Raw genomic sequence first — 47,808 nt, 5'->3', positions numbered from 1 at the left:
TGATATATTACTCCCAGAAATCATTGAAAATAATGAGGTAACTCCAATAATTGGAATAGAAGAACCTGAGGCACATGTTTATCCTCATTCCCAGCGTGCAATATTTGAACAGTTAAGGAAAATTAAAGGACAAAAAATTGTTAGTACACATTCCCCATATATAGTAGACCAAGCAAACATTAGTGATTTTATTTTATTTAGAACTAATAATGGAGAAACTAAAGTTAAGCAAATCCCATTGTATAAGAAAGAATTACCCTTTGGTTTACCAGAAGAGGCTTACAAAAATAATTTATTCTTATCCCAAAGTGATCATCATTCTTTAAAGAGATATACTCAATTTAAAAATACTGAATTATTGTTCTCTTCTTTGTTACTATTATGTGAGGGGGATAGTGAGAAAATTTTCTTTGAAATGCTAGGGTTAAGGTACCTTGGTGCTTCATTAGGAAGATTGGGTGTATCTGTTATTTCATGCGAAGGAAAGAATTATAGTCCATTTTTAAAGATTGCGAGCGAAGAAGCATTTAGCTTACCGTGGCTAATCTTTTCTGATGGGGAAGAAGATACAGTTAGAGAGGTCAAAAGCTCAGTATTATCAAATGGCTTTACAAATGAACACATAAATAGCAATGTTTTATTTTTACCACAAGGAATGGATTTTGAGGAATATTGCATCAATACATTTGGAGAAGAAATCTTTTTGAAAATTATTGTTCAAAAATTTGGCGAAGGTAAATTTGAACATTATAAGGGGAATATTGAAAAGCAACACAACAATGAATACACCGTAAAAGAAATGATTAACAAATTTATTGACAGTCATGGGAAAACATTATTTTCTGAGTTTTTAGCCGAGTATATTTTGAATAACAATCTTGAACTACCTTCAGAAATAAAAGAACAATTTAAAAGAATTAGGGATATTTTAAAAATTAAGGAGGTGGATTAATGATTAATTTTACAGAGGGATTAAACAACCAGCAAAAAGAAGCAGTTCTAGATAACAGTGGCCCACTACTCGTTATTGCAGGACCAGGTTCTGGGAAAACACATATGTTAACGAGGCGGATTGCAAGAATTATATCAGAAACAAAGGAAGAAAAATTTAAACTATTAGCCCTTACTTTTACTACAAAGGCAGCAAATGAAATGAAAGAGAGAGTAGAACATCTCGTAGGGGAAGGCGTAAATAGATTATTTATAAGTACATTTCATGGTTTTTGTTTTGAAGTACTGAGGAAGTATGGAAGTTATATAGGTTTAAATAATGAGTTCACTATTTATGATCAGTCATCAGATACTAATAATTATGTGGAAATTTTAATAGAGGCAATACTGGAGGAACTTAAAAAAGAAGATACAACTACCTACCCTCTACTTTCGAAGTACTCTAACAGGCAGTTATTAAAGAATGACGCAACAAAATTATTAAATGGAATCTCAAGACTTAAGAACCAATTGAGAACTCCAAAGAATATGCCAGCCAATAGTAGAGTTTATGATGAATCCTTTCGTTTGGTCTACAGACTTTATGATGAAAAGTTAAGAGAAAATAATGCAATTGATTATGGAGATTTATTATTATTAACCTATCGTCTATTTACCGAAAAGCCATTTGTTGCAAAACAATATCGTAGGGTTTTTAAACATTTACTCATTGATGAAGCACAGGACACAAACAAAGCACAATTTGAACTCGTTAAGTCTTTTTGTGGTGATGATTATAAAAATTTATTTATTGTTGCTGATGAGGACCAACTTATCTATGAATGGAACGATGCAAGATTTGAATATTTATTAGAGTTTGTAAAAATTTACAGTGCAAAGACTATACAAATGTTTGAGAATTATCGTTGCCCAGAATCTGTACTAGCCATGGCAAATCAACTTATTAAATTAAATATGAATAGATTAGACTCTAAAAAAGATCTAAGAGCAAATAAATATGGTGAAAGAGAATCAATTGTACTTAATAAATATAGGTACCCTGAAGAAGAGAGTAAAGACATAACTAAAAAAATTCGTGAAATTAATGAATACAACAGTACATGTATTATTGCAAGAAATAGATTTGCTTTAAAACGAATAGAAAATGACCTGAAAAATATGGGAATACCTTATAATTATCCAAGTACAAGTGAACGTTTTCTTTCAAAAGAGGCAAAACTCACCATTGCAGTACTGCAGTCGGTCTTTAACGAGGAAGATAAAGTCTATATAAATATTCTTTGTGATTATTTTGTCTTGAATTCTGATGATTTATTCAATCTAAAAGATCAAACACGATTCACTAAATTTATTGAGGCTATACAAGAAAAAAAGCCAAAACTTTCGGAAACATTAAAAAAAGTATTAAATAGAAAGGCTTATTTTCTAGAATATATCGAAGAGATATTTATGGATTTAACAGGTATTGAAAGTTTAGAAGAGGAAAAGAACGAAGAAAATAATGCCCTTAAAAATGACTTAACTCATCTTCGCTCAATTATTCGCTTATACAAAAGAGAGAGAGAAGAATCTGAATGGAACCTTGGTGACTTCCTTAGTTATTTGGCACTTTCACCAAAAGGAAACCAAAATCAAGAGGGTGTAACTTTGCTTACTGGTCATGCGGCGAAGGGTCTGGAGTTTGATTATGTATTTATCGTTTCTCTTAATCAAGGGATTTTTCCCGACTTTCGTGCAATTGAGAAGTCCCGAACATTGGAAGAAGAAAGAAGGAATTTTTTTGTGGCAATAACACGAACAAAGAGTAAGTTATTTTTAAGTTATACTGAATTTAGCAAGACTCGATATGGATATATGAATCAAGAACCTTCTCAATTTTTAAGAGAGATTGGGTTAATCTAACATAAGTGCTTTTAGATTCCATATAATTGTTTTACTCCATAAATGAGAAAAAAGACGAAATATCAATCTTTCGTCTTTTGTTTTGCCTCTTAAATAACTACATTGACCCGTATCTTAAGCAAAGTATAACAAGTTACGAAATCTTTACGAGGTAACACTACTACATCAAAGTGTCTGCGATCACTACTCAAGCCACACGGAGGCGATCGCTAAATTGGTGTTAATATAGTATGGGATAATATATTTAATACTAGTCGAAGTGTTTTCGATTTTCGAGTTGGCGTTATTATTATAACCTAAATAAAATGTCAAAAAGACCCGAATTTGTAAAGCAAATTTTACGAATTCTGGGTCTTTTTCATGCCACCCTTGCTATTTCGGCTATTTTCTAATTCTCCATTCTTGCCAATTTTTATTTCATATAAACTTCCCTATTATCCCTTTTTGAAAAAGAAGTTTCAATCTTGTAACAAATAGTTATATGGTAAAATATACCTATATACATAGAAGATATATTTTTGAATAGGGAGGAGTTTTTTTGTGGGAAAAATATTGAAAAAAGATGAAGTTAAGGATTTGAATGAATTAATGAATAAGTGGAAACCACTAATTGATTATTTAGAAAGAAATCGGAAGGAACCTGATAAGGTATTGGATACATTAATACAGCTTGAAGATGTAGTTCAAATTTGGAATAGCAAAGAGGTAAGCCAACCTTTCGATCGTTCCGGTGAGGTTGAATTAAAGACATTAACCAAAAACAGGCCTTTTTCTTATAAAGGTTCGGTTAAAAAAGGGACCACTATTCTGTTTGGTCACAACAAATATGCTGTTATTACAGCTGAACAATATAAGGAATTAATAAATTATTTTAAAGGAAGAACCGTATCTATTGGAACTTCCTTTACTAATCCACCTAAAGATAGTATGGGGGCTTGGCTATTAGAACATGTATCTACTAGAGCGCTTGCTTCGTATGTGGCTCCCATTTTGATAGAAGAGGAATATGCAATGATAAAAGGAGATAGGAAACAAGAAATTGTATTTAAATAGTGATGGTGTGGTGATAAAAAATGACAACTGTACATATTAGGTGGCATGGGGCATACAGTCTTGATGATTTTTATAATAATGAATTAGCCCTTTATTCAGGAATTTATGCAATCTATAGAGTATACGGTGAAAAAGAAACATTGTTGTATATAGGAAAAACTAGTAGACCCTTTTCGCAAAGGTTAAGTGAGCATCATAAAGTTTGGCTAGGAAATGTAAAAGGGAAAATACAAGTTAGATTAGGGTTATTAGAATTCCCTGATGGTGAAAAATATTCGTCTAAGAAATTAGCTGATGTTGAATCATTATTGATATTGTGGCATTTACCGCAAGAAAATACCACATCTGCAAGTTATTATTGGGGAAGAGAGAATTTGGAAGTCATTAACTTTGGAAAAAGAGGCTTACTGGATAAGAGAATATCAACAAGCAATTTGGAATGGGCCTAAATTATTTCATATCATTGGTGATTGAAATAGTTGAAAAAAAGTTACAGGTATTTGTTTCTTCAATCTATTTAGACTTAAAGAATGAAAGACAAAAAGCTGTCGAGGGAATCCTAAGATCTAAGCATATACCTGTTGGAATACGCACTTGGGGTTAGGCCCTGCCTCTTAATTTCCGATGGGGAAAATAAATCCAAAGAAAGGCATCTGGTGGTCCGGGAAAATGTTATGATGCAGAAGCAATGGGTTGAATGCTTTTGCTACCTGTGTCGACAATTCCTGGGTATCAGCTGTCACTGTTAGGAGCACGCCGATCTCACAGTAATTTACACTTGAATAATAGTAATGATAACAATTAAAGGAACCGAACTCAGCGCATGAATCGTACACATTGGGGGAAGTTCCTTTTATTTTTCAAAAATTTTCCACGATAAGATTTTAAAACGGATGCCCCTTTTTTACCACCACCTTTCTATAACAACATTGAAAGGGTGGTGCTTTTTTATGAATTTAAAATCGGGCACAATTGATCAGTTTGAGGGCTATTCAAATTTTAGTAGTTTACAGGAATTCAACAGTCATATGGAGATGTGGATGCTTCAGTACAAGGATGATTTTTCAAAAGGTGAGCTTGTTGGGTTAAAACGCCTTGTTCGTTATTCAGCAAAAATCCCAGGCGTTTGCAATGCAAAGATTGGTACGATGCTGAAGTCCATCCATGAAGAATACAATGGACATGGTGTGTCTCGTTCTACTTTTAAACGGATGATTCAAAAAGCTGTGGCTTTAGGTATTTTTACAGTTTACGAAACGGAGCGTAAGAATGGCTCACAATCTAGCAATCTTTACGTGTTTAATCGTTTCCCCGAAATGAATTCAACTCATCATGAACCACCTAAAACGGAAATTTTGAACCACCCTAAAGAAACTAGTAATCCTTTTAAAACTAAAAAACATATAAAAGAACGTAAGGACGCTCCTCTCGATTTCACATTTACAAGTGATAAAGTTCCTGTATCCTTTGTAGAAGCTGTAAAACCATTTTTTCCTGAAGCAAAAATTATCGAGGAGTATTGGAAAATGGCAACCATTGTAGCTAGTAAAAACAACCGTGACGGGGAATGTGTAGATATGATTGAGCTATCGATCAAAGCGTTCAAACAAATGGTTATCAAGCTAAAAAGAAATATGGTTCATAATCCTTTTGCCTATTTTTATGGAGTGTTAACTAGAAAATTGCAAGAGTTATACGATCAGGAATTGGAGGAAGAAGAAGAGTATTTCGCGGAAAGTATTAGCAAGCAGCGAAAAGAAGCATCCAAAAAATCTGAGCTGTTTTCTTTGCTTCAAGAGGTATTGCCGCTTGCTTAGGTGAAATCTTGCGATGTAAATTAACATCGTTTACTTCTATACCATAATCAAGTATTTAATCAAAAAGAGAACGAAGGTCTAATTCATTCTTTTCTCAGATTTTTCTACCTTCTGAAATCGGAAATTATTATTTTAACTCCCGAAAAAACGTGAAAAAAATGCGGAGAAACAGGCCGGAAAATAGCCATATTTGAATCGGAAAAGGTCTAAAATTGGGGGGCAGTCGGAAATCTTTATTTTAACTCGAACCGAAGAATGTGTGTGTTTAGGGGGAGGTTTTCGGAAGGGGGTAGTTTGGGTATTCAGAAATAAATTACAAATGCAGTACAAACCAATTTAAAGCGTAACGATTAGGTGAAATTAAACCTAAAGTCAACAAGACCCCGAATTCGTGAAAAAACATTTCAACGAGCTCAGGGTTTTATGTCATCTTAATCAATTATCGTTTTACATAATCTATTAAAATAAATTTTCTCCATTATTTTCAATAATTTCTTTATAAGTTCCTAACCAATTTCAATTTCTGTGGTGCAGCACTGTTTTGGCGGATGGTTTGCGGGTGCTTTACTTCAAGAACTAGCTGCTAAATACGGCAGCCATTTTCTTGTTAACTAAAGAATGAAGGGTCTTAGAGATTAATCCCTAAGACCTTTTCTGACTTTGGTGTATTTGTTGTTCGGTCGGTTGGCTTTTATCAAAAATTAATTGGAAAACATAATTCAAAAATGAATAACCCAACGAAAATAAAAATAGATGAATTGGTTTAATTTTCTTTAGTTTATAGAGATTGATTTTTTCGAAAAATGTATTTAATGGATAAGCAAGTATCCAATCTAAAATTATATTAAGAAGAGTATATAACCAAAACCTCCCATAAGTTAAACGAAATACCCAAAGACTACCTATGAAATAAGGTCCAAAAGCAAATGCTAATCCATTATTGGCTATCGTTTTAATACCCCCCTTTGCTTTCCACCAGTTTCGAGGAGCACCCAATAGATATTCTGTTAAAATAATTATAGATGAAAAAAGTGTGACAGGTAGATATTTAAAAAACGACTTTTTGGGGAGAAAAAAAACAGTGCCCCATGATATTAAAATCAATCCTATACGAAAAAAGGCTTGCATTTTATCCCTCCCTAATTGCTTTTAGTTTCCTCAAAAAACCAAATTATTATTTTAAAAAATTAATCTGTTTTTAAGTTCCATTTGAATCTTGACCAGGATACTTACGGTCTTTCCTTTGAGTGTTAGGTTTTCTCATCATCAAAGCCAAAATGATAATAACGACCACAAGAATACCAATGATTAAAGTTGTCCATGGGAATGATTTAGGCGTAACCTCTACCTCTCCACGTTCTTCCATCTTTTCTTGAGTTTCTTTTATTTCCTCATTTTTAATGGTAAGGGACTGTTCATAGGTTTGAGAGTTTCCATTCACATCAAGTGCAAACGTGACTTGGTAATCACCACGCTCTAAAGTTTCTCCAGACCATCTTATCGGGTAATGAAAGGCTGTCATAGGAGCCATTTTAAATGATGGAATGTCTCCTGCAAGGGAAAACGAATCATCTTTACGCTTCGTAACCTTATATGTTCCAGTAATATTAGGCACGATTACAGGGTGAGAATTGTCAATAGGAACCATGATAGCCATTTCTTCGGGAGAGTATAACGGATCCTTTAGCGTTAGAGTCGGTGTTTCTTTATAATCAGTTACATCCACTTGTACTCCAAGATTAACTGCTTTATATTGATCAATTAATAGTTGGGAATTTTCTTCCTTTTGTGTTAATTCTTCTGTTCCTTGAAAGACCCGAAATTCCATACTACCAAGTAGAGTGCCGTTTATTTCAGGGGTTTTGATAGTAAACTCCACAACTTTTGATTCCAAAGGACCAACGGTTAATTCAGAATGGTTTGTGGCTGCCTTTGTTAATTGATAGGAGTCATTTGTGATTGAGGCTCCTTCTAAAATAGGTTCTTCTTGATATATAATGCCCTGATTTCCACTATAAGCATTCAAACTGCGAATAGTTACGTTTAAATCTTTTTCACTGTCGTTAATAACCCTTGCTTGTAACGTGATAGTCTCATTCGGCTTCCCCTTGAAGTGGTAATAACCTTGATTTCCAATTTGGGATTCAGGAAAAATAGGTTCCACCCGAAATTCAAAATCATTTCCTTCTGCATAAATCATAAAAGAAGGGAAAAATATGATTATTAGGGGAAACAATATCGAAGGGATTTTTCGGTATGTCATATAACCACTCCTATAAAAAAAGTCCCCCTTAGTATTGGAGGACTTTTAGAAAATTAACCGTTTATTAAGGAGCAGTGTTTAAAGTAACAGTTGCATCTGTTTTGTAAGTTTTTGCATAAGCATTAGCAGGAATTGTTAATTGTACACCTAATTTACCGAATGTGTATGATCCCATACCTCCATCTGCAGCAGCAGCTAAAAGTTTTACAGGGCTTCGAGTATCAAGTGCTGTTTCTAAACCAACAGGCGTGATTGTTGTTATATCAGAAGAAGTAGAATCTTTCTTTGAAATTGTAGGAACTGTTGATACTTTAAGAGAGTTTTTTTCAAGTGTTTTACCACCAGTTACATAAGCGTTAATATCATCAACTTCTGCAAATTGAGTTAGTGTTAGAGTAAGGCTCCACCCATTACCGGTTCCACGAGCATCAGTAATATCAGCAATTGCCCAGTCTGCATTTGAGATTACTTGCTTACCATTTAATGTTGCAGGTAAACCTTGAAATGTGATTGTTCCACCAGTTAACTCTCCACCTGAAACTGTTGAAGTTGTTGTTTCAGCAGCGAATGATTGTGTGTTAAATGCAGTTGCGGCGATACCGAAAGCCATAGCACTTACAATTATTTTTTTGAATAATGATTTATTCATTTTGTTTCCTCCCTTAGAATGATTGTTTGATTGATTTATAGAAACGAACTTGATTTTCTCCATAAAAAAAATCCCTCCAACACAAATTTTTTGTTTGAATCGGAAGAATATTGAATTTCAACTCATAGTGTGAGTATCATTCTCCATTCTTCAGCGGCCCAGCCACCATAGTGATTACCATCACAGTAGGTCTGTAGCTTTGCGTCCTAATTTTTCAACTAGTTTGCCTTTGTTGCAGAATGAGAACGATTTTTGACTCTTTATATCTTTGTATATTTGCGTCGTCTATCACTCTCTGAAACTCATATTACCTTGCTAATCAAAAAAAGGGTACACATCAAATATTTCCAATAATAAACCCACTATTAACCAACTGTGATTTTCTTCAAGGAAGTAAAATGAATTATTTAAAAGGGTAATAAAATTTTAATTTGCTTTTGTTGGAGTTAAGTATTAGTAGAAAAAAACCAATAGTCCATCTGTATTATCACTGCATTTTCTTTCAAACTATTTAATTTGGAAGACGATCTGTTGTTTATTAGGTTTCGTCACCAGAAAAGTAAGCTCCCCATCACATTGATGGGGCTTTATGTTCAAATTTATGGTCTTTCTTTTGATCTTTTTAGGTCTTCCCATCGGTACAACCTTTACTTACCCCGATCTCCCATTATCTTTTGGGTTTCTTATATTTCCTCATTTTTAATAGAAAGCGACTGTTCAAAGGTTTGAGTGTTTTCATCTGCATCGACTGTAAACGTGCCATCGTAACCAGTTTCTCCTGACTCAGTCATTAATTAATCTTGTTTGCAAAGTACTTGTCTTTATTACGACTATGCAAAAAAATTTAATGAATTAACAAATTAATATGTGATAAAAAAGCACAGAAGAAGGGAATTATTTAGATATTTAATAATACAAAATATTTTATGGTACTTCCTGGTATTTGGCTTACGTTGTTGAATATATAGTGCTTTTGTCTTAATCTTTATACTACTAATATATTATATATGGTTAATAAGTTCTATAACGATATAGGCAAACTTATCTAAAGGTAAGGACGCAAAGCCACGAGCCTAAAGCAACAATGCAATGGTAGTCGGGTTACCTAAAATAGTCGGAAGGAAAGGATAACTCCCGTTTTCGGTGCAGTTATCTTTTTTCTAATAAACATGGTTAAAATAACGGATAAACAAAATAGTAATGCCTATCTAGTATAACTACACTATCCTTCCTAGAAGAATATAGGACCCCCTTCCTATTAGGAAATAAGAACCCCTTCCTATATGAATAGGAATCAAAGGTGATTCTTTTTTTTGACAAATTACGGCAAAATTAGCATGTAAGCACCAATAGTAAGAAAGTCTTGTGTAAATTAGTACTTTTTATCATAAACAACATAGGGATATGATTATGAATTTCAATCTTATCTAAATGTTTGAGCAAAAACGTTTTTGAAATACAACATAGACACTAACGCATTTTAATAGTTTCGAATACAGTTTGTTACATAAAAATATGCCGTGATTTAAAGGGGGATACAAATGGCTAAATTATCTTTTTTTAAACAACTTACTATGTTTTCAAATGATGAAAAATTTTTATCTACGAAAAATACTGAAATTGGGAATGATTTATTTCTAATAAAAGAACTAATAGATAATCATCCACATGCAGTTTTAGCATTTGATGGGAATGGGAAACTATTGCACTTTAACCAGTCGGTAATTAAGGCATTCGGATATAGTGAAAAGGAATTACCGAGTAAGATACAACAGTATTTTTATAGTAATGACAAATATAAAAGAAAAAAATATTTTCAACTTGCATTACAGGGGAAACCACAAAATTATCAAACGGCTATCTCACAGGCAAATGGGAATTTAATTAATATCGATGTTAATCTAATACCAATCATCAGTGATCGGGAAACGGCAATTGTTTATGCGTTTGCAAGAGATATAACAAAGTACGTTGAACATGAAAAAGAATTGGTCAAAATCAAAAGTAGCCTTGAATTAGCGCAAAAAGTAGGTGCAATCGGAAGCTATGATTATGACATTATGGAGGATGAAGCATATTGGTCGAATCAGATGTATGTGCTATACGGAATTGAAAATATTGAGGTATTTGTACCAACATTTGATAGTATTACAGAACTTGCTCATCCCGATGATCGGGAAAAATTTAAAAAAGCTATTCTATCTGCTATTGAAGAAAGACGAAATTTTGGTTTTGAATTTAGAATTCTTCGTAAGGATGGGACAACGATTCATCTATATAACCAAGCGGATGTAATCTTAGACGAAAATAGGAAACCAGTTCGATTTATAGGTACTGTTCAAGATATCACCAAAAGAAAGGTGATAGAACTAAAGCTTAAAGAAAGTGAAAATCAGGTTGAACATATTTTTGATAATTTGGATGCAGGTATTTGGTCTTTTGACATAAAAAAAGGTGACTACAATTTGGTATCCAAGGGAGTTGAGGCGATTACAGGGTATTCTCCGTCTGACTTCGGGAATCAAATTACTTGGGATTCACTAATCCATCCGGATGATTATACTGAATTTCATAATATACAACATAAAAAATTAAAAGGTGAAAATCTCTATCATCAATACCGCATTATTCATAGAAATGGGGAGGTTGTGTGGGTTCAAGATCAAACACTTCCTGTCCTTAACAAAAATGGTGAAGTCATTAGGTTTGACGGTATTATTTCAAATATTACAGAACAGAAAGAATATGAAAAAAGAATTCAATATTTGGCTTTTCACGATTATTTAACAAAACTACCAAATAGAATGCTTTTTGAAAATAAAATAAATGAATTAATCACAGCTTCAGAACATGTTAAAAAACACGTTTCAATTCTTTATATAGATTTAGATCGTTTTCGAAATATAAATGAATCACTAGGGCACCAAATCGGGGACAAATTACTATACGAATTTAGTCAAAGAGTAAATATGTTATTAAACAAAAACTCATTATTTGCAAGACTAGGTGGAGATGAATTTGGTATTATCTTTTGGGATTACGAAGACTCAGACTACCCGATTAATGCCGCCAAATCTATCATTGACTGTCTAGACCTTCCATTTATTATTGAAGATTTCGAATTACTCATAACTACAAGTGTTGGGATAAGTACATTTCCCGAGAATGGAAAAACCATTGAGGAATTAATAAAAAATGCAGATGCAGCTTTGTATAGGGCAAAGGCAAACGGAAAAAATACGTATCAAATCTATTCCTCCTCGTTAAGTATTAATTCCTTCAAACAGTTTTATCTAGAACGGGATTTGAGAAAATCAATTGAGAACAATCAATTAGTTGTATATTTTCAACCAAGGGTTGATTCTAGCACAGGCAAAATTGTAAGTGCTGAAGCATTAGTACGATGGGAGCATCCGGTATGGGGACTTGTTTCCCCAGTTGAATTTATTCCACTTGCAGAAGAAACAGGTTTTATTAATGAAATTGGTGATTGGGTATTGGACCAAGTGTGTCAAAATATTTCAAAATGGAATCTGCAAAGTCTCGAAGTAGTGCCTATTTCAGTTAATATATCAGCGCAACGTTTTTTAAAAAGCGATTGGAAAGCAAAATTGAGTACTATTCTGGAAAGTAATAATACAGATCCCTCACTAATTGAACTTGAAATCACGGAAACAACCATGATTAAGCATGAGGATGCTGTTAAAGGTGCTTTACAATTTATTAAGAGTCTTGGAATTAAAGTTGCATTAGATGATTTTGGAACAGGATATTCCTCTATCACTTATTTAAAGGATTTACCAATTGATACAATCAAGATTGATCAATCTTTTACGAAACATATTGCAAAAACAAATAATGTGGAAACAATCATTAAATCACTTATATTTATGGCTAAAGGCTTAAATATGAATGTTGTGGCTGAAGGTGTGGAAACAATCGAGCAGTTAACTTTCTTGAGACAACAAGAATGTCATGAAATTCAAGGATATATTTTTAGCAAACCAGTTCCAGAGAAGACTTTTCAAAATTTATTAAAGAAAATGATTTTGAAGCCGACCTTTAATAGCAACACAGCAAAGTTCCCAAACAGAAGGCGATATTACAGGATTAATTTGTTATTTCCGCTTAGTTCACAAATGACACTCACCTCTATACTTGGAAAAAATGTTGAATTAGGAAGTACAGAAGTCTTAATTGAAGACGTAGGGCCAGGTGGGTTAAGATTTCTATCTACTATACATTTACCTGTACGTCCGGATATCACTTATCAATTCAAAACAAAGATCATGGGTGAGATGATTACTTTAAATGGATATGTAGTTTGGAAGGAAGAAGTTAGGGGTATATTCCAATATGGTCTTAAGTTAACAATTGATGAGAATCAAAGAGATCGGCTTGTTAAATTCCTTAATCAATTTTCCGCACAGTTAAGAAATAACCCATTTGTTCCGAATTGCAATTTCATCAAAGTGGAAAAAATTAATTATTTAATTAAAGTAGACACAAAGAAAATTACAAATGAACTAAACTAATTAATTTAAAGGTGGGGTGCCTAATAATGATAAAGGATAACTTTCAAACAAAAGAAACAAATCTTACAGTTGAAATTTTATATTTAAGACAAGTTTTAAGTGAAAGTTACGATTTAAATGCACTCCATAACTTAGATTATATTCAGTTAGTTAACAAGCTTGATTCCCTTTTAATAGAATACTATGAAGATATACTGCTTAACTTAATTACCATATCGAGAGAAAAGTTGCTAAAGATTTCGGAACAAAGAGGAATCAGACATCAAGAAACAATAAAGGAAAGTCAGAGACTTGATAAACTCATTATACAATATCAAAAACTTCAAAAACTCTACTTGTGAAAGGGGATGGCAAATTGAGAAAAACGGCATTGATTGCTGATGATTCCTTGTTTATGAGAAATTATTTAAAAAGTTTATTAGCTAGAGAAAACTATAAAGTCATCTCGGAAGCAAGTAATGGAGAAGAGGCAATCAATAAATATAAAAAATGCTTACCTGATATCGTTTTGATGGATATAACAATGCCTAAAGTTAACGGTATTGATGCCCTAATAGAAATAATAGCATTTGATCCAAATGCAACAGTCATTATGTGTTCTTCAATGGGACAAAAATCAATAATGATAGATGCGTTACGAAATGGAGCTACAGAATTTATCGTAAAACCTTACTTCAACAATCTTCAAAATATATTAAGGGAGGATAACTTTGGAACTTCTAAAATATAAAAGTCACCTGTTAAATAATATAAAAGAAACATTGTCCGAATGGTTTGGTTCAAGTGAGAGTAAAATAGTTACAAATGAAGAGGTATACCGCTTTATTCATTCCTTAAAAGGAACATCAGGGACACTTCAAATGGACCAGCTTATGTTGCTTGCGGAGAATCTATTAAATAAAATGGATCCCAAAAGGGAGACTGACTGGAATACCGACGAATTAAAAAGAATTTTATTGCCACTCATTGAGTTTACTTACGAATATGAAAATCAAGAGGAATTAATCCACCTGAAAAGTGAACCTATACATCTTGATTCACCCTTAATTCAAATTATAGATGATGACCCTTCAATGCTTATGATGTTAAAAGAGACGCTGGAAGAAAAAAATTGGATTGTGATGGCCTATTCCAACCCTCAACAAGCTGTTAAACAGTATTTTGAAATGCAACCTGATTGTTTAATTTTAGATCTTCAGTTACCTAATCAAAGTGGATTTGAAGTTCTGAAAGAAATTCAAGAATATAATGATAAATTTTTTGTTCCGACAATAATGATAAGTGTACAAAATGATAAACAAACAAGAATAGAAGCTTATCAAAAAGGAGCCGATGATTTTATTACGAAACCGATTGATCTTGAAGAATTTACCGTTAAGGTCAATCGTCATTTAGAAAGAAAGAAAATCTTTGAACAGTATGTGTTAATTGATGAATTGACTCAAGTGTATAATAGAAAATTCCTTAATGATAGCCTGCCTCGCTTTTTTCAGAATTTCAAAAGATCAAAAGAGCCCTTTTCTATTGGTATCATAGATATTGATCATTTCAAAAATATAAATGATACATACGGACATCTAATGGGTGACAAAGTACTACGGGATTTTGCTCAATATTTAAAAGAGAATATACGTAGTTTAGACATGTTATACCGTTATGGTGGTGAGGAATTCATCATTGTATTTCCCAATACCACGAGTGAAGACGCAACAAAAAGATTAATACAACTAAACAATGAGTTTTCTAAAACTGTTTTTACTTATGAAAATCAAAGCTTTTCCGTCACATTTTCTGCTGGAGTATTTATGGTTACGGATGAAACACTAGCAGGGAAAGAAGCAATCAAAGCGGCAGATCAATTATTATATGAAGCGAAAAGAAATGGTAGAGCAAGAGTTGAGTACTCGCAGATGTCAAATAACTATAAAAAAGAAACTCTCAATGTTTCCGTTGTTGATGATAATTTCATTATTCGAACATTGGTGGCTAGTGCATTAGAGTCATTAACATTTGAACATCTAGAATTAAATATCAAAGTGTTTGAAGATGGTCCATCCTTTTTAAATTCAACACATGCACATGAAGATGTGAATCATTTACTCATTCTAGACGGAGTTATGCCTAAAATGGATGGAATAGATGTTCTTAGAAACGTTAAGGGAGGAAAAAACTTTCTAAGATATCGAGTGATTATGCTTAGTGGTAGAAATAGTAAAGATGATGTAAAACAAGCTTTAATGCTCGGTGCAGATGACTATATAGTTAAACCACTTAACATGGCAGATTTCCAAGTAAGGATTAGAAAAATGTTAAATAGATTGAACTAGATTGCTAGACTTAGATTATTTCGTGTACAAAAATAATGAGGTGTTTATCAATTGAAAAAAATTTTATTAGCTGAAGATGAGGAAGTCCTACGGATGTTAATCGTCGATACGTTAGAAGACGAGGGCTATATGATTGTAGAAGCAGCAGATGGTGGTGAGGCTGTAGACTTATTGGAAAACAACGATTATGACTTGATTATTTTGGATTATATGATGCCAGTTTATACGGGCCTCGAAATTATAGAAAAGATAAGAACTGCAGAAACAAATCAACATATAAAAATTTTGATGCTTTCCGCTAAAAGCCAATCTTATGAACAAGAAAAAATTAAACAAGCAGGCGCCGACTATTTTATGGCGAAACCATTTAGTCCAATGAATCTATTAGAGTTAGTAGAGGAAATACTGAAATGAGAATCCTAGATTATTTTAACAAATCAATATCGCGTCAAGTACTCGGGTTGATGGGAGTTTGTTTTCTTTTTTTTATCACGGGTACAATCATTCTATTTCATTTACAAAATAGCATTCAAAATGATTATGTTGTTCAAAGGGAAAGCATTGAGCATAAACAAGATATAATCAGTAATATTTATGAAAATTTTAATACTGATATTTTAATAGTGGGGAACTCTTTATCTTTTAAAGTGCCTGAAAGTCGCGAAATGATTGAGAACCAAGCCAGTAGGATAAACACCCAGAAAGATGAATTAAGAAAACTACTTGTAGAGGAAGAAGAAGAAATATACATTCGTGAGATGGAGGGGTTTATAGATTATTATTATTCTACTGTTGTTCCTAAAATAATGGATAAATACGAAAAAATGGAGGACCCAAGAGTAGATATTATCGACGAATACACCTACTCAAGGGTAAAAGGTTTTTTCGATCAAACGAAGGAGTTTCGGACTTTACTTGAAGAGGAACTTACTATGAATGCTGATACATTTAATAAGAAGAACCGTCTCATCATAGACAGCTTCTATATACTGATAACCGCATTTTTCCTTCTTATTTTATTGGTAACAAGAAGGTTTGTTATGAAAATTAGTAGGCCTTTGTCAGAATTTACTTTTTCTGCAAATGAAATTGCGGCTGGCAGGGATGCTGTGATAAAAGCAGATGCTAAGCGTAAAGATGAGTTAGGTACATTATTAATTGCCTTTCAGAAAATGGCAAAAAGCATTCAAGATAAAGAACAAGATTTGGTGGCTCAAAACGAAGAACTTTTAGCTCAACAAGAGGAGCTTCAGGCGCAACAAGAAGAACTAAACTCTACTCTTGAATTTTTAACCGAAAATCAGCAAGTAATGAAAACAAGAAATGATTTAATTAATGGTATTTCTTCTTCGTTAATTAAAAAAGAAGTGCTACAGAGTATTGTTAATAGTATGGCAAAGTTAACAAAGTCCGATAAAGGTATAATCACATATTTACACGAAGACTCCTTCGCTTCCGTTGGTATTTCTGAAGAGGGGATAAATCAATTTAGAAATCATTTGGATAGTGGCCATATTCAGTGGGTTGTTGCAGAACAAAAAGCAAAGGTAATTAAGCGCGAGCAGCATCCTAATGAAAAGGGCTATCATGATGTGATCCAATATAGTTATGATTTGTACTTACCTATTGTTTCAAATTCCGATGTGATAGCTATCATGGTATACACAAGATTGGGTACTCCTATTTCAACAGGTGAAATAAACGAGTATGAAACACTTTCCAGACAGATCGCCATTTATCTTGAAAAAATAAATATTTTTGAGCAGTCAGAAGACGATAGGAAATTAAACCAGGATATTCTAAATACGGTTGAAGAAGGTATACAGTTAATAAATAAGGATAGGGAAATCATCCAAGTTAATCAAATTTTGAATCACACTTTCAATGGTATACAAATTGAAAATTTAGTAGGTTTAACATGGAGTCAATGGAGCCTATTGATGGCTGATCAAGTACAAGAAGATCATTTTATTGAATCTCTAGACGAAATAATTAAGGCTGCAATTCATCAACCAGAAAAAGAACATTCATTTATATACAGGAAAAAGGATAGTAAGCAAGTCATAAGGGTGTATTGTAGGACTAAAAAGCATGGTGATGAAGAGTTTGGTTCGTTACTCGTCCATCGGGATATCACAAAAGAATTTGAAGTTTCACAAATGAAGAATGAACTAGTAAGCACTGTTAGCCACGAATTGAGAACACCATTGGCAAGCGTTCTAGGCTTTACAGAGTTACTACTTACGAAAGATCTGAAACCTGAGAGAAAAACTAAATATTTACAAACTATCTACAATGAAGCAAAAAGATTAACTGCCCTTATCAATGACTTTCTAGATATTCAGCGAATGGAATCCGGAAGGCAGACATATGAAAAAAACTTCATCAATCTAAAAACAGTATTAAAAAACGTGATAGAACTTCAACAAGTCAATACAAAAGTACACAATATTACACTTTCAGATGAATTAGATGAAGCGGTCATATTAGGTGAACAAAATAAGATGGAACAAGTATTCACTAACTTGTTGAGTAATGCCATTAAATATTCACCGAACGGGGGAAACATCAATCTCCGTCTTTATGGCAATCAGAAGACTGTTTCTGTGGATATTAAGGATGAAGGGCTGGGGATTCCTGAAGATGCCCTGCCGAACTTATTCCAACCATTTTATAGGATAGATAATTCAGACCGGCGCAGGATAGGCGGTACGGGTCTTGGTCTTTCACTTGTAAAAGAGATTGTCAAAGGACATGGTGGTTCAATTACAGTTGATTCGATATATGGAAAGGGCAGTACGTTTACGACTCAATTTCCAAGTGTAAAGGTTCAAGCAAGGAATAAAGAAAATCATGAAAAAAGCAATACTAATGATATCCACAATCATCGTTATAAAATTATGGTGATTGAAGACGATCTGAACCTTTCAGAACTGTTGAAACATGAACTGCGTGATTGTGGGTTCTATGTTGAGCAATATACACGTGGAGAAGAAGCGTTAGAAAAAATGAAAATTGATCCACCAGATGCCGTTGTATTAGACATCATGCTTGAAGATCAAACCGACGGATGGAGTATCATGAAAGAAATGAACGAAAACAAAGAGTTAAAAAACATTCCTATCTTTGTTTCATCTGCTCTTGATGAAAAAGAAATGGGTTTTTCACTTGGTGCAAAGGATTATCTCGTCAAGCCATATAAACCAAGTCAATTGTCAAAACTGATCTTGCAAACACTTTTAGAAAATGAAAAAAACGAGCAAATTACAGTTCCGTATGAAAAAATGAATGAAAATTAATGAATGCTTAATGTATTAACGTGTTAATAAAAAGATCTTATTTTGAAAAAATATTCAAAATGGGATCTTTTTATAATGAGTAGAATTATTAAAAGGCTTAGATGAATGGAAAAATATAGTCTATCTTACATATTAATCAAATACCTCTTATTCATTTAAGTATGATATTCTAGAACAAGAATATGTCGAAAATATGACTAATAGGGGTGGGATAATGACATCGGTGGAAAAAATTAATATTCTCTTAGTGGATGATCGCCCAGAGAATCTATTAGCCTTGGAAGCTATCATTGAAAGAGAGGATTATAATTTAATTAAAGCTTATTCTGGAGAAGAAGCTTTAAAGTATCTATTGAAAAACGAGTTTGCTGTTATATTATTAGATGTTCAAATGCCAGGAATTGACGGGATTGAAACCGCCAAAATTATCAAAGCAAGAGAGAAAACAAAGAATATTCCACTATTATTTATCACTGCTAATAATATGGATTCGGACCATATTTTTAAGGGATATTCTGTTGGAGCAATTGATTACATCCTTAAACCTGTTGATCCTATTGTATTAAAAGCTAAGGTGGATGGCTTTGTCGAAATCTACAAAATAAAAAAACAGTTAGTGAAGCAAACAGAATTATTATCTAAAAAAAATAGTGAAATTGAATATATTGCATTACATGATTATTTAACAGGATTACCCAATCGAAAAATGTTTCAGGATGAATTAGTTTCTAGGGTAACCGAAGCAAAAAAAATGAATCAAGAAATTGGGGTTATTCTTTTAGATATTGATTACTTCAAGTATGTAAATGATTCACTTGATTTTAATACAGGTGATCGAGTGCTTCAAGAAATTTCGAAAAGATTAAAAACAACGGTAAGAGATGAAGATGTTGTTGCAAGATTTGGTGGAGATGAATTCTCCATTATTTTACCGAATACAGATCGTGAGGAAACACTAGAAATTGCCACCAAGATATATCATGCCTTTAATGAACCATTCTACATTGATCACTATGAATTGTTTTTTACTGCAAGCATTGGATTGAGTATTTTTCCTTATGATGCAGAAGACCCTGTAACCCTCATTAAGAACGCGGGCACGGCATTATTCCGTGCAAAAGAACAAGGAAAAAATAACTATAAAGTGTATCACTCTGGAATGAATCTTCAATCCTATCGCTTATTTATTATGCAAAACGATTTACGTAAAGCGATTGAACGAAATGAACTTTCACTTGTTTTTCAACCTCGCATGGAAATCGAGACAGGAAAAATTAAGAGTGCTGAGGCTTTGATGCGCTGGAATCATCCAAGATGGGGAACACTCTTTCCCGGTGAATTTATCCCATTGGCTGAGGAATCAGGTCAAATCATTGAATTAGGAGAGTGGGTTCTGCTAACTGTTTGCAAGCAAATAAATACTTGGACAGAAATGGGCTTAACACCTAAAAGGATTGCAATTAATTTTTCTGCCCAGCACTTTCTCCAAAAGGACCTAATAGAAAAAATGAATCAGATTTTAGTTGAATATAACGTAAGTCCAAAGATGCTTGAAGTTGAAATCACAGAATCAGTCATCTTAGGTAACGAAACTGTAGTGGCTAAAACACTTAATCAATTAAATGACATGGGAGTACAGGTAAGTATCGATGACTTTGGGACAGGTTATTCGTCACTTAGCTATTTAAGACGTTTCCCCATCCATGCATTAAAGATTGATAAAACATTTATTGACGAAATCACCGGGGTCTCACCTGATGAAACCGTATTGACAGAGGCAATCATTTCCCTAGCTCATAATTTGAATATGACGGTGATTGCTGAAGGGGTAGAGACCGAGCAGCAAATGGAAGCACTACGGAAATTTAAGTGTGAAGAGATTCAAGGCTATCTTTTAAGCCCTCCTTTAGTTCCTGATAAATTCGAAGAGTTTCTGTCAACCCATAATGAGACTGCTTGTACCCGAAAAGATGAGAATTCCCTTTCAAGTGATTTACGTCCAGTTGGAGATTACAATGAACTTGGAGCGATTCAAAATCCCAAAATGATTAGTGCTGCAATCAAAATCACAAAGGATACATTTTCGATTACAACTAGAGAAATGGACGTGTTCGAGTTGCTTTTATCAGGGTTAACCAATAAGGAAATTTCTGAAAAACTATTTATTAGTGAACATACCGTGAAAAATCATATAACAAGGATTTTCCAAAAATTAAATGTGACTGATCGTGTTCAGGCGATTGCATTAGTCTATCAAACATGCTTTGAGTTCGGAGAGCCACAGACAAGTAAATAATCGTCACAAGAAAGGACCGCATTAATGAAGATTAGAACAAAATTATTTTTAGTACTCAGTACATTACCCATTCTTCTTATCGTTCTTATTACAATTGGCTTGTCTCAAATTTCGGGTATTAAAAAAATGAATACCACATTACAGACAAACTATGAAATAACAATTCTAGCAGAAGAAACTCATCGTGGAATAAAAGACGAAGGGATCCGTCTACGGAATCTCGTACTTTTTAATGATGAGGAAACGATTCAAAAAGAAATAGTAAAATTGCAGGAATTAAAACAATCTGTTTTAACAAATATCGATTTACTTGAGGAAAAGGTTGAAACTGAGGAACACAAGATCCTTGTGCTGAAGCTTAAAGAGACAAATACTGACTTTAATGCTTACCAAACTGAGTTAATTAATCTTGTAAATTCCGGAAAAAAAGCAGAAGCATTAGATTTAATTGATGAGAGTTCAGTCGAGCTTCATGCACAATTTTTTGGCGTTCTCTCAGAAATAACAGATTCCTTAGAAGAAGCACAGAAATTGTCATTAAACAACATCATTTCCGGGTTTCAACGCGAACTCATGATCGGCGCACTTATCTTAACTATTAGCATTATCTTAATCATAAGCCTTCTATCCAAGAATGTTTGGACACTATCTTCAAAGTTAAATAAGGTTTCAACAGTCATGAAACAGGTAGCAAATGGAAATGCTGACCTTAGTACAAAGGTTGAAGTGATTGCCAATGATGAAATTGATGAAGTAGCAAGCTCATTTAATAGAATGACTGATTCGTTGCAAGAACAAATGAAATTAGACCAAGAGTTAACATGGGCAAAATCAAATATTGCAGAAATCACGACAAGCCTAACTGGTTTAAACGACTTAGAAAGGTTAGCACAGACTTTTCTTTCTATGACGGTACCATTAGTAGAATCTAGCCATGCTGTTTTTTACGTCAAGGATATGGAAAATAATGAGGATGAGCAAGTCTCTTATAAACTTCTAGCATCATACGCCTTTAAGGAACGTAAGAATATCTCTAATATAATCCGTTTGGGTGAAGGGTTAATTGGTCAAGCAGCTCTCGAAAAATCCCCGATTATTTTAACGGATGTCCCTTCAGACTATGTACGAATTAGCTCAGGCTTAGGTGAGGCATCTCCTCTAAATATATACGTACTACCAATTGTTTTTGAGGGGGATGTAAAGGCAATTATCGAAATTGCTTCTTTTAAATTATTTAGTCAAACTCAACAGAGCTTTCTTGAAGAATTGATGAATGGTCTAGGCATCATCATCGAAAGTGTGATGGGAAGAATTAGACTTGCTAGATTACTAGAGGAATCTCAAACATTAATGGAGGAAGTTCAAGCACAATCTGAAGAGCTACAGACACAGCAAGAGGAGCTAAGAGCTACAAATGAAGAGCTTGAGGAACAAACACAAGCACTTCGTCAGTCAGAGGAAAGGCTTCAAGTTCAACAAGAGGAGCTTGAACAAACAAACGCAGATTTAGAAGAAAAGGCTAAGAGCCTAGCAGAGCAGAATAAGAGATTTGAACAAACGAACAGAGAAGTTGAGGCAGCAAGGGCGGAGCTAGAGGAACAAGCAAAACAACTTGCTTTAAGTTCAAAATATAAGTCCGAGTTTCTTGCAAATATGTCTCATGAACTAAGAACACCATTAAATAGCTTACTCATTTTATCGAAGCTATTAACGGATAATGCGGATGGTAATTTATCCGCAAAACAGGTGGAATATTCGAAAACAATCTACTCAGCTGGTAATGATTTACTAGCACTTATTAATGATATCCTGGACTTAGCAAAGATTGAATCAGGAAAAATGGATGTAAATCCAAGTCAAGTAGCAATTGAAGATTTAGCTGATTTTGCAGAAAGAGGCTTCCGACCAATCGCAAATGAAAAGGGTCTAAAGTTTACGATTGATGTGAAGAAAGGTATTCCTTCTTATCTGTATAATGATGAACAAAGGATTCAACAGGTATTAAGAAATCTATTATCAAATGCTTTTAAATTCACTCATGTAGGTGAGGTTAAATTAGAAATTTCCTCCTATCAAGATAGTAAAGGAGAACCAGGTTTTGCTTTTTCTATAATCGATAGCGGCATTGGGATTCCAACTGAAAAGCAAGAACTTATTTTTGAAGCATTCCAGCAAGTAGATGGTACAACAAGCCGCAAATATGGAGGTACTGGCTTAGGTTTATCGATTACAAGGGAAATTGCGTCTCTTTTAGGTGGAAAAATTTTCTTGCAAAGTGAAGAAGGAAAAGGAAGTACTTTTACATTCATTGTAGGGGAATACCAACATGGAACGGATCAGCAGAATGCAATTAAGGAAATTGCCACATCAGCTGAACTGTCAATTGTTCCATTGCCAAAAAGTGAAAAAAAGCCAATAGTTTCTAAAGATGTTCCGGTTGTCGATGAAAATAGCCAAATCAAAAGACTCTTAATTATTGACGATGATCTCTTACAACGAAATGCTCTTATGGAATACATAGGTTCTATGGACATCATCATCAAAGCTGTTTCTTCAGGGCACGAAGCAATTGAGGAATTAAAGGTCAATTCCTTTGACTACATTATTTTAGATTTAGGGTTACAGGATACGAATGGATTTGATTTATTAGCGAAAATTAAAAATTCCCATCATCATGATGATGTTAAAGTTTTAGTCTATACAGGACGTGATTTATCTTCAAAAGAGGAAATGTACTTAAACAAATATGTTCATCGAATCATCATAAAAGATGAGCATTCACCGCAAAGGTTGAAGGAAGAGATTTCATTGCTTTTAGAGTGCAAATCGTCAATTAATGAAATAACGGAAATACCTTCAACTAGTTCCGTTAAGGACCAAACGGAACTTCTCGGAAAGAAAATTTTACTTGTCGATGATGATGTGCGAAACGTATACGCAATTTCAAGTATTCTTGAAACGTATGGTATGGATGTAGTCTTTGCTGAAAATGGAATTGAAGGAATTGAATCATTACAACAACAATCAGACATAGACCTTGTGTTAATGGATATCATGATGCCTATGATGGATGGTTATGAAGCAATTAAAAGGATTAGAGAGTTTTCCGAATTTGCATCACTGCCGATTATTGCATTGACTGCAAAGGCAATGAGGGAAGACCGTGAGAAGTGTATGGAGGTAGGGGCATCTGATTATATTGTCAAACCCATAAATCCTGACCAACTCATTTCGTTAATGAAGGTTTGGTTATATCAATAGGAAAGGACCCCTTAAACTATGAATAATCAATCTGATGAAATAAATAAAATTGAAACAAAGGATAGCTCAGATCTTGAGAAAATTGAAATTGAATTATTGCTACAGGGTCTCTATAAATGGTGTGGTTATGATTTTCGTAGCTATGCATACAATTCGATAAGAAGACGAATTCAGCATCGTGTTGAGGCTGAAAAATTATCAAGTATAACGGGATTGCTCGAGAAAATTTTACATGATCCTGCTTGCTTACGAAGATTGATTGCAGATTTCTCAATCAATGTAACGGAAATGTTTCGTGACCCTTTATTCTTTTTAGAATTTCGAGAAAATGTTGTTCCGTTGCTACGAACATATCCTTCCATTCGAATCTGGCATGCAGGATGCTCAACGGGTGAAGAGGTTTATTCAATGGCAATCATGCTCCTTGAAGAAGGCCTCTATGAGAAGACAAAAATTTATGCAACTGATATTAACGCAGATGTATTAAAGATTGCAAAATCAGGAAGATATCCATTAGATAATATGAAAAAGTATACGAAGAATTACCTGCAAGCTGGGGGACATAATGCTTTTTCAGACTACTATACTGTTACAGATAATGGGGTAAAGTTCCATTCGCATCTATCTAAAAATGTAATATTTGCGCAACACAATCTTGTTACAGATCAATCATTTAACGAATTTCATGTGATTTTTTGCAGGAATGTTCTCATCTATTTTAATAAAGAGTTGCAAAAGAGGGTTCATAATTTGTTTTATGAGAGCCTTACGATGCTTGGTGTTCTAGGTCTCGGTGATAAGGAAACCATTTATTATACAGATAAAGACGATTATTACGAGGAAATTAGCAAGAAACAAAAATTGTACAAAAAAGTAAAGTAAATGATAAAGGTTGCTGTTTATACTCAGCAACCTTTTACAATATGTGTCGCCCATCATAGAGACTACAACTACACTCTGCGCACTTGGAGTGTATCTTGCAACTTATATGTATTAGCGCGGCTGCCAAGAAACTATATATCTCACAGCCAGCACTAAGCAAGATGATCACAAAGTTAGAGGAAGAGATTGGTGCTCCTTTATTTATCAGAGAAAACGGTGGGGTCTACCTGACCAATGAGGGAAAAATCTATATAGATGGATGTCTGAAGGTGAAGGGAATTTATGATTCTGTACGAAGTGAAATTGCAGATTTACAAGATGATAAAAAGGGGAAAATTACACTTGGTATATCATCCAGAACCAGCAACTTCTTTCTTCCTCCTGATTTATGCATGCTTTAGAAAAAGTCAGCATCTCTCTCCTAGTATCAAGTATCTAATCCAGTCAATAGCACAGTTACTGTGAACAAGTGGACGTTTCATGTGCGGAGTTATAGAACGAGTAAAGTGGGTGCTACTTTGGAAAATATGATGGATTTGGTTTCTTCACTAAGACTGAAAAAAGTAAGAGTGATAGAAATACCTAAGTGGGGAACATATCTACGAAAGCAATGGGAAGACATCTTTGTCAATCATCTTAGTGATAAAGAAAAGAAATCTATTTATCTTCATGATGAAGATGGTTTTTGTGGCTACCTATGGCATGTGTTTAGTTATGAAAGAAGAAAATGTTTAAAAGAAGAACAAGCTGATACAGCATTTAATAAACAATCAAAACAGTCATGTTATGTTTTTTATCAGCATTCGGATGATGCTTATATACTTGAAAATGCTTCTTCTTTAACAACCAAGGACTTTGAGAATGAAGAAGATGTTTATATAGTAGATAAGAGTTTTAATTGGACGTATATCAGAACCCATGAAACAGGCTGGTGCGGTCCATACTTTAGCCAAAAAAGACTTTAGAACTTTTTTGAAATAATACTGAACACAAATATATGAAAAGCCCTTATTCAGCCGGGAAGGTTTTGTACAAAAAGGATGAAGATCAAACTTAGCAATTTACTCTTGAAAAATAGTAATGATGACAAATATAGGAACCGATCTCAGTGTGTGATTCGTACACTCTGGGGGAAGTTCCTTTTATTTTTCACAAGTTTTCCATAAAAAATTTTTAAAACAGATGCCCCTTTTTTACCACCACCTTTCTATAACAACAATGAAAGGGTGGTGCATATTTATGAATTTAAAATCGGGCACAATTGATCAGTTTGAGGATTATTCAAATTTTAGTAGTTTACAGGAATTCAACAGTCATATGGAGATGTGGATGCTTCAATACAAGGATGATTTTTCAAAAGGTGAGCTTGTTGGGTTAAAACGCCTTGTTCGTTATTCAGCAAAAATTCCTGGGGTTTCCAATGCAAAGATTGGTACGATGCTGAAGTCCATCCATGAAGAATACAATGGCAATGGCGTGTCTCGTTCTACCTTTAAACGAATGATTCAAAAAGCTGTGGCTTTTGGTATTTATACGGTTTATGAAACCGAGCGCAAGAATGGCTCACAATCTAGCAATCTCTATGTGTTTAATCGTTACCCTGAAATGAATTCAACTCATCATGAACCACCTAAAACGGAAATTTTGAACCACCCTAAAGAAACTAGTAATCCCTTTAAAACTAAAAAAAATATAAAAGAACGTAAGGACGCTCCTCTCGATTTCACATTTACAAGTGATCGAGTTCCTGTATCCTTTGTAGAAGCTGTAAAACCATTTTTTCCTGAAGCAAAAATTATCGAGGAGTATTGGAAAATGGCAACCATTGCAGCTAGTAAAAAAAACCGTGACTGGGAATGTGTAGATATGATTGAGCTATCGATCAAAGCCTTCAAACAAATGCTTATCAAGCTAAAGAGAAATATGGTTGATAATCCCTTTGCCTATTTTTATGGAGTGTTAACTAGAAAATTGCAAGAGTTATACGATCAGGAATTAGAAGAAGCAGAGGAATATTTGGCGGAAAGTATTAGCATGCAGCGAAAAGAAGCATCCAAAAAATCTGAGCTATTTTCGTTACTTCAGGAAGTATTGCCTCTAGCTTAGACGTTTCTCTAGTTTTTCAATACAACGTCATCGTGCTAGTAGATGCCACCATGGAGACTATAATGTCAATATCCAAACATCTTTTAGACTATCAAAAAAATATTTCATTGAAATGGTACTGGTAACAAATGTAGGTAAAGAATCACGGCTATAAAGGGGCTGATGGAAAATCGTTATGTGAAGTGATTATAAAAGAAGAAGCAGGTTCCTGTTAAGTGGAAATCCTGCTTCTGGTGATAAAAAAGATAGTGACTAAATGTATTGTTTGTTTCGTGTCCACGGTGTACCTAAACGTGGTAATGCCCAGCGGTCTAGTCCATACCAGCCTGCTACCTTCCAAGCTAGAACTAGCCAGGTTGCAAGAATAAAGAGTACAGGGTTTGCACTTAATGTACCTGCAAATAAAAATGTAGCATTCATAATACTTCCGAAGAAAGCAGCAATTCCCGTGAGCAGTCCTAAGATTAATCCTAAGCCAACTGCTATTTCTCCAAATACAACCATATAGGAAAAGACAGTTGCATTTGGCAGTACCATGTTTTCTAAAAACATTGCATACCAGCCTGCAACATCACCGCTAGTTTCTGATTTTTCAATCGCTCCACCAACAAAGCCTTTAATGGCTGCACCGGCATTTTCTCCTGTCCAAGCTGGGTTTCCAAATTTCCCTAAGCCTGAAGTCAACCAAATGTATCCAACATACAAACGAATAACGAGCCAAATCCAAGCAGAGCGTGTGTTGTTAAATAGATACGAGGATACAGGATTTTCTGGAATAATAATTTCATTTCCTGCTTTAATGCTATTTCTTCCCATCAAACTTCCTCCTTTCCTAATCACATAGATTATAACAGGTAAATATAACCATTGGGAGCCAATCTTAATTTGTTTAGGATCAGACGCCTTTTTTCCGACATCCCCACCAAATCATCAATAGTCTTTTTTAATCACAACGCCTACCTTTTTCCTAAACTTTTTTAGTTTTATTGTACAAAATATTCCATTGATACAAGTTACAGTAGGGTTAAAATGTTGTTAATTAATTGAAGAAAATAAACATGCATAGTTGGTAATAATACAATATTCAAAAATAAAAAGAGAAGGACCGAAAATTCGTGAACAAAAATGCTGTTTTGTAAATAGAGATATAACCATAAAGTTCTATGTTAGATGGAGGATTCAATGATTAATCATCGGGAAATACAATTTCTTCTTACCATATTCCAGGAAAAAGTATTAGCGCGGCTGCTGGAAAACTATATACCTCACACCCAGCACTAAGCATTCCTTCATAAGTACAAATTGTATTACATACTTATAAATATCTATCCATTTTTTTGTACTTATTTAAGGAGGGAAACGGGTGTATAACAACTCTTCGAAAAATGATTTTTACGAAAAGGAAGAAAGTATTAAGTCGTTTATCTCAACATTGGAGGAGAGCGGTTTTATTGTTCAAGAAGGAAAATTAAACTATGTAGATATTCTAAAGCTTGCAAGTGAGGGGAAGGTTCCCACTTGTTTCGGAAATAATGCAAATGCTCCATATGCGGTCTTAACCCTTCCACCTGCCCCCAACCAAGAGCCCTCAGAAGGACAAGAGCCTCCGATAGGATATGTTCCAAATAACCTCAATAATTATCCACCCAATATAAACGTAATACTACCTGGTGCAACCTTTAAACTGAGACCTGACGAGGCTATTGTACTAATTGGTCAGACACCTCCTCCGGCCTATTACTTTAGTTTCAGAAGTTATCTTGGATTAGTGGAAAATAAACCAGAAAAGGACTACAGCAATGATATTACAACAGGAAATGACAATACAGGTTTTTATCACATGATTTTTGGAAGTCTTGGTGATTCATTGAGTAATAAGGGGATCTGGACTGATAGTACCCCCCAAGGAGCGGATGGAGTTCCTTTTAACAGCCCCACAATCATCATTAGTTCAGCTGACAAGTTTGTTAATCAACAAGTCCGTGATGCACTAGGGGTTGCAGGATATAGCTCGGAAATGATGAATAATGATAACATCCCCATGGATTTGGTCAACATGGGATTGGAAAGAGGAAAGGATACCTTTATATTTGTTATGAGAGTTCAATTATGGGAACAACAAGAAATTGGCGATGCATATATCAAAAATGTTGATAAGTATTTCAAGGCATTTCGCATCACACCTAAAATTCCCAATGCTAATCGAAACCCCTGGCCGATACCATTCCGTAAAATTAGGGAAACAGACACAACCGAATATCAAGTTGTACCAAATGTAGTAAATGACTTTAATCATTTACGTAATGAGATTATTAAAAAATATGGAAGCACGGAATACAATCACGTCGACTTAGATACAAAAATATGGGTAATCGATGGTTATGAAGGAATATTACAGGACGTGAATGTTTATGGAGACAATACAGATGCCTTGTATTTAAAAACAGACAATTTCCAACTAACAACTGATGATGATTTTGTCATTATATATGGCATTAACCACGAAAAAACCGGAAAAGCAACATTATGCCAAGACAGTTTCTATGGCGCAGAGCTTTGGAATGGCGTTGCTGGAGCTTTCGATACTGTTGAGTTTCCCAATTCAGCTGCAGAATTTTTTCCTGAAGGATACGAAAACGCCAAATACTATTATGCATTTAAAATGGCAAGAAAGATTGGTGAAGACAGGGTTGTCGTTATACCGTACAGCGAAGGTAATCCTTTAGGAAGTGCATATGGAGTTGATAATCACCAAGACGCTTATATAGGTTTTAGGATTTATCAAGATAAAGAAACTGGGGTTGGTCCAGCCCTTTACGATGTGATCTGGGATCGAGCAATCCTATTTACAAAAATGAAAGAAGCAAGAAGGAATGATAGAAAAGGGAAAGATTCCAAGACGGATAGATCATCGAATATTTTTATTAAAGTTGGCAGCAGGGAAACAATCCTATAGTCAATTAAGAGCATGTAGAATATTGCCAGATACATTCTGGACGCGTTGAGACAATAACATTGCTAAAGCTTGGTATCATTGATATAGCATATTTTGGAAGAATATTATTAAAATTTTTATTCCCTCAGACTAAAAAGTTTGGGGGAATTTGCTTTAGGGCGTATAGATTTATGATTTTCACAAACATAGGTTCAGAGATAGAATAAACTTAATTGTTTCTGTGTAGGAAAAATATGGGTGTGATAATATGGGTAAGGGGGAAGTACTGAGAGATCAAGAATAGAAGCCATAAGGCAAAAGTAAGTAAGCATATTTGAGGAGGCAAGCACATGGATGTTTCACATATTGTTGAACGAATTAATTCACTTTTTACTGTAACAAATAAGGAAATCTATTCTAGTGAATCTGGGATTACATACGATGCAGATAAAAAAGTTAGAAAGATAGGCTACTGTGTGAACCTAACGCTTGAAACTGTAGAGGAAGCAAGAATTCATGGGGTTGATATGATGATGACACACCATGATGCTTGGGATGAAATATATGGATTAAAAGAGGCATGCATCGAAAAACTAGCGGAGTATGGTATCAGTCACTACTATAATCACTTGCCACTTGATGATTGCAGCTTTGGAACAAATGATAGTTTGTTAAAAAAGTTGAATTTAGAAATGGTTAAAAGGACCCACGAATGGGAAGATTTATATTTTGGTAGAGTCGCAGAATATGATGAAGAAATGGATTTACATGAATTTGTGGAAGCTATTGAAAATCTACTTGAAGAACCCGTTAAATATTGGCGGTTTAATGATAAAAAGGTAAAGCGAGTAGGTTTAGTCTGTGGGAATGGAGCGCCAACAGCTTGCCTTAAGGAAGCAGTTGAAAATAAGTGTGATGTATATCTTACAGGTGAGTGTAATTTGTATACGATTCAATATGCGCAGTTTAAAGGGATCAATCTTATCGTTGGGAGTCATACTTTTATAGAATTCTTTGGAATTGAAAGCTTAGCATTGCAGTTGAATGAGAATCTAAAAGAGCTTGAAATAGTGAAGCTTAATGAAGAGCATTATGAAGCGAATCGCACCCAAAGTAAATAATTTTTTTGAGGTAAAGAAAAGGAGGGGGGGTCGGGTACATTAAATAGTACCTGACCCCCTTTTTTAATTTTTTAAAAATAAATGAATAATAGTATTATGCATGAAAGTGTAAAGGCGTGCTTTTAGGGTATGATTTTTATAAAAGCAAAGCAGTGAGGAGTGAGTGGATTGATTGATCCATTGTCAGATTTTCAAATATCATTTCAACATATTGAATTACTCGTTCCAAGGATTAATAAAGGGATTCAATTTATTCTTGTTATTAGTGGGGAATTAAAAATAGAGACATCCAGTCGCTTTTATCATCTGGCAGAAAATGATTTGCTTGTGATTAATCGTAATCAGCTGTATCAGGTTCAAGGAGATGAAAAGAATAGGGTCATGATCTTGTCCATTTCTGACGGTTTCATGGACCATCATTATGATGACTATCGCAATCAGCGCTTTGAATGCTATTCAAGAGAAATTGATCTAGGAAGAGAAGAGATGATTCTTGCCATTCGCAAGCTACTAGCAAATGTGATGATTAGTTATTACCGGCAAGATGAAAGCTATCGAATTGAGATTAAAAGCTATATCTGTCAAATGCTCCTTATACTCATTCGAAGTTTTAAAGAAGAAGGTAGTATCGTTCAGAAAATAGATACAGGTGATCGGCGCCTTTTGCAAATTATTGACTATATGGAAAGAAATTATGATCAAATGATGACATTAGAGGAGGTTGCAAAGAAATACTTTTTTTCAACAAGCTATTTATCTCGCTATTTTAAACAGCAAATGGGGATGGGGTTTAGTCGTTATTTAATGAATATTAGGCTTAAGCATAGTATGAAGGATTTACTTTATACAGATGACTCTATTTCACAAATCGCGATGAATAATGGCTTTCCCAATACTAAGTCGTTTTCGACCTTTTTTAAAGAAGTGCATGAAATGACGCCACATGCATATCGCGATCTGCATAATGTCCAAAAGGAGGATTCTGTTCAAAATTATAGCAAGGTGGATGCTGCAAATCTCATTCAATCATCAGAGATTATTGCAAAATTAAGCAGCATGAACTTAAATGATCAAAAGTCTTATAACCATATCGAGACAAGGTATGAAAAGCTACCCATTACATTGTTTGGCCATGCGCCGATGGCCTTTCATTATCCTTATCATACCCTGATTATAGGAGAAATTTCTGAGCTGTTAAAAGAAGATGTTCGATCTCAAATCCTAGATGTGAAAAAGGATTTGCAGTTAAAGTATATCGGGGTTCGCCATCCTATTAGTAATACAGCCATTCCCCCTGAGGTAGAGACGGATGAGGAAATTCCGACAACATCACCATATTTTAATATGGATAGTGCTTTAGCTTTCATGAAAAAGCATGATTTATCTTTATTTGTCCGAGCAGACTACATGGATATTTCGAGGGATGAGGAACAATATTTCACAAAGCTTATTCAATTTATTAGACATTGTTTACAGATGTACGGAGAGTCATATGTAAAGCAATGGCATGTGATGTTTTATGAGACATATTACACAGGAGTAGAGGCAAAAGAGCTTCGGAGAATATACTTAAAATTGTATGAAGCATTGAAAAATCTAGTTCCTGGGATTCAAGTGGGTACATATATGCCTTTTTCCTTCCGTAAAGAAAAAACGAGTAATCATCATGAGTGGCAAATAGAGTGTGGTGATTTTATTGATTTTATCGGTTATAACGCAAATCAAAATGAGGTAATTGATTTTGAAGATATGGCTGAAATGAAGTTTGATTTAGCAAAGGACTACATAAAGGAAAAAACGAATAAGCTGAAGCACTACTTAAAAAGGAACCATATCGAGAAACCACTTCATCTTGTAGCATGGAATACATTGTCAGGCAAAACGCGATATACGAATGGAACTTTTTTTCGTGGGGCCTTGCTTTTGAAAAATGTATTGGATGTATCCAATGATGTGAAAACAGTTGCCCTTTGGATTAATACAATTGCCCATGAGGATACTGGAAAGGATTTGCGTTATCGAATGGATGGTGTTGAATTATTCCATTATTTAAAGGGAAAACGTCCAGCGTATTTTGCATTGATGTTTTTAAATCGTCTACACGGTGAGATTGTTGCACAGGATGAGGATTACGTGATGACAAGGAATGAGCGGGGATATCAGTTAATCCTGATGAATAGCACGATTATCAATCCTTATTTTTCGATTGAAGAGACATTTCTGCAAAAGCTTAATAAGGAAGTTCATGTCACGATTTCTGGTATCCCTAAAGGAGAATATCAAATACGTAAGCATGTGTTTGACAGAAATAATGGAGCACTATATACAAAGTGGTGGAATTTGAACAGTAAGCATGGTATGGATGCTGAAATCATTGATTATATTATCCATTCGAGTCGGCCATCCTTAGAAATCTTTGATGAGTTAATTGAAGATGATTGGTCTTTTTATTCTTATTTAACAAGTAATGCCATTCACTTTTTTGATATTCGAAAGGTTTATTGATTGGGTCTATCCACAAAAATTTAGTTCACCGCCCTTTATCCTTTAAATAAGAAAGAGGGCGATGAACATATCCCCTTATTAGTAAAGAGGACAAAAATTAACCCCGTTATTTTTCCTTCATGAAATGATAGACTAATTTTTCCTCTCCTTGCATAGTGATTTGCGCAAAAATCGACTCTCTTCATCTAGCTAAAATTTTTATAATCATAGTATAAGAAACGCAAATCTTCAGCCCTTATTTATTACAGTATCGTTTCTTAATGAGTATAAAAAAATTAGTGAAAGCGTGGGGGGTTCAACCATGGAGACAAATTATAAAGGTACAGATAAGTTGATCACAGGGATTGTGTTCGGGGTAATCACGTTCTGGCTTTTTGCACAGGCAATGGTCAATGTGGTTCCGGCTGTTCAATCAGATTTAGGGATTTCATACGGAACCATAAATATAGCGATTAGCTTAACGGCCTTATTCTCAGGCATGTTCATCGTAGCTGCAGGTGGAATTGCAGATAAAATAGGACGTAAAAAAATTACGTATATTGGGTTAATTTTAAGTATTATTGGTTCTTTATGTCTTGTTGTAGCACAAGGCTCTACATTATTAATTATTGGACGTGTGATTCAAGGACTTTCTGCTGCTTGTATTATGCCAGCAACAATTGCCCTAATGAAAGCTTACTTCGATGGAAAAGACAGACAACGTGCTCTTAGTTATTGGTCAATTGGATCTTGGGGAGGTTCAGGTGTCTGTTCATTTGCAGGTGGTGCCATCGCAACGTATATGGGATGGAGATGGATTTTTATCTTTTCTATTATTTTTGCCCTTCTTGCGATGTGGTTAATTAAAGACACACCTGAAAGTAAAGTCAAAGGCAATGGCGCTTTTAAATTTGATTATAGTGGCTTAGTTATTTTTATCATTACAATGATTGCATTAAACGTATTTATTACATTTGGTGCTGACTTAGGCTGGACAAGCCCAATCACTATTGTTCTTGCTGTTGTTACAGTTATTGGAGCCATCGTATTCTTCAATGTTGAGAAGAAAAAAGATATTGCGCTTATTGATTTCTCTTTATTTAAAAATAAACCATATGCAGGTGCAACGTATTCAAACTTTTTATTAAATGCAATAGCTGGGACACTTGTTGTTGCAAATACGTATGTGCAAGTAGGTCGTGGCTTCACTGCATTCCAGTCAGGAATGCTATCAATTGGCTATTTAATTGTTGTTCTTGCCATGATTCGTGTGGGAGAAAAAATCCTGCAAAGAGTAGGCGCGAAATTACCAATGGTTTGGGGTGCGATTATCACCACAGTTGGTGTAGCAATCATGGGCTTAACTTTCTTACCTGGCGTCACTTATACAGTTGTTGTATTTCTTGGCTTTGTTTTATTCGGTCTTGGACTTGGCATCTATGCAACACCATCTACAGATACATCTGTTTCAAATGCACCATCAGATAAAGTGGGAGAAGCTGCAGGAGTCTATAAAATGGCAAGCTCACTGGGTAGTGCAATTGGTGTTGCCATTTCTGCAACGGTCTATAGCTCAGTTGCAGCAGCTGGAAGTGTGGAAACTGCAGCATCAGTAGGGATTATCGTAAACGTCATATTCGGTATCCTTTCACTTCTTTCAATTATGATTATGGTTCCGAAAAATGCCGGTAAAACATCAGATGCTTCATTAAATAAAATCGTACAAGCATCAAATAAGATTGCTAATTAATAGTTCATTTTAACTTTATTCAGCAGAAGTCCCTTACCATTTATGTGAGGGATGAATGCAATAAAAAGTATCCAATTTGCGTGGTGGTTCAAACATCGGCTGAATAAAGTTAAAGCCTCCGGCGGATGCCACGATTTTTAAGAGGAAACTTTTCGAGCAAGCTCGAAAAAAAATTGGGCGCAAATACGCCAAGGCGCATTTGATTTAAGAGGTGTAGAATGGAAAATCTCTTCATTCTACACCCTCAAAAAAAGGGGACGAAAAATATGAAAAGTGAATTAATGAATATGCTAGAGTCACGTAAAGAAGAAATCATCGCAATCCGCCGTCACTTACATGAGAACCCTGAAATTTCTTTTAAAGAAGAGAAAACGGCTCAGTATATTGCGGATTTTTACAAAGGAAAAGATGTTGAAGTTCAAACAAATGTTGGGAATGGGTATGGGATTGTCGTAACAATTAAAGGTGGAAAGCCTGGGAAAACGATTGGTCTTCGCGCAGATTTTGATGCTCTTCCAATTGTAGAAGAGACAGATGTCGCATTTAAATCAAAGAATGAAGGAGTCATGCATGCATGTGGGCATGATGGGCATACAGCTTATTTATTGGTTTTAGCTGATTGCTTAATTCAATTAAAGGATTCTATCCCAGGTACAATCAAAATTATTCACCAACATGCAGAAGAGGTGCCACCAGGTGGTGCGAAAAGTATTGTAGAGTCTGGCTTGATTGATGACTTAGATGCTGTTTATGGGATTCATTTATTACCTATGGGACCTGCGGGCACAGTAGGGTATCATGCTGGGTATTCCTTTAATGGACGCGCATATATGAAATTAAAGGTGCAAGGAAGAGGCGGACATGGCTCATCTCCTCATCTAGCTAATGATGCGATTGTTGCGGCTGCCCATTTTGTTACGGCAGCGCAAACAATTATTAGCCGCAGATTAAGCCCATTCGATATCGGTGTCATTACAATTGGTTCATTTGATGGAAAAGGTACATTCAATGTAATCAAAGATAGTGTCGAGCTTGAAGGTGATATTCGTTATATGACGAATGAAACAAAAGAAACAATTGAGCGAGAAGTGAGACGAATTGTAAGGGGGATTGAGGAGGAATTTGGTGTAACCTGTGAGCTTACTTACACACCAGATTATCCGCCAGTATACAATGATCCCGAACTTACAGCTAAGGTTGCAGAAAGCTTACGGAACATGAAAGATAAGGATATTAAAGAAGTGAAGGAATTCCCAGCAATGTCTCCATCTGAGGACTTTGCTTATTATGCAGCCAAATTCCCAGCTTGCTTCTTTTACATTGCATGCACACCAAAAGGGGTAGAAAATCCTTACTTTAATCATCATCCAAAGTTTGATATTGATGAGGATGCACTCCTTGTGGCAGCAAAAGCTGTTGGACAAGTTGTTTGCAGTTATTATGAATTAGACTAAAAGAAAAGATAATGAAACCATAACACATCCTTTTTTATGCTAAGTATGTGTTATGGTTTTTTATATATCATCATTTTGGTTAATTACGGAGAACCTTATCATAAGTAAATACAAGTGAAAAAGGTAAACACTACTACATCAATGTGTCTGCAATCAACATTCAAGCCACATAGAGTGCGTGGCTCAGATAGTTTTAAAAGTGCAACTAAGTACTAATCATTTTACACAATTTATCAACAGTCGGAATAAAACATGTCTTAAAAATGTGAAAATGTGGATAAATCCGGAGAAAAGAGTTAATTATAAGCCGCGAACCTTACTCAATTGTTCAAAGTGATTCATGAGGATCAGAATAACCGTTATCTTCTAGGAAACGTTTCATTTTATTTATTACCTCGATACTTAAATTAAATTGAATCTTAGCTACTTCTTGATTTATATCCATTTCTTGCACCCTAATTATTTGAAAGAAGGTAACTAAGATTTGGTGGGTGTAAGCGAGTTGTTTTCCAATGTTGGTTCCCACTTGTGTCAAGGTAACAGTTCCGTATCGTTCAAAGTTTACAAATCCATTTGTTTTTAATTTTACAACCATTTTTGAAGCAGAAGGTAATGATACGTTGAGTGATTTTGCAATCTCTGAAATCGCTGCATTTCCATTTACCTTTTCTAGTTTATAAATTTCATAAAGGTACTTCTTTGTTGTTTTTGACTCCATTTTTTCACCATCCAATAAGCTCAACCTATACTATCCTAGGACAATGAAGGTAATTTAATAAAACTCTAGATTGTTATAAAAAAAGAAAAGAAATTATAGCAGGACTGCATGTTACTAGATTTTATACATATGATGAATTAACACGATTCTGGAGGATTCAAATGCAGTATCTACCTATTATTCTTTCTTCTCTTTGTACAGGCTTAGGAGCAATACCTGTTTTGTTAATTAAGAATGTTTCCCATAAAGGAAAGGATATATTGCTAGCTTATACAGCGGGTATAATGGTTGCAGCTTCAGCCTACGGTTTAATTCCATCTGCTATAAAACTATCTAACATAACTGTGTTGGTTATTGGGATACTAATCGGTACGTTTGTCCTCACGTTGTTAGAAAGTCTAATTCCACATGTTGACTTAGAGCACTCACGTCAACCATCGAACCATAGTGTAATCATTTTGTTTTTAGTTGCTATGTCTCTACATAACTTACCTGAGGGATTGTCAGTCGGAATTAGTAATGTAAGTAATGGACAGGAGTTGGGAGCACTTGTTTCCTTTGCAATCGGACTTCAAAATGTCCCTGACGGTTTTTTAGTAGCACTATTTTTAGTGACACAAAAGGTGGGTCGTATTAAGGCAATTTTTGTTGCTACTTTGACAGGGATCATTGAAATGTGTGCTGGACTAATAGGTGTATTATTTGGAGAATCGTTTGAACATATTATTCCTTATGGGCTTGCTTTTGCTGCCGGTTCAATGCTCTTTGTTGTTTATAAAGAATTAATTCCAGAAAGTCATGGAGATGGGAATGAAAGAGCATCCACATTAGCCTTCATTTTTGGTTTTCTCACCATGGTAATTCTAACGGATTGGTTTCGTTAGATTGTTCGTGAAATTACAGAATCAATATAAAAAAGGAAATAGGACACCTCTACAGTATTAGAAGAGGTGTTTGTTTCTACCTATTATCTTACTTCGATAAACCTTCTTTAAATGTGTTGATATTCCATTCCATCATCGAAATATAGGTATCGCCATCTTCTCCAGGTTCTGCTAAAGAATCAGTAAAGACTTTACCCAAAATTGGAACATTTGTTTCAGCAGATACAGCTTCCATACTACGTGAATCAATACTCGTTTCTAAAAATAAGCCTTTAATGCCTTTTTCATTAATGATATCTACAATTCTTGTGATTTGATCCGGAGTACCTTGGTTTTCCTGGTTGATCTCCCAGATATATTCAGCCTGGAATCCATATGCTTCACTAAAATACTTAAAGGCTCCCTCACTTGTAACTAGGACTCGTTCTTCTTCAGGAATTTCATTAAATTGTTTTACAGCATTTTCATGCAATTCTTCTAATTTAGCAATATACTCCTCTGCATTTTTTTTATAAACGTCAGCATGATCCGGATCGATTTTTATTAATCCATCGCGTGCATTTTCAGCATATTTAATCCCATTTCTTATATCCAACCAGGCGTGAGGATCTTCTTCGCCTTCTTTTCCTTTTGTAGTTAAGTACTTTGCCTCAACGCCTTCACTCATTAAGAAGACAGGAGCATCTTCACCGTCTTTATCAGCTGTTTCCATCAATCGATCAAACCATGAGTTTCCTGCCTCTAGGTTTAAACCGTTGTAAAATACTGCATCTGCATCAGTTGTTTTTTGCACATCTTCAGGAAGTGGGTCGTATTCATGAGGATTTGACCCAATAGGAGCTAAACTATGAATCTCTACTAAATCGCCACCGACATTCTTCACGATGTCATAGACAATGGAGTAGGTAGTAACTACTTGAACTTTTTCCTCATTACTGTCTTGAGCAGAACCGTTACTTTTTTCTTCACTACAAGCCGTTAGCAAGAAAATTGATAGAAAAAGAATAGACAACAATAGGAGACTTTTTTTAAACACTGTTTTTTCCTCCTCATTTTATAGAATGTTAGATTAATGATGCTCTCTTTCTTTTCATTTTTAATGTTTTCCAAATTAATCCATGTTTTGGAGAAAGTAAGAAAACGAGAATGAAAATGGCGGTCGATGCAAGTACAATAGTCGCACCTGAAGCTAAGTTATATGTGAAACTAAAGTATAGCCCAACGATAGACGAAATGATGCCGATACCAGATGCAAGAAAAATCATAATCCATAGGCGTTCAGTTAACAGATAAGCTGACGCCGCAGGAGTAATTAACATAGCTACTACCAATACGATTCCCACTGTTTGTAGGGATGCGACGGTTACCATTGTAAGTAAGGTCATTAGAAAATAATGAATAAGGCGGACTGGTAATCCATAAGCAGCTCCCATTGTTTCGTCAAACGACGTAACCAATAATTCCTTGTAAAAGAGGTAGACTGCTGCTAATACGATAATTCCAATCACTAAAGTAATCCACATATCTGAAGATCGAACAGCTAGCACATTTCCAAATAAAATATGGTATAAATCTGTGCTGCTTTTTAGCATCGTAATGATAATGATTCCTGAAGCAAATGCTGCAGTGAACATGATTCCAATAGATGTATCATGTTTAATTCGACTATTTTGAGAAACAAATCCGATTGCAACGGCCGTCAAGATACCAGTAAAAACTGCTCCAAAGAAGAAATTAATCCCGAGCATGTAGGAGATAGCCACTCCAGGAAGTACTGCATGTGATATTGCGTCCCCCATAAGTGCCATTCCTCTTAGGATAATGAAACAACCAATAACTCCACAAATAATACCCACCATTATTGAGGTTATTAACGCCTTTTGTAAAAAGCCATACTGCATAACTGCTTCGATAAAAGCCATTATAAAGACACTCCCATCTCATTCATAAATGCAAATTTTCCTTTGTAAGCTTTTCCAATTACCTCAGGTTTAAAAACTTCATCCACTGTACCAAAACCAATTAATTCCTTATTCAGTAATATTAGTTGGTTGAAATAGTCATTTGCTTTACTTAAATCATGATGAACAACGATAACGGTTTTTCCACTGCGGCAAAGTTCCTTTAGAATTTTAACAATAGTTTCCTCGCTTGAAACATCAACACCAACAAACGGTTCATCGAGGAAAAATAATTCTGCTTCTTGGGCGAGCGCTCTTGCAAGAAATACACGTTGCTGCTGTCCACCAGAAAGTTCGCCAATCTGTCTTTTACTAAAGTCTTGCATACCAACACGTTCGAGACAGTGTAACGCCCATTCCTTTTCTTTTTTGCGTGGTCGCTTAAATAATTCTAGATGTGGATAGGTACCGATAAGGACGACCTCGAGCACGGTGATTGGAAAGTCCCAGTCAATATCATTACGCTGTGGAACATAAGCAATTTTCTTCCGAACTTCTTTAATGCTTTTTCCTAACACCCTAATTTCACCTTTATCAGTAGGTATAAGCTGTAATAATGCTTTTAAAAAAGTTGATTTTCCCGCACCGTTAGGACCTATAATTCCAACTAAATTACCAGTATCAACAGAAAGACTAACTCCTTTCACAGCTTCATTCCCATAATAAGATACATGCAGATCTTTAATAGAGATTGCAGAATCCATTATTCTCCTCCCCTTTTTTCATGAAATATTAGCTTTACTTTTAACTAAAGAGAAAATTTTAAGCATCGACAAGTTTGAATTTTTATAGAATATGCAAAAGAGCAATAAATGTTCTCTGGGGCAATAAATTTAACCTATATAAAAAATGTTTCCTTAAGGAAAATTATATGGTGTTAAGAACCAAAGTCAATAGGTAATTTAAAATGTTTCTAATGTAAGCATGTCTATTCGTAAAACAAATGAAGAAGAAAGATAAATGAATAATGAAATTTAGCTGGATAACTAAAAAGGGGATGAGTCAGTTAATGAATTAAAAAGTAACAATGGGTTTATTATCAATTGCTGTCAAACCTATATAAATGAAAAACAACTTTGCATCGGATTTTATTTCTTCTACTAATCTGAAAGTCTTGCATAAAATAAAAGAGTCGGTACATGCATGAATGGAGGGGTAATATGGAACGAACTAGCACTAAGAAAGCAAAAAGCGTTCGCTACTTTGTGAAGAAACGATTTCGAAGGTTTGCCTTTACACTTATTTTTGTCAGCGTTGTCTTAATTATTTTGTATATTGTGAAATTCATTATTTAGCTAAGCATCAGCGGTTAGACGAGTTTTTTCGTCAAACATGAATTCTTTTGGAGTGCGTCAACCCAAGAAGAGCTAACAACTCGTTTCGTTGAAGTTATTGAAATAAAAATGTAAATAATTTATAAGGTTTAGGTAGGAAAATTAGTTGAAAACAGTTTGTTGAGGTAACACCACTATATCTTTTTGTCTGCAATCACCACTCAAGCCATGTTAAGTGACAATGATATAACAATCATTTAATCGTCAGTAAGATATGAAAAGGGGAGAAATTTAGTCTTTGAATTACCGCCTGCATATTAGGTAGTTTTCGATAAAAAGATAAAATTAATGACTTTCATTAACTTTAATATTTGAGATTTTATCTGAAATAAGAGAAGTCACCAGACCAACTAAAATAACAACTGCAGATAATAAAAAAGATGGAATATAGGAGACATCGGGATGTAAAAACGACGTCGCAATGGGACCCAACAATTGTCCTATTCCATATACTGCGGTTATACCAGCAATATGTTGTTGGGGAGCATCTGGCCGCAATTTGCGAGCCATCTCAAATGATAACACTGTAATCCCTATAAATGTTCCTCCAAACCCTATCCCACTAAGAATTGTGAAAATAAGGGAGGAAGAGATTGTATTAAAAACAATTGCCGTTAATTGTACAATATAAGCTATAGAAAGAGCTCGAGTTAAAGATATACGATTTCGCAGCCACGTCCAAAACAAACAAGAAGGGATAGCCGCTAATCCAGTTATAGCCCATATAATAGAAGGTGAGATTGGTAAGGCGTCATTACTACTTAACTTTGCAACTATAAAAGTACCAAAAATGATATATCCAAAACCCTCACAAAAATAACAAATATATAAACCGAGAACAGAACGCTTAGAATCAGTTAAGTTTTTTTTGTGTGGAGAATGTAATTTTTGGTTAGATTCAGGTAAGAATCTATAGAAAATCAATGTGAAAACAATACTAATTAGTCCGAGCGTGATCCAAATAACTCTCCAGTTAGAGATGGGCATTAATAATGGAACTAAAATACCAGAAAGAAAAATTCCGAATCCCACACCCCCAAATATAATTCCATTTCGATTTTTGCCTTCGTAATTATGAACTACTTGAGATATCCATCCCGATATATATACAAAAACAATGGCGCTTGTAACCCCTGAAATAAAACGTAATAGTAACCAAATGCTAAATGACATAGTAACACCCATAAGGATAGTGGTGACAATGTTGGTCCAGAGATAAAAAAGAAAGCGTTGACGTGTTGGATGAATGGATTTTACAAGAAATGCTCCTAAAAAATAACCGGTATAGTTTGCTGAAGCAAGCCATCCTGCAGCTTTTGATGATAAGTTATCCATGTAGGGAAATAATGGTGTATAAGCAAAGCGGCCTATCCCCATTACAATTGCTAACGTAAAAAAACTGAGCAGAATTAGTTCTAAACTTTTCCTATTCATAAAATATTTCCCTTTCTTAGTGGTTATATGATTAATATAATGAATATAATTGATTAAAGAAAATGTTATTAAATGATATATCCATCACTTTTTTTGATGGAAAGGGGATGTTAAGGCATGCATATTGAAGATTTACTGGCCTTCGTTGCTGTTGCAGAAGAAGGAAGTCTATCTGAAGCTGCTCGGAGGTTAAATCACTTGCAGTCAAATATGACTGCAAAAATAAAAAAGTTAGAAGCTCATTATAATGCACAATTGTTTTTCAGGAGCCGGTCTGGCATGAAATTAACACAAAAGGGTGAAGTCTTATTTAAGCAATACAAACAATTGCTCCTAAAATGGGAAGAAACAGAGACGATTATGCAAGGATTTGAGCCTACTCTTCAAATTGGAGCAATGGAATCAGCAGCTGCCGTAAGACTAACGGATGGTCTAAGAAGTTTTCATGAATTACATCCCCATGTACCTATTCGTTTACAAACTGGGACAACAGATGCAATGGTTGAAAAAGTATGTAGTGGAGATATTAATTTAGCATTCGTGACTGGTCCTATTAATGATAAACAGGTAATTTCAGAAAAAATATGGACGGAAGAGATGGTCTTAATTGGAAATGGAGTTTCAAAAAAAGACGATTGGAAGGAATTACTGGAGGGTAAGTCAATAATTGTCTTTAGTTATGGCTGTTTTTATCGATCACATATGGAATCTCTTTATCAAAGATATCATTTAAGATTAGGAGAAACGATTGAAGTTGGTGCTTTAGAAACTTTAGTGAAATGTGCAGATTCAGGATTAGGAATCACATTGATGCCTAGAAAAGTAGCAGATCGTTTTGGAATAAAAGATACTGCTATAGTGCCTGAGGAATATCGCTATCTTGAGACGCATCTTATCACTCGCAAAAACTATACATTATCGCAAACTGAACAAAATTTCTTGAGCATAATTTATTCATTAAAATAATTTAGTATGAGGGTCATCTGAGAATATAGAATCTTATTATACTATTTGTCATTAATAATTAGTTTATGAAAATCTACTAGAAGAACCAGTTAAATATTGGCGGTTTAATGACAAAAAGGTGAAGCGAGTAGGCTTAGTCTGTGAAAATGGGGCGCTAACAGCTTGCCTTAAGGAAGCGTTTGAAAATAAGTGTGATATATATCTTACAGGTGAGTGTAATTTGTATACGATTCAATATGCGCAGTTTAAAGGGATAAATCTTATCATTGGGAGTCATACTTTTACAGAATTCTTTGGAATTGAAAGTTTAGCATTGCAGTTGAATGAGAATTTAAAAGAGCTTGAAATAGTGAAGCTTAATGAAGCGTATGGGACAATTGACATGAACATTACAAAAAGGCCTTAACAAAATCACTAAGGGGATGCTAATGACAACAACCAAAATGTACATCAAAGAATGGCAGCATGCCCTGCAGCTAGAGATTAATCATTTAAAAAAGTTTGGCGGAAGCCGCTATTCTGTAACGAACGGAAGACTGTTATCAAACGACAGCCCTTTTAACTACTATTTTGATACTGCATTTCCTTTAAGGATACCGGTAGGCTCCACTATAAATTTGGAATGGGGTGCAATGAAAAGTAGTGGGAAGGTGCTTTCCTCTGAAGGTAAGGGAATTATTCTTGCATTGGAAAATAACTTTGGTGACCTCATCCCAGATGCCTATCTTCTCCATGACCCATGGGAATTGCTTGAACAGTTAATAGAGCGCTTGGATGAAATCAAAAATAGCAAACAAAAACGGTTACGAGTGAAGAGATTAATGAATCCTTCCATGGAAACGAAACATCCAAAGGAGAAAATTAAGAGTAGTGTTCATGAATTGATTTTGAGATCAAAATACAATCCTGCCACATTCGTATGGGGGCCACCAGGTACCGGAAAGACGTACACCTTAGCCAGAACTGCAGCCAACAAATATTTTCTAAAGAAAAAAGTATTGATTTTATCACACAGTAATCAAGCAGTTGATGTATTGATGAGTGAAATGACAGATTTTATTAAAAGGAAAAAAAGATTCAGAGAAGGGGATGTGCTTCGCTACGGTGGGAATATAGGGGAAACGCTGTCTGCCCATCACGAAATTACCACAAATCAGCTTATTGAAAAACAGGACCCACTCCTTGCCAAGGATAGAGAGCGACTGGTTGAAGAAAGGTACCACTTAAAGCAAGATCTAGCCACTTCATTCAGTAAACGAGATTCGGATCATCTTCTAGAACTAGAAACGAAGTTTTCTAAGATACTGGAGAAAATCAGAAGGAAAGAGGTTCAGTTAGTTAAAGATGCCTTCATTGTCGGTGCGACACTTGCAAAGGCAGCTAGTGATAGTGCTATTTATGAATCGAATTACGACATCGTCATCCTCGATGAAGCTAGTATGGCCTATGTACCCCAAGCTGCTTTTGCTGCAACCTTGGGAAAGCGAGTGATTATTTGTGGTGATTTCATGCAATTGCCTCCGATTGCTGCTAGCCGTAATCCACTCGTGGCCGAATGGCTGAAAGAGGATGTCTTCCATAAGGCTGGTGTAGTGGAATGGTTACATAATGGGAAGCTTCACCCTCAGCTTTTTTTATTAAAAGAACAGCGCAGGATGCACCCAGATATTTCAGCCTTTACGAATCGGTACATCTATCAATCCCTAGTTGAAGATCACGAAAGTGTTTATAAAAGTAGAAATCATATCACTGGCCTTCCCCCTTTTCAAGGGAAAGCTTCTGTGCTTTTAGATACAAGCTTCACTGGAATGAATTGTGTAAGCGATAGAACAACGAATTCAAGATTCAATCTATGGCAATTATTACTGTCTTTTCAATGTATTCATGAAGCATATATAAACGGCGCTACATCAATTGGGTATGTGACACCATACCGTGCCCAAGCTAACCTCATGGAACTGCTTCTTGAAGAAATCTATGTGAAGGAGCGTAGCGGAGTAGATATTATCGCAGCCACTGTACACCGATTCCAAGGGAGTGAATGTGATGTGATGATATTTGATACGGTTGACAGTGCACCGCAGGATCGGCCTGGTATGCTAGTCACTGGCAAGGACAGTAAGCGATTGATTAATGTTGCCATTACAAGAACGAAAGGAAAATTCATTCAGGTCAGTGACAGAAACTTTATCGAAAGGCATATTTATAATGGAAGAACATTGAGACAGCTTGTCGACCATCAGGCTCGGAACAATCAAACGGTCACAACGAATGAGATCGGTTCATGGGTTCGAAACCAACACCCAAAGTTAAGATGGATTCATGCACGAAAGGTAGAAGTTATTCTTCAAGATTTGAGAGCGGCACAGTCATCAATTACCATCTGCCTACCGGAGGGAATCAAGCTATCGGAGGAATGGAATCAGCAATTGGTAAACAGAAAAAAACTAATTAAATTAACTGTTATTTCTAATCAAAAGTGGGGCAAGTGTGATGTCTGGATAGACAAAAACTTTTCATTTCCATTTGTGATTATTGACGATAAGGTATTGTGGCTGGGACTTCTTTTCGAAGGCGTAAAAGGAGTACACCCTCCTTATGTGGCAGCTCGACTTAGTTCGAGTAAAGGGTGCGAATATTTGTTAAAACAGATTTAGTTCAAATTAAAGGGCCTGACCCCCGGTGGACTAAAGCGTTACCGCACTTGGGGTCTGGCCCCCAGCCTCAGTGAACGAAAGACTTAGTCAGGCTGTGTTTTTGAGAAACAACTGTTGACAAGGCTATGATTCCGCATGATGTTTCACTTGAAATAGAAGACTTCGAAAAGTTTTATGAGGTAAGAAAAGCAATACTTACAGAGAAGATACGTGAGTTGTTGGAATGACTAACTTCCGGGAATCGGCAAAGCAAAAAGCAGGTGAGTTCCTGCTTTTTGCTTTTAATTATGTTATTGAAAGTTGGCAGGAATGATCCCCGTTTATTCCACTTTTCTTTTTAATAAATTCGACATGGAGGAATATAAATCTACAAATTACAAAAAGAAACTCTAAGAAACTATAAATATTTGAGAAGATTATACCTAATGTTGTCGAAAGATTCCTAAAATTAGACAAAAAATTCCATTGAATGTCATATATGTTAGAGATAGCATTAAAGTTGGGTTACTTATAGATTGTCCCTAAAAGAATAGGAAATCTCAGATTAATGATGCATTTAATCGTAAATGGGGAAAGGCATCATTCTTTATTCGGCTTTCATTGTTCTATATAATGAACAAGTGTAGCGAAACTATTAACGTATTTCAAAATAAGGAGGTTGAATGGGCTTGAGGTTCATTATTTTATTTGCAGTTACCGTTTTTTGTATGCTTGTAATTGTTATCAAATCATCCGGTATATCACAATTCGATGCAGATAGGGATGTATC

37 protein-coding genes, 1 pseudogene and 2 riboswitches (1 of these 40 cut by a window edge) are annotated in these 47,808 nt (G+C 34.9%); of the genes and pseudogenes, 29 read left to right on the top strand and 9 right to left on the bottom strand.

What is annotated here, in order from left to right; genetic code table 11:
- The 6 genes from V7112_RS07875 to V7112_RS07850 form a co-directional block, all read left to right on the top strand.
- The coding region (locus V7112_RS07875) for an ATP-dependent nuclease (RefSeq protein ID WP_335417450.1) at positions 1–952 on the top strand (952 nt) is incomplete at its 5' end.
- The gene (locus V7112_RS07870; RefSeq protein WP_335417448.1) at positions 952–2,853 is read left to right on the top strand and encodes an ATP-dependent helicase; all 1,902 of its coding nucleotides are present in this window, start codon (positions 952–954) and stop codon (positions 2,851–2,853) included. The genes V7112_RS07875 and V7112_RS07870, both read left to right, overlap by 1 nt.
- A gap of 540 nt (positions 2,854–3,393) precedes the next feature.
- Entirely contained in the window at positions 3,394–3,906 is a 513-nt protein-coding gene (locus V7112_RS07865) for a hypothetical protein (protein ID WP_335417445.1), read from the top strand.
- Between the two features lie 20 nt (positions 3,907–3,926).
- Positions 3,927–4,355 carry a GIY-YIG nuclease family protein gene (locus V7112_RS07860; protein ID WP_335417443.1) on the top strand — a complete coding sequence of 143 codons (429 nt, stop codon included), beginning with the start codon at positions 3,927–3,929 and terminating at the stop codon, positions 4,353–4,355.
- Positions 4,346–4,510, top strand: coding sequence for a DUF4062 domain-containing protein (locus V7112_RS07855; protein WP_335417442.1), 165 nt, complete (start codon positions 4,346–4,348; stop codon positions 4,508–4,510). Before V7112_RS07860 ends, V7112_RS07855 begins: the two co-directional genes overlap by 10 nt.
- Positions 4,511–4,856: 346 nt before the next feature.
- Positions 4,857–5,723, top strand: a complete 867-nt coding sequence (locus tag V7112_RS07850; protein WP_335417440.1) for a hypothetical protein — start codon at positions 4,857–4,859, stop codon at positions 5,721–5,723.
- Positions 5,724–6,365: 642 nt separating this feature from the next.
- Here V7112_RS07850 and V7112_RS07845 read toward each other — a convergent pair.
- From V7112_RS07845 to V7112_RS07835, 3 genes are all read right to left on the bottom strand, one after another.
- Entirely contained in the window at positions 6,366–6,851 is a 486-nt protein-coding gene (locus V7112_RS07845) for a hypothetical protein (protein WP_335417438.1), read from the bottom strand.
- 70 nt (positions 6,852–6,921) lie between these two features.
- Entirely contained in the window at positions 6,922–7,986 is a 1,065-nt protein-coding gene (locus V7112_RS07840) for a WxL protein host-binding domain-containing protein (RefSeq protein ID WP_335417437.1), read from the bottom strand.
- Positions 7,987–8,050: 64 nt separating this feature from the next.
- Positions 8,051–8,635 carry a WxL domain-containing protein gene (locus V7112_RS07835; protein ID WP_335417436.1) on the bottom strand — a complete coding sequence of 195 codons (585 nt, stop codon included), beginning with the start codon at positions 8,633–8,635 and terminating at the stop codon, positions 8,051–8,053.
- Between the two features lie 149 nt (positions 8,636–8,784).
- Positions 8,785–8,873: riboswitch (cyclic di-GMP riboswitch) on the bottom strand.
- 786 nt (positions 8,874–9,659) lie between these two features.
- Positions 9,660–9,744, top strand: a riboswitch (cyclic di-GMP riboswitch).
- Positions 9,745–10,176: 432 nt separating this feature from the next.
- Between V7112_RS07835 and V7112_RS07830 the strand changes: the two genes are divergently transcribed.
- The 12 genes from V7112_RS07830 to V7112_RS07775 all read left to right on the top strand — a co-directional run bounded on the left by V7112_RS07830 (position 10,177) and on the right by V7112_RS07775 (position 27,341).
- Positions 10,177–13,170 carry an EAL domain-containing protein gene (locus tag V7112_RS07830; protein WP_335417435.1) on the top strand — a complete coding sequence of 998 codons (2,994 nt, stop codon included), beginning with the start codon at positions 10,177–10,179 and terminating at the stop codon, positions 13,168–13,170.
- A 26-nt stretch (positions 13,171–13,196) separates the two neighbouring features.
- Positions 13,197–13,511, top strand: coding sequence for an aspartyl-phosphate phosphatase Spo0E family protein (locus V7112_RS07825; RefSeq protein ID WP_335417432.1), 315 nt, complete (start codon positions 13,197–13,199; stop codon positions 13,509–13,511).
- A 14-nt stretch (positions 13,512–13,525) separates the two neighbouring features.
- Complete coding sequence (locus tag V7112_RS07820; RefSeq protein ID WP_335417431.1) at positions 13,526–13,900, top strand: response regulator; 375 nt, start codon at positions 13,526–13,528, stop codon at positions 13,898–13,900.
- A complete protein-coding gene (locus V7112_RS07815) occupies positions 13,881–15,497 on the top strand; it encodes a diguanylate cyclase (RefSeq protein WP_335417430.1) in 1,617 nt (538 codons plus the stop codon). The genes V7112_RS07820 and V7112_RS07815 overlap by 20 nt, the downstream gene beginning before the upstream one ends.
- A gap of 51 nt (positions 15,498–15,548) precedes the next feature.
- Positions 15,549–15,911 (top strand): response regulator transcription factor, encoded by a 363-nt coding sequence (locus V7112_RS07810; protein ID WP_335417427.1) that lies wholly within the window; start codon positions 15,549–15,551, stop codon positions 15,909–15,911.
- The gene (locus V7112_RS07805; protein WP_335417426.1) at positions 15,908–18,796 is read left to right on the top strand and encodes an ATP-binding protein; all 2,889 of its coding nucleotides are present in this window, start codon (positions 15,908–15,910) and stop codon (positions 18,794–18,796) included. The genes V7112_RS07810 and V7112_RS07805 overlap by 4 nt, the downstream gene beginning before the upstream one ends.
- A gap of 214 nt (positions 18,797–19,010) precedes the next feature.
- Positions 19,011–21,092 (top strand): EAL domain-containing protein, encoded by a 2,082-nt coding sequence (locus V7112_RS07800; protein WP_335417424.1) that lies wholly within the window; start codon positions 19,011–19,013, stop codon positions 21,090–21,092.
- Between the two features lie 24 nt (positions 21,093–21,116).
- Complete coding sequence (locus V7112_RS07795) at positions 21,117–24,353, top strand: response regulator (protein WP_335417422.1); 3,237 nt, start codon at positions 21,117–21,119, stop codon at positions 24,351–24,353.
- Positions 24,354–24,371: 18 nt separating this feature from the next.
- Positions 24,372–25,235, top strand: a complete 864-nt coding sequence (locus V7112_RS07790) for a CheR family methyltransferase (RefSeq protein WP_335417420.1) — start codon at positions 24,372–24,374, stop codon at positions 25,233–25,235.
- Between the two features lie 95 nt (positions 25,236–25,330).
- A complete protein-coding gene (locus tag V7112_RS07785; protein ID WP_335417418.1) occupies positions 25,331–25,636 on the top strand; it encodes a LysR family transcriptional regulator in 306 nt (101 codons plus the stop codon).
- Between the two features lie 129 nt (positions 25,637–25,765).
- Positions 25,766–26,200, top strand: a complete 435-nt coding sequence (locus V7112_RS07780) for a DUF4275 family protein (RefSeq protein WP_335417458.1) — start codon at positions 25,766–25,768, stop codon at positions 26,198–26,200.
- Positions 26,201–26,474: 274 nt separating this feature from the next.
- The gene (locus V7112_RS07775) at positions 26,475–27,341 is read left to right on the top strand and encodes a hypothetical protein (protein ID WP_335417416.1); all 867 of its coding nucleotides are present in this window, start codon (positions 26,475–26,477) and stop codon (positions 27,339–27,341) included.
- A 252-nt stretch (positions 27,342–27,593) separates the two neighbouring features.
- Here the strand turns inward: V7112_RS07775 and V7112_RS07770 are convergent, their stop codons facing one another.
- A complete protein-coding gene (locus V7112_RS07770; RefSeq protein ID WP_335417414.1) occupies positions 27,594–28,157 on the bottom strand; it encodes a DoxX family membrane protein in 564 nt (187 codons plus the stop codon).
- Between the two features lie 547 nt (positions 28,158–28,704).
- Here V7112_RS07770 and V7112_RS07765 point away from each other — a divergent pair.
- The 5 genes from V7112_RS07765 (at position 28,705) to V7112_RS07745 (ending at position 37,085) form a co-directional block, all read left to right on the top strand.
- The gene (locus V7112_RS07765; protein WP_335417412.1) at positions 28,705–30,297 is read left to right on the top strand and encodes a hypothetical protein; all 1,593 of its coding nucleotides are present in this window, start codon (positions 28,705–28,707) and stop codon (positions 30,295–30,297) included.
- Between the two features lie 329 nt (positions 30,298–30,626).
- The gene (locus V7112_RS07760) at positions 30,627–31,397 is read left to right on the top strand and encodes a Nif3-like dinuclear metal center hexameric protein (RefSeq protein WP_335417410.1); all 771 of its coding nucleotides are present in this window, start codon (positions 30,627–30,629) and stop codon (positions 31,395–31,397) included.
- A 168-nt stretch (positions 31,398–31,565) separates the two neighbouring features.
- Entirely contained in the window at positions 31,566–33,902 is a 2,337-nt protein-coding gene (locus V7112_RS07755) for a helix-turn-helix domain-containing protein (RefSeq protein ID WP_335417408.1), read from the top strand.
- Positions 33,903–34,203: 301 nt separating this feature from the next.
- Positions 34,204–35,631, top strand: a complete 1,428-nt coding sequence (locus V7112_RS07750) for an MFS transporter (protein WP_335417406.1) — start codon at positions 34,204–34,206, stop codon at positions 35,629–35,631.
- A gap of 266 nt (positions 35,632–35,897) precedes the next feature.
- Positions 35,898–37,085 carry an amidohydrolase gene (locus V7112_RS07745; protein WP_335417405.1) on the top strand — a complete coding sequence of 396 codons (1,188 nt, stop codon included), beginning with the start codon at positions 35,898–35,900 and terminating at the stop codon, positions 37,083–37,085.
- A gap of 328 nt (positions 37,086–37,413) precedes the next feature.
- Here the strand turns inward: V7112_RS07745 and V7112_RS07740 are convergent, their stop codons facing one another.
- Complete coding sequence (locus V7112_RS07740; protein WP_335417403.1) at positions 37,414–37,803, bottom strand: metal-dependent transcriptional regulator; 390 nt, start codon at positions 37,801–37,803, stop codon at positions 37,414–37,416.
- A gap of 161 nt (positions 37,804–37,964) precedes the next feature.
- Here V7112_RS07740 and V7112_RS07735 point away from each other — a divergent pair, with 161 nt between their 5' ends.
- Entirely contained in the window at positions 37,965–38,687 is a 723-nt protein-coding gene (locus V7112_RS07735) for a ZIP family metal transporter (RefSeq protein WP_335417401.1), read from the top strand.
- Between the two features lie 88 nt (positions 38,688–38,775).
- On the opposite strand, the gene V7112_RS07730 is transcribed toward V7112_RS07735, so the two are convergent.
- The 3 genes from V7112_RS07730 to V7112_RS07720 are packed head-to-tail and all read right to left on the bottom strand — an operon-like array spanning position 38,776 to position 41,352.
- Positions 38,776–39,723 carry a metal ABC transporter substrate-binding protein gene (locus tag V7112_RS07730; protein WP_438823874.1) on the bottom strand — a complete coding sequence of 316 codons (948 nt, stop codon included), beginning with the start codon at positions 39,721–39,723 and terminating at the stop codon, positions 38,776–38,778.
- A 28-nt stretch (positions 39,724–39,751) separates the two neighbouring features.
- Positions 39,752–40,609, bottom strand: coding sequence for a metal ABC transporter permease (locus V7112_RS07725; RefSeq protein WP_335417399.1), 858 nt, complete (start codon positions 40,607–40,609; stop codon positions 39,752–39,754).
- On the bottom strand, positions 40,609–41,352 hold the full coding sequence (locus tag V7112_RS07720; protein ID WP_335417398.1) for a metal ABC transporter ATP-binding protein: 744 nt from the start codon (positions 41,350–41,352) through the stop codon (positions 40,609–40,611). Before V7112_RS07720 ends, V7112_RS07725 begins: the two co-directional genes overlap by 1 nt.
- A 456-nt stretch (positions 41,353–41,808) precedes the next feature.
- Here V7112_RS07720 and V7112_RS07715 point away from each other — a divergent pair, with 456 nt between their 5' ends.
- Entirely contained in the window at positions 41,809–41,943 is a 135-nt protein-coding gene (locus V7112_RS07715) for a hypothetical protein (RefSeq protein WP_335417396.1), read from the top strand.
- 324 nt (positions 41,944–42,267) lie between these two features.
- On the opposite strand, the gene V7112_RS07710 is transcribed toward V7112_RS07715, so the two are convergent.
- Positions 42,268–43,416, bottom strand: coding sequence for a YbfB/YjiJ family MFS transporter (locus V7112_RS07710; protein ID WP_335417394.1), 1,149 nt, complete (start codon positions 43,414–43,416; stop codon positions 42,268–42,270).
- A 117-nt stretch (positions 43,417–43,533) separates the two neighbouring features.
- On the opposite strand from V7112_RS07710, the gene V7112_RS07705 reads away from it, so the two are divergent.
- The 4 genes and pseudogenes from V7112_RS07705 to V7112_RS07690 all read left to right on the top strand — a co-directional run.
- Positions 43,534–44,382: a LysR family transcriptional regulator gene (locus tag V7112_RS07705; protein WP_335417392.1), complete on the top strand. Its 849-nt coding sequence runs from the start codon at positions 43,534–43,536 to the stop codon at positions 44,380–44,382.
- Positions 44,383–44,461: 79 nt separating this feature from the next.
- Positions 44,462–44,788, top strand: a pseudogene (locus tag V7112_RS07700) (Nif3-like dinuclear metal center hexameric protein); the annotation flags it as partial.
- Between the two features lie 22 nt (positions 44,789–44,810).
- A complete protein-coding gene (locus V7112_RS07695; RefSeq protein ID WP_335417389.1) occupies positions 44,811–47,039 on the top strand; it encodes an AAA domain-containing protein in 2,229 nt (742 codons plus the stop codon).
- A gap of 668 nt (positions 47,040–47,707) precedes the next feature.
- Positions 47,708–47,808: the 5' portion of a hypothetical protein gene (locus V7112_RS07690; RefSeq protein ID WP_335417387.1), read on the top strand. The gene runs 448 nt beyond the window's last position; the window shows 101 of its 549 coding nt (coding positions 1–101); its start codon is at positions 47,708–47,710; its stop codon lies beyond the right edge, outside the window.

The sequence above is a fragment of the Bacillus sp. JJ1566 genome (genome assembly GCF_036962685.1).
Taxonomy (GTDB): domain Bacteria; phylum Bacillota; class Bacilli; order Bacillales; family Bacillaceae_L; genus Ferdinandcohnia.
Note: the sequence above shows the minus strand (reverse complement) of the source record. Positions and strands in the feature narration are given on the sequence as shown.

Coding starts and splice junctions, on each gene's coding strand:
- V7112_RS07870 (WP_335417448.1), top strand. CDS start 952: ATGATTAATTTTACAGAGGGATTAAACAACCAGCAAAAAGAAGCAGTT.
- V7112_RS07860 (WP_335417443.1), top strand. CDS start 3,927: ATGACAACTGTACATATTAGGTGGCATGGGGCATACAGTCTTGATGAT.
- V7112_RS07855 (WP_335417442.1), top strand. CDS start 4,346: ATGGGCCTAAATTATTTCATATCATTGGTGATTGAAATAGTTGAAAAA.
- V7112_RS07850 (WP_335417440.1), top strand. CDS start 4,857: ATGAATTTAAAATCGGGCACAATTGATCAGTTTGAGGGCTATTCAAAT.
- V7112_RS07845 (WP_335417438.1), bottom strand. CDS start 6,851: ATGCAAGCCTTTTTTCGTATAGGATTGATTTTAATATCATGGGGCACT.
- V7112_RS07840 (WP_335417437.1), bottom strand. CDS start 7,986: ATGACATACCGAAAAATCCCTTCGATATTGTTTCCCCTAATAATCATA.
- V7112_RS07835 (WP_335417436.1), bottom strand. CDS start 8,635: ATGAATAAATCATTATTCAAAAAAATAATTGTAAGTGCTATGGCTTTC.
- V7112_RS07830 (WP_335417435.1), top strand. CDS start 10,177: ATGGCTAAATTATCTTTTTTTAAACAACTTACTATGTTTTCAAATGAT.
- V7112_RS07825 (WP_335417432.1), top strand. CDS start 13,197: ATGATAAAGGATAACTTTCAAACAAAAGAAACAAATCTTACAGTTGAA.
- V7112_RS07805 (WP_335417426.1), top strand. CDS start 15,908: ATGAGAATCCTAGATTATTTTAACAAATCAATATCGCGTCAAGTACTC.
- V7112_RS07800 (WP_335417424.1), top strand. CDS start 19,011: ATGACATCGGTGGAAAAAATTAATATTCTCTTAGTGGATGATCGCCCA.
- V7112_RS07795 (WP_335417422.1), top strand. CDS start 21,117: ATGAAGATTAGAACAAAATTATTTTTAGTACTCAGTACATTACCCATT.
- V7112_RS07790 (WP_335417420.1), top strand. CDS start 24,372: ATGAATAATCAATCTGATGAAATAAATAAAATTGAAACAAAGGATAGC.
- V7112_RS07780 (WP_335417458.1), top strand. CDS start 25,766: ATGGATTTGGTTTCTTCACTAAGACTGAAAAAAGTAAGAGTGATAGAA.
- V7112_RS07775 (WP_335417416.1), top strand. CDS start 26,475: ATGAATTTAAAATCGGGCACAATTGATCAGTTTGAGGATTATTCAAAT.
- V7112_RS07770 (WP_335417414.1), bottom strand. CDS start 28,157: ATGGGAAGAAATAGCATTAAAGCAGGAAATGAAATTATTATTCCAGAA.
- V7112_RS07760 (WP_335417410.1), top strand. CDS start 30,627: ATGGATGTTTCACATATTGTTGAACGAATTAATTCACTTTTTACTGTA.
- V7112_RS07750 (WP_335417406.1), top strand. CDS start 34,204: ATGGAGACAAATTATAAAGGTACAGATAAGTTGATCACAGGGATTGTG.
- V7112_RS07745 (WP_335417405.1), top strand. CDS start 35,898: ATGAAAAGTGAATTAATGAATATGCTAGAGTCACGTAAAGAAGAAATC.
- V7112_RS07740 (WP_335417403.1), bottom strand. CDS start 37,803: ATGGAGTCAAAAACAACAAAGAAGTACCTTTATGAAATTTATAAACTA.
- V7112_RS07735 (WP_335417401.1), top strand. CDS start 37,965: ATGCAGTATCTACCTATTATTCTTTCTTCTCTTTGTACAGGCTTAGGA.
- V7112_RS07725 (WP_335417399.1), bottom strand. CDS start 40,609: ATGGCTTTTATCGAAGCAGTTATGCAGTATGGCTTTTTACAAAAGGCG.
- V7112_RS07720 (WP_335417398.1), bottom strand. CDS start 41,352: ATGGATTCTGCAATCTCTATTAAAGATCTGCATGTATCTTATTATGGG.
- V7112_RS07715 (WP_335417396.1), top strand. CDS start 41,809: ATGGAACGAACTAGCACTAAGAAAGCAAAAAGCGTTCGCTACTTTGTG.
- V7112_RS07710 (WP_335417394.1), bottom strand. CDS start 43,416: ATGAATAGGAAAAGTTTAGAACTAATTCTGCTCAGTTTTTTTACGTTA.
- V7112_RS07705 (WP_335417392.1), top strand. CDS start 43,534: ATGCATATTGAAGATTTACTGGCCTTCGTTGCTGTTGCAGAAGAAGGA.
- V7112_RS07695 (WP_335417389.1), top strand. CDS start 44,811: ATGACAACAACCAAAATGTACATCAAAGAATGGCAGCATGCCCTGCAG.